This is a genomic window from Actinoplanes oryzae, from assembly GCF_030757795.1.
Lineage (GTDB): Bacteria > Actinomycetota > Actinomycetes > Mycobacteriales > Micromonosporaceae > Actinoplanes.
On record NZ_JAUQWH010000077.1, the window covers coordinates 1 to 40,951 of the forward strand.

Annotated in this window: 30 protein-coding genes, 1 pseudogene and 1 riboswitch; of the genes and pseudogenes, 17 read left to right on the forward strand and 14 right to left on the reverse strand. The window is 71.0% G+C overall.

Annotation, left to right across the window (positions count from 1 at the left end):
* Both RBH18_RS23770 and RBH18_RS23775 read left to right on the forward strand, forming a co-directional pair.
* Window positions 1-2,068: toxin glutamine deamidase domain-containing protein (locus tag RBH18_RS23770; protein ID WP_306211366.1), on the forward strand; the 2,068-nt coding region annotated here is incomplete at its 5' end.
* 49 nt (window positions 2,069-2,117) lie between these two features.
* A complete protein-coding gene (locus RBH18_RS23775) occupies window positions 2,118-2,540 on the forward strand; it encodes a hypothetical protein (protein ID WP_306211368.1) in 423 nt (140 codons plus the stop codon).
* A gap of 22 nt (window positions 2,541-2,562) precedes the next feature.
* Here RBH18_RS23775 and dnaB read toward each other — a convergent pair whose 3' ends face one another.
* Window positions 2,563-3,990, reverse strand: a complete 1,428-nt coding sequence (dnaB, locus tag RBH18_RS23780; RefSeq protein ID WP_306211370.1) for a replicative DNA helicase — start codon at window positions 3,988-3,990, stop codon at window positions 2,563-2,565.
* A 745-nt stretch (window positions 3,991-4,735) separates the two neighbouring features.
* On the opposite strand from dnaB, the gene RBH18_RS23785 reads away from it, so the two are divergent.
* Window positions 4,736-9,178 carry a hypothetical protein gene (locus tag RBH18_RS23785; protein ID WP_306211372.1) on the forward strand — a complete coding sequence of 1,481 codons (4,443 nt, stop codon included), beginning with the start codon at window positions 4,736-4,738 and terminating at the stop codon, window positions 9,176-9,178.
* 203 nt (window positions 9,179-9,381) lie between these two features.
* Here the strand turns inward: RBH18_RS23785 and rplI are convergent, their stop codons facing one another.
* From rplI to RBH18_RS23810, 5 genes are all read right to left on the reverse strand, one after another.
* The gene (rplI, locus tag RBH18_RS23790) at window positions 9,382-9,831 is read right to left on the reverse strand and encodes a 50S ribosomal protein L9 (RefSeq protein WP_305788453.1); all 450 of its coding nucleotides are present in this window, start codon (window positions 9,829-9,831) and stop codon (window positions 9,382-9,384) included.
* Between the two features lie 14 nt (window positions 9,832-9,845).
* Window positions 9,846-10,085, reverse strand: coding sequence for a 30S ribosomal protein S18 (rpsR, locus tag RBH18_RS23795; RefSeq protein WP_007073789.1), 240 nt, complete (start codon window positions 10,083-10,085; stop codon window positions 9,846-9,848).
* A 78-nt stretch (window positions 10,086-10,163) separates the two neighbouring features.
* Entirely contained in the window at window positions 10,164-10,709 is a 546-nt protein-coding gene (locus tag RBH18_RS23800) for a single-stranded DNA-binding protein (RefSeq protein WP_306211471.1), read from the reverse strand.
* A gap of 68 nt (window positions 10,710-10,777) precedes the next feature.
* Window positions 10,778-11,068: a 30S ribosomal protein S6 gene (rpsF, locus tag RBH18_RS23805; protein ID WP_225254282.1), complete on the reverse strand. Its 291-nt coding sequence runs from the start codon at window positions 11,066-11,068 to the stop codon at window positions 10,778-10,780.
* A gap of 289 nt (window positions 11,069-11,357) precedes the next feature.
* Window positions 11,358-12,347: a hypothetical protein gene (locus RBH18_RS23810; protein ID WP_306211474.1), complete on the reverse strand. Its 990-nt coding sequence runs from the start codon at window positions 12,345-12,347 to the stop codon at window positions 11,358-11,360.
* Window positions 12,348-12,471: 124 nt separating this feature from the next.
* Here RBH18_RS23810 and RBH18_RS23815 point away from each other — a divergent pair, with 124 nt between their 5' ends.
* The gene (locus tag RBH18_RS23815) at window positions 12,472-13,248 is read left to right on the forward strand and encodes a deoxyribonuclease IV (RefSeq protein WP_306211476.1); all 777 of its coding nucleotides are present in this window, start codon (window positions 12,472-12,474) and stop codon (window positions 13,246-13,248) included.
* Window positions 13,249-13,296: 48 nt separating this feature from the next.
* On the forward strand, window positions 13,297-15,981 hold the full coding sequence (locus tag RBH18_RS23820; protein WP_306211478.1) for a hypothetical protein: 2,685 nt from the start codon (window positions 13,297-13,299) through the stop codon (window positions 15,979-15,981).
* A 154-nt stretch (window positions 15,982-16,135) separates the two neighbouring features.
* Here RBH18_RS23820 and RBH18_RS23825 read toward each other — a convergent pair whose 3' ends face one another.
* The 3 genes from RBH18_RS23825 to RBH18_RS23835 all read right to left on the reverse strand — a co-directional run bounded on the left by RBH18_RS23825 (window position 16,136) and on the right by RBH18_RS23835 (window position 21,255).
* Window positions 16,136-17,665, reverse strand: a complete 1,530-nt coding sequence (locus tag RBH18_RS23825) for a glycosyltransferase family 87 protein (RefSeq protein ID WP_372338975.1) — start codon at window positions 17,663-17,665, stop codon at window positions 16,136-16,138.
* A 158-nt stretch (window positions 17,666-17,823) separates the two neighbouring features.
* Window positions 17,824-20,331 carry a transglycosylase domain-containing protein gene (locus RBH18_RS23830; protein WP_306211482.1) on the reverse strand — a complete coding sequence of 836 codons (2,508 nt, stop codon included), beginning with the start codon at window positions 20,329-20,331 and terminating at the stop codon, window positions 17,824-17,826.
* A 453-nt stretch (window positions 20,332-20,784) separates the two neighbouring features.
* A complete protein-coding gene (locus tag RBH18_RS23835; protein WP_306211483.1) occupies window positions 20,785-21,255 on the reverse strand; it encodes a DUF5318 domain-containing protein in 471 nt (156 codons plus the stop codon).
* 153 nt (window positions 21,256-21,408) lie between these two features.
* Between RBH18_RS23835 and RBH18_RS23840 the strand changes: the two genes are divergently transcribed.
* Window positions 21,409-22,062, forward strand: a complete 654-nt coding sequence (locus tag RBH18_RS23840; protein ID WP_306211485.1) for a PadR family transcriptional regulator — start codon at window positions 21,409-21,411, stop codon at window positions 22,060-22,062.
* Between the two features lie 20 nt (window positions 22,063-22,082).
* Window positions 22,083-23,162: an inositol-3-phosphate synthase gene (locus tag RBH18_RS23845; RefSeq protein WP_306211487.1), complete on the forward strand. Its 1,080-nt coding sequence runs from the start codon at window positions 22,083-22,085 to the stop codon at window positions 23,160-23,162.
* Between the two features lie 121 nt (window positions 23,163-23,283).
* On the opposite strand, the gene RBH18_RS23850 is transcribed toward RBH18_RS23845, so the two are convergent.
* Together RBH18_RS23850 and RBH18_RS23855 are read right to left on the reverse strand one after the other, a co-directional pair.
* Entirely contained in the window at window positions 23,284-23,745 is a 462-nt protein-coding gene (locus RBH18_RS23850) for a methylated-DNA--[protein]-cysteine S-methyltransferase (RefSeq protein ID WP_306211490.1), read from the reverse strand.
* Between the two features lie 39 nt (window positions 23,746-23,784).
* The gene (locus RBH18_RS23855) at window positions 23,785-25,215 is read right to left on the reverse strand and encodes a CCA tRNA nucleotidyltransferase (RefSeq protein ID WP_306211492.1); all 1,431 of its coding nucleotides are present in this window, start codon (window positions 25,213-25,215) and stop codon (window positions 23,785-23,787) included.
* A gap of 57 nt (window positions 25,216-25,272) precedes the next feature.
* Here RBH18_RS23855 and RBH18_RS23860 point away from each other — a divergent pair, with 57 nt between their 5' ends.
* The 8 genes and pseudogenes from RBH18_RS23860 (at window position 25,273) to RBH18_RS23895 (ending at window position 35,243) form a co-directional block, all read left to right on the forward strand.
* On the forward strand, window positions 25,273-26,163 hold the full coding sequence (locus RBH18_RS23860) for a hypothetical protein (protein WP_306211494.1): 891 nt from the start codon (window positions 25,273-25,275) through the stop codon (window positions 26,161-26,163).
* A 189-nt stretch (window positions 26,164-26,352) separates the two neighbouring features.
* Complete coding sequence (murJ, locus tag RBH18_RS23865) at window positions 26,353-28,116, forward strand: murein biosynthesis integral membrane protein MurJ (RefSeq protein WP_372338976.1); 1,764 nt, start codon at window positions 26,353-26,355, stop codon at window positions 28,114-28,116.
* 189 nt (window positions 28,117-28,305) lie between these two features.
* On the forward strand, window positions 28,306-29,847 hold the full coding sequence (locus RBH18_RS23870) for a protein kinase family protein (protein WP_456237636.1): 1,542 nt from the start codon (window positions 28,306-28,308) through the stop codon (window positions 29,845-29,847).
* A 167-nt stretch (window positions 29,848-30,014) separates the two neighbouring features.
* A pseudogene (sigM, locus tag RBH18_RS23875) lies at window positions 30,015-30,680 on the forward strand (RNA polymerase sigma factor SigM); the annotation flags it as partial.
* Window positions 30,681-30,925: 245 nt separating this feature from the next.
* Window positions 30,926-31,858, forward strand: a complete 933-nt coding sequence (locus RBH18_RS23880; protein ID WP_306211500.1) for a hypothetical protein — start codon at window positions 30,926-30,928, stop codon at window positions 31,856-31,858.
* A gap of 139 nt (window positions 31,859-31,997) precedes the next feature.
* The gene (gene trxB / locus RBH18_RS23885) at window positions 31,998-32,957 is read left to right on the forward strand and encodes a thioredoxin-disulfide reductase (protein ID WP_306211502.1); all 960 of its coding nucleotides are present in this window, start codon (window positions 31,998-32,000) and stop codon (window positions 32,955-32,957) included.
* A gap of 255 nt (window positions 32,958-33,212) precedes the next feature.
* The gene (trxA, locus tag RBH18_RS23890) at window positions 33,213-33,536 is read left to right on the forward strand and encodes a thioredoxin (protein WP_305788471.1); all 324 of its coding nucleotides are present in this window, start codon (window positions 33,213-33,215) and stop codon (window positions 33,534-33,536) included.
* A 555-nt stretch (window positions 33,537-34,091) separates the two neighbouring features.
* Window positions 34,092-35,243, forward strand: coding sequence for an N-acetylmuramoyl-L-alanine amidase (locus RBH18_RS23895; protein ID WP_306211504.1), 1,152 nt, complete (start codon window positions 34,092-34,094; stop codon window positions 35,241-35,243).
* A 262-nt stretch (window positions 35,244-35,505) separates the two neighbouring features.
* Here RBH18_RS23895 and RBH18_RS23900 read toward each other — a convergent pair whose 3' ends face one another.
* Window positions 35,506-35,820, reverse strand: coding sequence for a DMT family transporter (locus tag RBH18_RS23900; RefSeq protein WP_306211506.1), 315 nt, complete (start codon window positions 35,818-35,820; stop codon window positions 35,506-35,508).
* A 17-nt stretch (window positions 35,821-35,837) separates the two neighbouring features.
* Window positions 35,838-35,905, reverse strand: a riboswitch (guanidine-III (ykkC-III) riboswitch).
* A 448-nt stretch (window positions 35,906-36,353) separates the two neighbouring features.
* Complete coding sequence (locus tag RBH18_RS23905) at window positions 36,354-37,019, reverse strand: GNAT family N-acetyltransferase (protein ID WP_306211508.1); 666 nt, start codon at window positions 37,017-37,019, stop codon at window positions 36,354-36,356.
* A 193-nt stretch (window positions 37,020-37,212) separates the two neighbouring features.
* Between RBH18_RS23905 and RBH18_RS23910 the strand changes: the two genes are divergently transcribed.
* Entirely contained in the window at window positions 37,213-38,502 is a 1,290-nt protein-coding gene (locus RBH18_RS23910) for an aminotransferase-like domain-containing protein (RefSeq protein ID WP_306211510.1), read from the forward strand.
* 8 nt (window positions 38,503-38,510) lie between these two features.
* On the forward strand, window positions 38,511-39,473 hold the full coding sequence (locus RBH18_RS23915; protein WP_306211512.1) for a D-alanine--D-alanine ligase family protein: 963 nt from the start codon (window positions 38,511-38,513) through the stop codon (window positions 39,471-39,473).
* Window positions 39,474-39,539: 66 nt separating this feature from the next.
* Here the strand turns inward: RBH18_RS23915 and RBH18_RS23920 are convergent, their stop codons facing one another.
* The gene (locus tag RBH18_RS23920) at window positions 39,540-40,337 is read right to left on the reverse strand and encodes a hypothetical protein (RefSeq protein WP_306211514.1); all 798 of its coding nucleotides are present in this window, start codon (window positions 40,335-40,337) and stop codon (window positions 39,540-39,542) included.
* Window positions 40,338-40,951: the final 614 nt, after the last annotated feature.

Sequence of the window (40,951 nt, forward strand, 5' to 3'; positions counted from 1 at the left end):
CGGCCACGGCTCCTTCGCCTTCCTCATGAACCTCTGGGAAAGCGGCTCCTCCCACGCCTGGGCCGCCGTCAACCACCACGGCGAAATCCTCTTCGTCGACCCCCAGTCCGGCCTGGTCGCCACCCCCGGCACCTCCCTCTACGGCCACCAGGGCATCCCCGACCCAGCCAACCTCGTCGCCCTCGACGCCCTGGTCGTCGACGCCCAGGGCCGCCCCCTCCCCTTCCCCGGCAAACCCGACGGCTGGTGGCACCCCCGCACCTCGCCCCCGGCCCCGCAGACCCCCACGGCACCGGGAACCCACCCCGGAGCCGATCCGTCCATCCCCACCACAGCCTCGATGAGCGCCGTCGACATCGACGTGCAGGCCATGGAGGACCGTCTCCTTCAGTCGCTCGACGGAGAGTTTCGCGACCAACTGGACGCCTCCACGCGCAAAGCCACCAAGACCGCGAAGCACCTGCTGCGTGAGATGGGCACAGTGACTTCTGCGCTCGGTGGCGACATCGAACTGGTCGGCACCGAGCGACTCGTCAAGTCAGCCCGGTCATTGGCCCGGGCCTACGCCACCCTGCAAGCGACCGAGCGTCCCGCGCCCGGCACCTTCCTGGCGGCAGCGAAGGATCGCGTGCGCTTCGCGATCAGAATGCCCGAGAAGGGGTACGGCAACGCGGTGGAAGGCGGGATCGAACTGCTCGGCCGGCTGCGTTACCGGACGACCCGCCTCGTGAACTTCTGGCAAGGTCACGGGCGGCACAACGGACTGAACGCCACGGTCGTCAACGCTTCCGACTTCGCGTTCGAAGTGCAGTTCCCGACAGCTTTATCCTGGTCCGCCGGGGAACGTACCCATCGCTGGTACGAGGTCCTCCGATTGCCGACCATCCCGTATGCCGCGCGTGTCGATGCCTTCCTCCGAATAGTCGCTGTCAACAAAGAGCTGGACATGGCGGGACACCAGCCGGATCAGCTGCGGCGGCTGACGATCACGAAAAACGTGAATTCGACGTTCGCGCAGTGGGTCGCCGCACGGCCCGCGGAGTGGAGCGCCTACCTCAAGGCCCTGCACGACGAGGGCGCCGGCTTCGACGACGTATTGGCGCGCCATGCTCTGACCCGAGCGGACGTTTTCCCGCACGAGACGCGGAGGGGTGGGAACCATGCCGGAGTTCGGCTATCAGACGATCATGAAGGCCGACGGGACGAACGCGGTGACCAGCGTGATCGCCTACGAGGTCCAAGTGACACACCCGCTTCGGGCAGTGCTGTGGAGCGTCCCACGGCAGGCGTGGATCTACGCACCGGCGGTGGCGGGGGCGTACCTCTACGACCCGGAGTACCAGGACCGGAGCCGGCCGATCGATCGGAAGACGGCGGAGGAGACAGCGCTGCTGACCTTGTCGATGCCGCTGCCGAGCGAGGAGACCCTGACGGCGATGTTCGAGGAGGGGGAGCGGAACGGCTGGGACTGGGGCCCGCCGGAGAACCGGACGGCGGCTCCTTCGAGCTGATTCCGACCGACAAGGGCACGACGATCCGCCTCAACACCCGCCTCGGCCAGACCCGCGGGACCGTGGGCAACGCCTTCGAGATCAGCGCCCATTACCTCCACGACTACGAACGCAAGGAAGAGATCGGTTCCGCCCTCGTGCTGGGTCGCCGGTACGACGTCCGGGCCCTGCAGTGGAATCACAGCCGGGCCGACGGTTTCGGCAATCCCGACTTCCTGATGCGCGAACATCCGGCCGATCAGGGTTCTTACGGTGATTTCAAGCGACTCACTCCACCGGCCCTGGGGCAGGAATCACGGCGCGACCTCTCACGCAAGGTCGAGCGGCCGTTGCGCTCGGCCTTCAGCCAGGACCCGCGGATAGCGGTGGCGGTTGTGGACGGACGCGACGAGCACCTGCCGATCGACGATGCTGTACGAGGCGTTCGCCGAGCACTGGGATTCTGGCGGAGCAGCGGTCACCTGGTACGGCCGGAGCACCGGATAATCGTCTTCGCCGACAACGGCGGCTGGGTCACATGGCGGGGCGACACGGGAGAGATCAGTGTCAGTACGTGAGCAGATCTTCGTACGGACTGACAAGCAGCCGGCCGAGGTGGCAGGCCTGGTGGCCGCCCTCGTCGACGGCTGGACGGAAGCGGCGGACGGCGGCACCTGGCTGTTGGTGCGGCCGTCCGAACTGCTGCCCGACGAGGCTTGGCGGGAAGAAGCCAGCTTCGGTGGACCTGTTCTGGCCCACGAGTCCGAGCGGCCGTTCCGGCCAGAGGGCGAGTACGAGGCCATGGACGCGTACAACGTCGAGATCCGCCTGTGGCTGGCCGGCGCCCACGCAGATGGCCTCGAGGCAGCTGCGGCCGATCACATCTTCGCCGCGGTGGCTCGGCTGGGGATGGCCGCGATCCAGGTTCGCCGTGACGACGAGCTGATCCGAGCCGTCCTGCCCGATGCTGCTCCGTACGACTTCCCGGCCGGCACGTTGATCTACGAGACCGACCGGGACAAGTGGAACGGCTACGTGCTCGAGGACTGAGTCCGGCCCACGCGGCGGGGGCTCAGACCACCGCCATGTCGACGAAGCGGGACAGGTGGAGCTGCGCCGCGACGGTGATGGTGTCGGTGGCGCCGTTTCGGTGCTTGGCGACGATGAAGTCGGCTTCGCCGGCCCGGGGGGATTCCTTGTCGTAGTAGTCGTCGCGGTGCAGGAGGATGACGACGTCGGCGTCCTGCTCGATGGAGCCGGACTCACGCAGGTCGGAGAGCTGGGGACGCTTGTCGGTGCGCTGCTCGGGGCCTCGGTTCAGCTGGCTGACGCCGATGACCGGGCACTCGATCTCCTTGGCGAGCAGCTTGAGGCCACGGGAGAGCTCCGAGACCTCCTGCTGACGGCTCTCGGTCTTTTTCGGGGAGCTCATCAGCTGGAGATAGTCGATCACGAGTAGCTTGAGGTTGTGGCGCTGCTTGAGGCGGCGGGCCTTGGCCCGGATCTCCATGAGGTTCATGTTGGGGGTGTCGTCGACGAAGATGGGCGCCTCGCTGATCTCGCCCATGCGGCGGGCGAGCTTGGTCCAGTCGTCGTCGGAGAGCTGGCCGGAGCGCAGGGTGTGCAGGGGGACGCGGGCTTCCGCCGAGAGCAGTCGCATGACCATCTCGATCTTGCTCATCTCCAGGGAGAAGATGGCGCTGGCGCAGTTGCTGCGGATGGCGGCGTTGCGGGCGAAGTCCATGCTGGCGGTCGACTTGCCGAGGCCGGGGCGGCCGGCGACGATGATCAGCTGGCCGGGGTGGAGGCCGTTGAGCAGGCGGTCGAGGTCGGCGAAGCCGGTGGGGACGCCGGTCATCTGGCCGCCCGTCGCGCCGACGGCTTCGATCTCGTCGAGGGTGGGCTGGAGCATGTCGCCGAGCGCCGCGTAGTCCTCGTTGACACGCTTCTCGGTGACGTCGTAGATGGCTTGTGAGGCCAGGTCGACGATGTCGTCGACGTCGCGGCCGCCGTTGCCGCCGGCGCCGTAGCCCAGTTGGACGATCTTGGTGCCCGCCTCGACCAGGCGGCGCAGGATCGCGCGCTCGGAGACGATGCGGGCGTAATAGGAGGCGTTGGCCGCGGTGGGGACGCTCTCGACCAGGGTGTGCAGATAGGGCACGCCGCCGATGCGCTGGAGCTCGCCGGAGTCGACCAGGGCGGCGGCCACCGTCACGGCGTCGGCCGGCTCGCCGCGGCCGTAGAGGTCGAGGATGACGTCGAAGATCGTCGAGTGGTTGGGGCGGTAGAAGTCGTGGGTCTTGAGGATCTCGACCACGTCGGCGATGGCGTCCTTGGACAGCAGCATGCCGCCCAGAACGCTCTGCTCGGCCGCGATGTCCTGGGGCGGGGTCTTGTCGAAGCCACCGCCCTCCCGCGGCGGCTGGCCCTGCCCCTGACCCGGCGGCTTGCCGTTGGACTGCGAGCGGGCCTCCGGCCGCGCGTCATCGGTGATTGACACCCCGACCTCTCCCTCCTGCCCTTCCCCGTGCCCGCACCCGATCGGGCACGAACCGGACCCCCACCCACGGAGCCCGCACCACACCCGCACCCCCGCGACCGGCGGGTGCGGACCGAGCACCGCGCCCCGGGGGACGCGGGCCGATCACCGGCCGCCCCTGACGGAGACGAAGCGAAGCCCCGAGTAGATCAAACAACGCGGGTACGACACTTTCGGGTGACGACACCCCCGAGCGAGTGATCCAGGCCACGAGATTTCTCGGCGCCCCCGCCGATCGTCGCTGTGACCTGCCCGGATCGGCCCGTGGGCGTGATCCGGCGCGGCTAACGATACGAAGCCGCACGTCATCGGCCCAAACGGCGCGGTGGACAGCGCTCGGGACAACCTGTGGACAACGTGGCCGCGCCTGTGTGCAGCCCTGTGCACAGGCTGTGTATAACTCCTGGGGACGCTCCGTGGCGTACCCCTCTGAGCTGCGGTTTTGTCGTCCCCAGCATGTGGAGAGAACAAAAAGGTGCGGCCCGTGACGAAGCCATCGCGTCTGGGCGTTGCAGAACCGGGAAAGGCACGTCACGCTTTCCAGGTGGACCAACGGGAGTGGGACTACGGCGCCCGCCTGCCGCGCGAGAGGAGCGCAGCGGACCCTTGGTCACCCTCTCAGCGCCCGGAAAGTCCCGATTCTCCCGGAGCCAACGAGCCCGGCGCGCCGATCTGGGGCACCGGCTCGGTGACCGACACCGGCAGCATGCAGCCCATTCCCGAGGCCGTCGCGTGGTCGTTGCGCGCCGAGGCTTGGGCGCAGAATGAGGACCAGGCCGTCGAGCGCTCCAGCTCCGGCACGGTCAGCAGGTGGTCCGAGGTTGCCGCCACCGGCCGCCCGGCGATCCCCGCGGAGGGCTTCGGTTGGCGCACGTCGACGTCGGAGTGGCGGGCGACGAGCGAGACCGGCCGCTGGCGTCAGACCACGGAGTGGCGCTCCGCCTCGGGCACCTCGGGCTGGCGCACGACCACCGAGGCGTGGCAGGCCGGGCAGGAGGCCGAGGCGTTTCCGCCGCCGCCCCCGCCCGGCGCCGCGGCGACCGACCCGCCTAGCCGCCTTCCCGCGATCTCCGGCACCGCGTGGCCGACTCCCGAGACCGACGCCACACCCAGCTGGCAGCCCGACGCCGCCACGCCCAGCTGGCGGCAGAGCGCGCCCGACGCCACACCCAGCTGGCGACAGGAGGCGACGCCGAGCTGGCAGCGCGAGGCGAGCGAGACGACCCCGAGCTGGCAGTCGGCCGCCGACTCGCTCGGCCGTCCCGCCTCCGACGACACCACGCCGAGCTGGCGCCGGCCCGCCGACCCGACCCCGAGCTGGCAGAGCCCGGCCGAGCCCGGCGACGCGACGGGCCGGGCTCGGGGGGAGGAGACGCCGAGCTGGCGGCGTACGCCGGATCCGACGCCGAGTTGGCAGAGCCCGGCGCCGGCGTCGGGTCTGCCGAGCGGGCAGGAGCGCCCGTCCTGGGACTCCCGGCCGAGCTGGCAGTCCACCACCGACACGCCGCAGCAGCCGTCCTGGGCCGATGACGGCCGGCACTACGTTCGCGAGGACGACCGCGCGCAGTGGCGCCGCGAGTCGGCCGCGGGGCAGGCCGGCCTCGATGCCGGGTCGCGCTCGGCGGGCCGCCGCCGGGCCCCGGAGCCAGGATCCAGGACCGCCGGGGGTACGGGCTGGAGCACCCGTTCCGACGCGGACAACTGGGCCGGCCACACCGACACGGGCAGCATCCCCGCATATCAGGACCCGTTGTCCGACACCGGCAGCTGGCGCCGTGACAGCACCGACCCGGCCGACCGCTGGCGCACCTCGCCGGAGCCCACCGACCGCCGCGACGACCCTGCCGACCGCCGGCGCCGCGGCACCGATGAGCCGTCCGACAGCTGGCGGATGAGTACGACCACCGACAGCTGGCAGAGCCCCGCCTCCGAAGGCCGGCCGAACCCGACCTCGGGCAGCTGGCAGAGTCCTGCTTCCGAAAGCCGGCCGACCTCGGGCAGCTGGCAGAGCCCCGCTCCGGAGAGCCGGCCGGGCACCGCCTCGGCCTCGGAGAGCTGGCCGGGCACCGCCTCGGCCTCGGAGAGCTGGCGCAGCGCCGACGAGTCCCGTGGCGGGCAGCGCCGCGCCGACCGCTGGCGTGGCAGCGACCCCGCCGGCCCCGCGGAGAGCTGGCGCGCCGACGCCCCGCCAGCGCCCTCGGGTGCCGCCGACGGCTGGCGCAGCGGCGACCAGTCCCGCGACCCGGGCTGGGGCGACACCGGCCCGTGGCGGCGCGACCCCGATCCGGCGCCGCCCGTCGACCCGTGGGCCCAGAGCGCCACGGAGACCGGCGTCATCCCGCTGCCCCTGCAGCCGCGCACGCCGTCCGACGGCCGCACCGACACCGGCTCCTGGGACCGCGACGCGGGCGGCCGGCGCTCGCGCTCCGACCGTGAGGACACCGGCTCCTGGCGCCGCGACTCTGTCTCCGACACCGGTTCCTGGAGCCGTGACCAGGACCCGTCCACCACCGGCTCGTGGCGGCGTGATCAGGATCGGTCGGCGCCGGAGTCCTGGCGCCGTGACGAGCAGGGGCCGGACACGGGCTCGTGGCGCCGCGAGCAGGGTCTGTCGGACACCGGCTCCTGGCGCCGCGGCCAGGACGAAGCCGACTCCGGATCGTGGCGCCGGCGCGAGCTGGAGTCCGGGGCACCGCAGAACCCGTCCGACACCGGCTCCTGGCGCGGCCGCCAGCCGGGCGCGCCGCTGAGTCCTTCCGACACCGGCTCCTGGCGCGGCCGGCAGCCCAGTGCGCCGCAGAGTCCCAGCTCCTGGCGTGGCCGCGAGCTGGAGTCCGGCGCGCCGCAGGGCCCGGCGGACGCGTGGCGCCGACGCGAGCTGGAAGGCCCCGCGGACGGCAGCCGACGCGGGCGCGAGCTCGAGTCCGGCGCCCCGCGCAACCCGGCGGACACCGGCTCGTGGCGCGGACCCGGCACACCCCAGAGCCCCGCGGACACCGGCTCGTGGCGCGGGCCCGGCACACCTCAAAGCCCGGCCGACACGGGCTCGTGGCGCGGGCGGGAGGCTGGCGCTCCGCAGAGCCCGGCCGACACGGGCTCCTGGCGTGGCGACACCACCTCGCGGTCGTGGCAGGACCGGCCCGACGCGGAGGCCTGGCAGCGCGACAACGAAGACCGCCGCCCCGGACGCCAGCGTGGTCCCGAGACGCAGCGCGAGCCGCGGCGCGGTCCCGACACTCAGCGCGAGCCCCGACGCGGTCCCGACACTCAGCGCGAGCCGCGGCGTGGCCTCGACGCCCAGCGTGGCGTCGGCATGCCGCCCCGCCGCGACCCCAGCCGTGAGCACGCGCGCCGTCGCGAGCCCGACACCAGCTGGCAGCGCGAGCTCGAGACGGCGGCGTGGGACCGGGATCACGAGTCGGACGTCTGGCTCCGTGACGCCGACACCGGCCAGTGGCACCGCGCCACCGCCGAGGACGACGAAGACGACGAGGACGACCGAGGCGATCCACGGCCCCGGCGCCGTCGCCGTGCCCAGGGTCCGCCCCCGAGCGGCCCACTGGCGATCGAATCCGGTCAGCCCGCACCCTCCGGCCCACGCGACGAAACCCGGCGTGCCGAAACCCGCCGCGACAACGCCCCGCAAACCGACGACTGGCGCGACAACGCCCAGCAAGCCACCGACTGGCGCGACAACGCGCAGCAAGCCGACGACTGGCGCGACGATGCCCCGCGCGACGACGTCCGGCGTGACAGAGATCCCCGCGTAGGCCGCCGCCGCGCGCCCGAGACCCGCCGCCCCTTCGAGCTCGAAGCCGGCCCGTCCGACCGCAACACAACCGGGCCCGACCGCAACGCAACCGGGCCCGACGGCTATGCCACCGCGCCCGATGGCTACGCCGCATCGTCCTGGGAGCAGGACCGGGAGCAGAAGCCCCCCGCCCCGGGCGGCCGACCCGACCCCGGCTTCCCCGCTCGCCCCACCTCGAGCCTCCCGAACAGTCCGGTCTCCGGCATGCCCGGCCGCCCCGTCTCCGGCATGCCCGGCCGCCCGGTTTCCGGCATGCCGGACCGCCCGATCTCCGGGATGCCCAACCGCCCAACCTCGGGCCTGCCCGATGGCATCTCGGATCGCGCGCCGGATGGCATGCCCGATGCGCCCACCTCTGGCGTACCCACACGCCCGGTCTCTTCCGCCCCGGCAGCCCGCCGTGAGGACCGCCCCCAGGCAGACCCTGGCTCCTGGCGCACCGACACCCAGTCCGGATCCTGGCGCCCGGGTGCCCAGGCCGAAGCGCAGGCCGAGAACTGGCGCAACCAGCTCCGCGCCGAGCAGGGCGAGCCGCCGCTGCCCCGGGCGACCGACGCCGTCACCGAGATCATCCAGCGCACCGACGAGCCGGCCCCCTGGCTGCAGGCCGAACGCAACCAGGCCGCCCGGGGCAGGAACGGCGAGGACGGCGGCCCGGGTTCGGCCGTCTACCGCGAGGGCAACACGACGGACTGGCGCCGGGAGCTCAAGGCGGAGAGCAATCTCGCCGAGGGTGAGTCGCGCCGGTTCGGGACCAGTGACTTCGTGCCCTTCCGCGCGCCGTCCAAGGAGCCGGCCGCGGCAGCCCGGACGCCGGAGCCGGCTGCGGCTGCTGCGCCGGCTGCGGCTGCTGCCACGGGCCTGATGCCGCGTACGGGACCGAGCTGGCAGGATCCGCCGGACACCGAGTGGCCGCCGCGCGGGGCCGTCATGACGTCGCCGACCGGTGCCTACGAGCGGCGGCCTGTGAGCACGCTCACCTCGGCCTCGGCGCGACAGAACGACCTGCTCGAGCCCGAGGAGGAGCTCGCGGAGGACACCGGCGGCCCGCTCGCCGCGGTGGGTTACACCGTTGTCTGGTACGGAGTCCCCGTCGTCCTCTTCGTCGCGTACATGCTCATCGTCAACGGCGCCCAGCAGGGCCAGGCCGTCGACACGCTGATCAAGGCGGCGCCTCAGTTCGCGCTCTCGCTGGTCCTGAGCATGCTCGTGGCAGTGGGCCTCCGCTGGGCGAGCGGCTCCTGGAAGGCAGCCAGCGTCGGCCTCGCCTCCGCGGTCGTCGGCGGCGGTCTCGCCACGGTGTTGACCTCGGCCATCACCGGCCAATCACTCAGCTGACGAGCAAATCCCGCCGCACCCGCCTCTCGGAGCATGCGCGCCGGCCCGAAAGCAGGAAGTCCCAGTCCCGACGAAGGCGGCGCTGCCGGACGATCAGGCGCCGAAGCCACACCAGCACGGCGCCGCATCCCCACGCCTCGGGCAACACAAAAGCGCGCCACCCCTCGGGGGCGACGCGCTCTCGCGTACAGCGGAAAACAGCCTTACTTCGCGGCGACCACGTTCACGGGGAACGAGGCGGTCACCTCGGGGTGCAGCTTGACCTGGACCTTGTAGGAGCCCGTGGTCTTGATGTGGGCCGGCAGCTCGAGGCGGCGCCGGTCCAGGGACGGACCGCCGGCGGCCTTGACGGCGTCGACGATCTCGGCCGGGGTGATCGAGCCGAACAGGCGGCCGCCGTTGCCGGAGCGCGCGGTCAGCGTGACCTTGATGCCCTCGAGCTGGCCCTTGACCTCGTTGGCCTGGCCCAGGTCGCGGATCTCCCGGGCCTCGCGGGCCCGGCGGATGATCGTGACCTGCTTCTCGGCGCCCTTGCTCCACTTGATCGCGAAGCCCTGCGGCAGCAGGTAGTTACGGCCGTAGCCGTCCTTGACCTCGACGATGTCGCCGGGGGTGCCGAGGCCCGACACCTCCTGGGTGAGGATGATCTTCATCTTGGTGCCTCCCCTCAGCGAGCCGTCGCGGTGTACGGCAGGAGCGCCATCTCACGGGCGTTCTTCACCGCACGGGCGATCTGCCGCTGCTGCTGCGAGGTCACACCCGTGACCCGGCGAGCGCGGATCTTGCCGCGGTCGGAGATGAACTTCCGCAGAAGGGCGGTGTCCTTGTAGTCGATGTAGGTGATCCCGTCCTTGTCGAGCGGGTTCACCTTCTTCTTCGGCTTGCGAAGCGCCGCAGCCTTGGCCATTGCTCTTACTCCTGAACTCGGGAAGCCCGGTGGGGCTTGGTGAGCCCGGTGCGGGACACACTGCGTCCCGCGTGGGGCTTAGAAGGGTGGCTCGTCGTCGAACGAGGAGCTTCCGCCGCCGGAGCGGCTGTTCCCGGCCGGTGCCGCCGTCGCCCACGGGTCGTCGAAGCTCGACGAGTTGCCGCCGCCTCCGCCGCCACCGCCGGACTGCCGGCCGCCACCACCGCCGCCGCCGAAGCCGCCTCCGCCGCCACCGGACCGGCTCATCTTCTGCACCTTCGCCGTGGCGTACCGCAGCGACGGACCGATCTCGTCGACCTCGAGCTCGTACACGGTGCGCTTCTCGCCCTCGCGGGTCTCGTAAGACCGCTGGCGCAGCCGGCCCTGCACGATCACGCGAGCGCCACGCTGCAGCGACTCGGCGACGTGCTCGGCGGCGTCACGCCAGATGTTGCACGCGAGGAAGAGTGGCTCGCCGTCTTTCCACTCGTTGGACTGCCGGTCCAAGGTCCGCGGCGTCGAGGCGATGCGGAACTTGGCGACCGCCGCACCCGAAGGGGTGAAGCGCAGCTCAGGGTCGTCGGTCAGGTTGCCGACGACCGTGATGGTGGTTTCTCCTGCCATGATCTTCTCCTCGCCGCTGGGCGTCGTTCGTCGGAAAGGTTCTCAGACCCCTACGACAAAACGAAGCGTCAGCGGGTCTCCGGCCGGATGACCTTGGTACGCAGGATGGACTCGTTCAGCCGCAGCTGCCGGTCCAGCTCCGCCACGGCCTCGGGCGTGGCCTGAAGGTCGACGACGGCGTAGATGCCCTCGGCCTTCTTGTTGATCTCGTACGACAGGCGCCGGCGGCCCCAGACGTCGAGCTTCTCCACCGAGCCGCCCGCGGTCCGGATCACGTTGAGGTACGTGTCGAGAGACGGGGCGACGGTGCGCTCCTCGAGCGAAGGGTCGAGGATCACCATGAGTTCGTAATGACGCAAGACGTTCTCACCTCCTGTGGGCTGAGCGGCCACGGGATTTCCGTGGCAGGAGGTCTTGTGTCTTCGCAGAAAGAAACCGCGGGCACCATGTCCCACGGTCCGACCCTGCGAACCGGGCAAGCATACCCGTGGCTGACCAGGCAACCAAAAAGAGAACCCCGTCCGGGGACGGGGTTCTCTCCTGGAGAGCCGCGGGGCGCCCGGTCCGCATTCGCTGGGTGGGACCTGGGGAGGAACGACCACACCGATGAGGTTGGAACGGCCGCCCCGCGGAGCTTGTAGCGATAGTCTACGCCACGTTCGCCCGAGATGCACGTTGCGACACAAATGCCCGAATTGCTGCCGCGCCCACGCCGACGGCGAACACCGCCGCGACCACGCCGAGCAGGCCGATCGGACGCGACTCGCGCATCGGCTTGAGCGCGGCGACCGGCTCAGCGGCCGCGACCTCGTGCACGGGGGCGGCGACTGCCGCGGGTGCGGCTTCCGTCGTCACAGGCACACCCGTTTCCCGTACGTCCACCAGCTCCGGCTCGTCCACGCCCGGCGACACCCCCGGCGCGCCGCTCGGGAGCTCGGTGATGACCGGTGCGCCCGCGGCGGCCGTACCCGGGATGGTCCTGGTCTTTGCGCGCGTGGTGCCGGGATGCGCGACGCCGCCCAACGGCAGTGAGGGCGCGGCGTGTCGCGTGGAGGCGGACTCGCGGCCGGCGGCCCGGGGTGTCGCGGGGCGGGCCCGGCCGGGACGCTGCGGGCGGGCGGCAGGCGCACCACCCGCCGGTACGGCCGAAGCAGTCGGCGTGTCGGATTTCGGCGGCGTGGTGGGCAGCGCGCCCGCGTCGTCGTCCGTGGGCTCCGGGGCGGGCAGCGCCGGCACCGAGGCCGAGGGGCTCGCCGTCACCATCACGGGTGTGGCCGGGTCGGAGACCGCGCAGTTGGGGTCGAGCATCACCGCCGTGGTGCCGCGGCGGAACACCACCTCGGTCGCGCCGTTCTCCGGGACAGTGCCCTTCGACGAGCCGTTGAGCATGAGTTTCGCACCGTAGCCTGTGCGATTGACCACCCTGACGGTGCTCTCCGCCGGTACGGTCATCGACTCGATCGACGGCGTGGACTCGCAGGAGAGTCCGAGCATGCCACCGCCGTTGCCGAAGACGACCTGGCGGCCCGCGGCCTCGATCTGCCCGGCGCTCGCCGTGCCCGTGGTGACCACCGCCGCCCCGAGCAGGAACCCGCCCAGGACCCATCCGGTCATCCGGTGTCGGACTTGGCGTGACATGCAACCATCTCCCCGGTCTGTACTGATCCGGTCGAATAACGACACCTCGTCCGACGTGGTGACGCTTTCGTATCGACCTGGCGAGGCCGGGTGAGCGTCGTACCCACGTCGTAGGCTCGGTCCCATGCGCATCGGAGCCCATGTCGACCCCGCCGAGCCCCTCGCCGCCGCTGCCGCCCGCCAGGCGGACGCGGTCCAGTTCTTCCTGGCCGACCCCCAGGGGTGGAAGTCGCCCGCCGCGCGGCCCGACGCCGACGAGCTCAAGGCGTCCGATGTGGACATCTATGTGCACGCGCCCTATGTGATCAATGTCGCGACGCTGAACAATCGGATCCGCATCCCGAGCCGCAAGCTCCTGCTGACCCACGCCCGCGCGGCCGCGGCGATCGGAGCGCGCGCGCTGATCGTCCACGGCGGCCACGTCAACGCCGGCGACGACGTCGCGGTGGGCTTCGACAACTGGCGCAAGACCTTCGCCTATGCGGAGAAGGAGGGCGGCCTCCCCCTCCCCGTCCTGATCGAGAACACGGCGGGCGGCGACCATGCCATGGCCCGCCGCTTCGACAACCTGGCCCGCCTCTGGGAGGCCGTCGGCGAGTTCGGCGCCGGCTTCTGCCTCGACACCTGCCACGCCCACGCCGGCGGCGAGGAGCTGCTAGGCATTGTGGACAGGGTGAAGGCGATCACCGGCCGCATCGACCTCATCCACGCCAACGACTCCAAGGACTCCTTCGACTCGGGCCGCGACCGACACGACAACCTCGGCAATGGCAAGATCGACCCCGACTTGGTGGTGGCGGTCATCCGAGCCTCCGGCGCACCGGCGATCGTCGAGACGCCGGGCGGCGCCGAGGGCCAGGCCGCCGACATCGCTCTGCTGCGCGAGCGGGCCGGCAGCTGAGCGCCGGCACGCCTGCCACCAGCTGACCCGGCGGGGACGAGGAGCGGAATGACCACCGATCAGCCGCACACCGGCACCGGCTCACCCGGCCCGGCCGACCAGCCGACCCCAGCGGCACCCCCGCCCGACCCCGCGGCGCCGGCGGCCAGGGGCCTCGGCCGCTTCGGTCGCGCAGCCCGCCGCGCCCGGCACGCCATCCCCGCTCAGCGCGGCCCCCAGCACCTCCGCGCCAAGGAACCCAAGCGCCCCGCCGACGAGCAAGGCGCCCCCCGCCCCGCCGAGGACGGCACCGCCCAGCCTCCCGCCGCGGACGGGACAGGCCTGCGCCCCGCCGTGCCGCAAGCGGCCGCCACGACGGATCAGCCGCCCGCCTCAGCCGCCGACACCAAGCCCGCCGTTGACAGCACCGCGAAGACCGCTACCGAGGCCACCGGCGCCGCCACGCGGTCCACTGCCGAGCCCGCCAGCAGCACCAGCAAGAGCACCACCGCGGCCGCCGGAAGCACGAAGACCAGCGAGCCCGTCGACAGCACCGCGCAGCCGGCCGCCGAGCCCACGGACAGCTCTGCGGGCGCCGCCGAGTCCGGCAAGCGGAAGCGTCCCGAGCTGCCCTCCACCCGGCCGCCCGGCGCCCCGCCGGACCCGTGGACGGCGTTCGCGCAGACCGGCGAGCGTCCCCCGGGACGCTGGCAGCGAGGGCTCCACCGCGCTGGCCGTGTCCTCCGTCACGAGTACGCCATCGTCATCTACGGCGCCCTGCTCCTCGCCGTCGCGCTGACGTGGCCGGCGTTGCGCTACCCGCTGCACACCGTGCCGCAGGACATCTACGACCCGGCGCGCCAGGCGTGGCAGGTCGCGTGGGCGGGGCACATCCTGCTCACCGAGCCGGCGCGGCTGTGGCAGGGCAACGCCTTCTTCCCCGAGCACTACAGCTATGCCTTCGGCGACAGTCTGCTCGGCTACGCACCCTTCGGCATGCTCGGCTCCGGCCCCGGCGCGGCGATCCTGCGCTACAACATTCTCTTCGTGCTGGCCCACGCGCTCCTGGCCATAGGCGCCTACGCCCTGATCCGTCAGCTCGGCGCCGGCCGCACGGGTGCCACGGTCGGCGCGATCGCGTTCGCCTACGCGCCGTGGCGACTCGCGCAGGAGGGCCACCTCGACATCATCTCGGCCGGCGGCATCCCGTTGGCGCTGGCGATGCTGCTCCGGGGGCACGGCTACTCCCTGCGGTACGGCTTCCGGCCCGACCGCCGCCGCATCGGCTGGGCGGTGGCCGGCTGGGCGGTGGCGATCTGGCAGATCACGCTCGGCTTCTCGCTCGGTCTCCCCTTCGCGTACGCGCTCCTGGCCATAGCCCTCACCACAGCCGTCGCCCTCCTCGTCCGCCGCCTGCGCACCCGGCGAATCAGCCGCCGGAACGGCGATCCAGCCGGCGGGCGAAGCGTGCCCGCCTGGTTCGCCGCGCTGCCGTGGCGCCGGAAGAGTCAGGTGCCGGGCGGGAAGAGTCAGGTGCCGAGCGATCAAGCCGAAGCGCCGGCGCGGACCATGCAGGACACCCTCGTCGAACAGCCCGGCCAGATGGTCGTGCTCCGTGAGGGCCCCGAGCCACAAGCCGCCGACGCACCGAAGCAGACCTCCCCCACCGCACCTGCGAACGCCCCCGCCAGTCCCGAAACCGTCGATGCACCGAAACACCCGGAGAGCGGCGCGGCAACGGGGAGCGTTCGGCAAGAGCCCGTACTCGGCTGGCGCCTGCTCCTCACCGACCTGCTCGGCTTCCTCATCATGGCGGGCGTCGGTGCGCTCATCGCCCTGCCATACCTGCGGGTCGGCGACACCGCGCCGGCCGGCACCGAGATCTCCTTCTTCTCGCCGCCCGTCCAGGCCCTGCTGATCGGGCCCGCCGAGTCGCGCATCTGGGGCGCCGCGCACGCCGAGGTCCGCAACTCCCTGGCGTGGCCGGCGGAGATGTCGCTGCTGCCCGGCTTCGCCCTCTACGCCCTCGCGCTCGCCGGGCTGATCTTCTCCGTCTGGCGCCGGTGGCAACGGCTCGTGCTGCTGGCGGGAGCGGTGGTGGCCGCGGTCCTCGCCCTGGGCACCACGGTTCTCGACGGCAAGTGGACCTATCTGCCGCTGTTCGGGCACTTCCCCTCGTCGCTGGGGCTGCGCATCCCCGGCCGGCTCATGCTCTGGGTGACCCTGCTGCTGGCGATCCTGGCCGCCGGGGCGGTGGCCGAGTTCGTCCGGCGGGTCGAGCAGTTCGCCGAGAGCCGGTTCCCCCCGTGGCCGGGGCCGTGGCTGCGCCTGGCGACGTTCGTGCCCGTGCTGCTCGTGCTGGTCGAAGGCTGGAACGCCACCGCGCACCCCGTCGTGCCCGCCCAGCCGGCGGCGATGCGGACCGTGTCGGGCCCGATGCTCGTCCTGCCGACCGCGGAACTGAGCGATCAGACGACCATGCTGTGGTCGACGTCACGCTTCCAGCAGGTCGCCAACGGCAGCGGCGGGTTCGCGCCGGCCCGCCAGATCGAGCTGCGTCGCGCGGTGGCCACCTTCCCGGACGCCGCCAGCATCGACTACCTGCGCGGGCTCGGCATCGGCACGGTGCTGCTCCTCCGCCCGCAGGCCGCCGGCACGCCGTGGGAACGCGCCGGCGACCTGCCGGTGGACAACTTCGGCATCACCCGCCAGGACCTCGACGCGAACACGGTGATCTTCCGCCTGGACAGCTGACACGAAGCCGCCCGGCCCAAGCGCCGAAGCGACGGCCAGATCCAAGCGCCGTGAGACGACGGCCAGATCCAAGCGCCGTGAGTTGACGGCCAGATCTGAGCGCCGGAAACGACGGACGGCCTCAAGCGCTGGGCAGGAAGCCCGGGAACGAAGGTCAGCCGCCAGTCGTCGGCACCGGCGCAGCGGACGCGGGCGACGGGGGAGTGGCGGACGCCTCGGGCAAGCGGAAAGCCCGCCGCAGCCGTGCGACCCAGGGCGCGTCCGGCGCCCCCTCCAGCTCCCCGCCGTCCGGGTCGTCGGCGTAGCTCGACCGCACCACGTCCAGCTCCGGCCGCCAGATCTCGCGCACGACCAGCCCGGCCAGCACCGCCACGGTGATCAGCCGCAGGCTCGAGGCCAGCACGAACGTCCCCTCTGGGATCACCGGCTTGCCCCCGGCGCCGAGCAGCTCCGCGTAGAACGCCGTGAAGTACCCGAACTCCGCCACCGTCCAGGCGATGATGGCGCCCCACTTGGGCCGGGCCAGGACGATGAGCGGGAGGAGCCAGAGCACGTACTGCTGGGACCAGACCTTGCTGAAGATCAGGAACGCGGCGACCACGAGGAACGCCAGCTGGGCGAGCCGCGGGCGGCGCGGCGCCAGGAGACACAGGACGCCGATCGCGGCGCAGGCCAGGACCGTGAGCCCGTACGTCAGATAGTTGAGCGCGTGCACGTGATCGCTCAGCCACTGGAACGGCCCCTGGTCCCCCGCGGCACCGGTGTTCCACTTGGAGTCGAGGAAGCGCCCGATGTACCAGAGCGTGCCCCAGTCGATGGGCCGCGTGTCGTTCAGTTCGAAGAAGCGGTTCCAGCTTTCCCGGTACGCGAGGAAGACGGGCAGATTGGCAGCCAGCCACGCGATCACGGCTCCGCCCAGCGCCAGGAAGAACGCCTGCAGCCGGCGTGATCTCAGGCCGAGAACCAGCAGCGGGCCGAGGATGAAGAGTGGCCACAGTTTCGCCGCGCCGCCCAGGCCGAGCAGCAGGCCGGCGAGCAACGGCTGCTTCCGCGCCCAGGCGTAGAGCCCGAACATGGCCAGCGCGATCGCCAGGAAGTCCCAGTTGACCGTCGCCGTCACGAGCAGGATCGGCGACAGCGCGAAGATGGCCGCGTCCCAGGGTCGCCGGCGGCGCAGGGCGAGGATGACCGCGGCGGAGGCGACGGCCAGGATCGACAGGACGAGGGCGTTGGCGTTGTAGAACCACTTGCCCTGGTTGATCTCGGGGTGGTCCTCGCCGTAGGAGTGGATCGGCAGCCCGAGCGCGCCCATGAAGTAGCCGGTGAGCACCGGATATTCGACGGGGTGGTCACGGTAGGGCACCTTGCCCTCGTTGAGCCCCTCGGCGTAGTAGAGCGCCAGCACGTCGGTGTAGCAGAACCGGGTGTACTGGACGTTCTTCTGCCAGTCGCCGTCCTGGCAGGGCGACTTCTGCACCCAGCTGAACGCGAGCGTCAGGCAGACGAGCGCGATGATGATCCTCGGCGCCGTCCAGAAGCGGTTGCGCCGGGCCCCGGGGGACACCGCGTGGCTGCCGACCGGTCCTCCGATCGCCTGGGCGAGGCCACGGATGAATCCGTCCGACTTGGCCGGTGAATCGATCGGCTCGGTCTCCGACGACGAAGGCGCGCTCATGACTGGCATCATGCCCCATCAGCCCCGGTGACGGTCGTCCACCACTCGCCGGAACAAGCCGCCGACGACCCGGAAGCAACCCGAAGCCCGGGACGGCAGGCACAACGACAAGCGCCCGCCTCCCCGGTGGCCGGGAAGGCGGGCGCTCACATCGTCAGGCGCGGACGTCAGCCGCCGGCTGTCTGGGTCTGATCGGTGCCGGTGAACGGGAAGCCGGTGTTCCCGTCGTCGTCATCGGTGCCGTCGTCGCCCTCGTCGGTGTTCTGATCGTCGTTGTTGCCGTTGTCGGTGTTGCCCTGGTCGCCGTTGCCCTGGTTGCCCTGGTTGTTCTGGTCCTGGTTCTGGCCGTTGTCACACTGCTGGAAGAGCTGGCAGTTCGGGTCGACCTGCTGCGTCTCCTCCGGCGCGGGCGGCGGGGGCGGTGCGGCCTGCCCGTTGGCGTACTCGCTGTTCGGGTCGCCGGTCTTCTGCCGCTCGGGGAAGTCTTCCTTCTTCCAGTCGAGCGCCTCGCTGACCGATTCGATGAAGTCTTCCCAGATCTGCGCCGGCGTGCCGGAGCCGAACATGTCCTTGCTGCCGCCCTTTTCCTTCAGGACGACGCGGTTGCCGGCGCCACCGACCCAGACCGTGGCGGCGAGCTGCGGGATGCCACCGACGAACCAGGTGTCACCGCTGCCGCTCTCCCCGCTCTTCTTGTCGTCGATCTCCCAGGTGCCGGACTTGGCGATCGCCTCGCGGCCGTCCTCGAGCGTGTTGTTCGCGTGCGCCGGGATCTTGGCCATGACGCCCTCGAGGTCGGACATCTGGGCCTTGTCGAAGACCTGCTTGCCGTCCTTGCCGAGCTCGCTCTTGTAGTTGACGAACTTGCCCGTGTTCTCGTCCATCTTCTTGACGGACTTGATGAAGTGGGCCTCGTGCCGCTCACCCTGGTTGACGATGGTCGCGACGCCCTCGGCGTGCTCCAGCGGCAGCACCCGGAACTGGCCGAAGCCGACCTCCTGGGAGAACTTCTTCTTCCAGGTCGACGCGTCGGTCTTGTCCAGGTCGATGATGTTGCCGTCGTTGTCCACCAGGTGCTTGAGCCCGGCGTCCTTGGCCGCCTGGACCACCTTGTCCGGGCCGAGCTCGTCGGCGATCCAGTAGAACGGGAAGTTGTACGACTGGATCGTCGCTTCCTCGAGCGTGCATCGCTCGATGCCGCCGCCGCCGCTACAGACCGCGCTGTCCTCGGCGCCGGCGTTGCTGATCTTGTTGCCGAGCTTGTTCTTCAGCGTGCCGTCCCACCGCGTGTCGAACGAGATGCCCTCGCGCAGGCCGGCCGCCAGCGTGTAGATCTTGAACGACGATCCGGGGGACTGGCCGGCGCCGCTGAGCCCCGTGCCCGTGCCGTTGAGGTAGGACCCGTAGTCCGTGCCCTCCGGGTTGTCACCGCCGTAGTAGCCGAGCACGCGGCCGGTCTTCGGGTCGATGCCGATCACCGCGGCCTGGTAGGACTTCGGCAGATCGCTCATCGGCGAGGCCTTGCTCTTGCGCGAGCCGGCCTTCTCCGCCGCCGCCTGCACCTTCTGGTTGATCGTGGTGGTGATCTGCAGGCCGCCCTTGGCGAACTCGCTCTCCGAGATGCCCATCTCGGCCAGCTCGGCCTTGACGTGCCGCAGGATGATGCCGCTCGCGGAGCCGGTCTTGCAGGTCTTGCAGGTATTCGAGCTGGCCGGCTTGACCGTCGGGTACTTGCGGGCGTTGTAGACGTCCTGGGTGATCCAGCCCATCTCCACCATGTTCTTCATGGTGTATTCCCAGCGGTCCTTGGCGTCCGCGAGGTTGATGCGCGGGTTGTAGCCCTGGTGCCCGCCCGGGGTCGGCTCGGGCTGCTTGATGATCGACGCCAGCACCGCGGCCTCATACGGCGTGACCGCGTTCTTCTCGCCCGCCGGGGTCAGCACCGACTTGCCGAAGTAGCCCTTGGCCGCGGCCTCGATGCCGTTGTAACCGTCGCCCAGGTAGATGTAGTTGAGGTAGAACCCCATGACCTGGTCTTTGGAGTACGTCGAGTCGAGCTTGCGCGCGATGACCGCCTCACGCAGCTTCCGGTTGTAGCTGATCTCCTTGAGATCGGCCGCGTGCCGGGCGTACTGCTGGGTGATCGTCGAGGCACCCTGCTGGCTGCCGCCGGTGAAGTTGTTCCACGCGGCGCGGGCGATGCCCTTCATGTCGATGCCGTTGTGGTCGTAGTAGTTCTTGTCCTCCGCGGCGGCGACCGCGTGCTCCACGACCTTGTTGATCTTGGCTTCCGGCACCACCGTGCGGTTCTGGTCGCCGAGGCGGGCGAACTCCGCGCCGCCGGAGTAGAGGATGACGTTCGACTGGTCCTCGGTCTTCGGCGTGGGCAGCACCACGTCGTCGAAGAAGTAGGTGCCCGCGACCGTGCCGGCACCGAGCAGGATCACCAGGACCGCCGCGGCGGCCGTGATGATGTTGGTGCGGCGGCGCTTCTTGGCGGCCTTGTTGAGGATCTTGGCGGCGTTGCCCTTGCGGCCGCTGCCGTCGCCGGGGTCCGGCAGCCCGCCGCCGCCGACGGCCGGCGAGACCGGGCGCACGGCCGCGCGCGCGACCGAGGCGCGCCCGCCGCCGGGAACCGGCGCTGCGGCGCCGACGGAGGCCCGTCCGGGGCTCACGGAAGCGCGGCCGCCCACAGCGGCCGCGGCGCCGACCGACGCCCGCCCGGGGCTCACGGAAGCGCGGCCCGGACTGACCGAGGCCGCGCCGACCGATGCCGAGCCCTTGGGCGTGGCCGATCCGCTGACGCTCGCGCGCCCGCCGCTGGGGCGCCGGTATGCATCGGGAGCGGGCCGCTGGTCGTCGTCAGGCGTGGGTGCAGAGGACGGCCCGGGCACATTGGCCCGGGCACGCGCAGACTGCGGATCGCCGTACGAGTTCATTCGGTTACACCTACCGGTCGCGGTGGCTCGTCCCGGAAACCCTGGAGGGGCTTCCCGGGGCGGGGCCACGGGCGGACGTTCGGGGCTGCGTCCGCGCAGCCGCCCTGTCGGATGTCAAGAATGACCGATTACAGCGCTGGATGCCCGTGTCGGTCCGGATCGTGTCCACGTTAGCGATGTTGGGAGCGGTCACTCGCCGCCCTCCCACCGGTGTGACGACGACCCTGTCTCGCGGTGGCGGCCCGAGGCGGACGCGACGGCAGCCGTCACGCCCTGGTCCCATTCGTCAGCTGTGAGTGCGTCCCGGCCGAGCAGGTACTGCTCGATCAGGTGGTTCCACGAGCACGACTGGCACACCTCGACCACGAAGACCTGGAACTCACGCAGCGTCATCGCCAGCACCGGCAGCTCGGCGAGCTTCCGGGCCTGACCGGCGGACTGCTTGAGCTCGTCGCCGTAGATGTAGTGGACCAGCGTGAGGTTGTCGCGCCGGCAGACGGGGCACCTGTCCTCGGTGGGCTCGCCGTGGAAGCGAGCAGCGTTTTTGAGGTAGGGCGAGGCATCGCAGACCTCGAGCGTCCCGATCTTCCCGTTGTGCAGGTCACGCAGCAGCGCTCGCTTCTGTAGCGAGTAGTCGACGATCTGCCGCTGCGTGCGCATGGCGAAGAGAGTACGCGGTCCGGAGCCGTTGAGCGACCGCCATCACTCAGCGTGGCGTGGCGACTGCCCAGCGCCCGGACCCTTGCCAACCATGTCGTCCCGCTCTACGGTTGCGATGTATCGGCCCGATACATCGAGACGTGAGGAGGCCCGATGCTCGAACTCGCGATCCTCGGTCTCCTCCAGGAAGCCCCGATGCACGGGTACGAGCTGCGGAAAGAGCTCGCCGCCAAGCTCGGCACGCTGCGCGCCGCCATCAGCTACGGCACCCTCTATCCCACGCTCAAGCGGCTGCTGCTCGCCGGCTACATCACCGAGCAGGGCCCGGGCAGCGACATCCCGCCGCCGATGACCAGCAAGCGCGGCCGGATCGTCTACAAGATCACCGCCGACGGCAAGGAGCGGTTCGCCGCCCTGCTCGCCGCGGCCGGCCCGGAGACCTACGACGACGCCGGCTTCGGCGTGCACTTCACCTTCTTCTCCCGCACCGACCGGGCCACCCGCCTGCGCATCCTCGAGGGCCGCCGGCGGCGCATCGAGGAGCGCCGGGAGGGGCTGCGGGAGATGCTCGCGCGCGCCGGTGACCGGCTGGACGCGTACACGCTCGAGCTGCAGCGCCACGGCCTGGACTCCGCCGATCGCGAGGTCCGCTGGCTGGAGGAGCTGATCACCCGCGAGCGCTCCGGGACCACCCCCGCCGTGACCGCCACCGCCCCGGTGGAGGACACGGAGAAGAAGACTTCCCCGGCCGGTCAGGCCGCGGAGGCACCCCCCGAGAAACCGGCTCCGCACTCGGACCGGCCGTGATGAACAAGGAGGCAAACGCGATGGGCTCCGTCCGCGTCGCCATCGTCGGTGTGGGTAACTGCGCCTCGTCCCTCGTGCAGGGCGTGGAGTACTACCGCAACGCCGACCCCAGTGACCGCGTCCCGGGTCTCATGCACGTGACCTTCGGCGACTACCACGTCTCCGACGTGCAGTTCGTCGCGGCGTTCGATGTGGACGCCAAGAAGGTCGGCATGGACCTCGCGGAGGCGATCAACGCCAGCGAGAACAACACCATCAAGCTGACCGACGTGCCCCCCACCGGCGTCAGCGTCCAGCGTGGACCGACCTTCGACGGCCTCGGCACCTACTACCGCGAGATCATCGAGGAGTCGTCGGCCGAGGTCGTCGACGTGGTGCGGGCCCTGCGCGACGCCGAGGTCGACGTCGTCGTCTCCTACCTGCCGGTGGGCTCCGAGGAGGCCGACAAGTTCTACGCACAGGCCGCGATCGACGCCGGCTGCGCGTTCGTCAACGCCCTGCCGGTCTTCATCGCCTCCGACCCGGTCTGGGCGCAGAAGTTCACCGACGCGGGCCTGCCCATCGTCGGCGACGACATCAAGAGCCAGGTCGGCGCGACGATCGTGCACCGCGCGCTCGCCAAGCTGTTCGAGGACCGCGGCGTGGAGCTGCTGCGCACCTACCAGCTCAACTTCGGCGGCAACATGGACTTCATGAACATGCTGGAGCGCAACCGCCTGGTCTCCAAGAAGATCTCGAAGACCCAGTCGGTGACCAGCCAGATCCCGCACGAGATGGTCAAGAGCGACGTGCACATCGGCCCGTCGGACCACGTGCCGTGGCTCGACGACCGCAAGTGGGCCTACATCCGGCTCGAGGGCCGCAGCTTCGGCGACACCCCGCTGAACGCCGAGCTCAAGCTCGAGGTGTGGGACTCCCCGAACTCGGCCGGCGTCATCATCGACGCCGTGCGCGCCGCGAAGATCGCCAAGGACCGCGGCATCGGCGGCCCGATCCTCTCCGCGAGCTCCTACTTCATGAAGAGCCCGCCGGTGCAGTACAACGACCACGACGCCAAGGCGTCGGTCGAGGCCTTCATCAAGGGCGAGATCGAGCGCTGAGCACAGCACTGACGGGAGGTCCGGGCCGTTGGTCCGGGCCTTCCTGCTTTTCTGTACGCCCCCCAGCCCACGGCCGTTGCTCCGACGACCCGCATCGGGCCGCCCGGGCACGTGATCATCGTCACGTCCAAAGGCGCTCCAGCGTCACCCGTGCCTCGAGTTCGAGCAGCAGCCGCTTGCGCTCCAGCCCGCCGCCGAAGCCGACCATCTTCCCGCCGGCCCCCACGACCCGGTGGCACGGCACGATCACCGGCACCGGATTCCGGTTGCACGCCGTCCCCACCGCACGAGCCGCCCCGGGGTCACCCAGAGCGGTCGCGATGGCGCCATACGTGACCATTTCCCCGTACGGAATCCGCGCGATCTCGCCCCACACGGCCCGCTCGAAGGCCGATCCCCCGCGCAGCTCGAACGGCACAGTGAAATCCGTCACTGCCCCGGCGAAGTAGTCGCGCAGCTCCTCGACGGCCGGCGACGCGACCGCGGTGACCGGTCCGGAAGCACCGAACCGCACGCCCACGACGACGTCGCCCGCCAGCTCCACGCCGAGCGGGCCGATCGGCGACTCCAGCACCACCTTCATGCCGGCCATTGTGCGCCGGGGGTCCGACAGAAAGCCGGCTCAGGAGATGTGGCCCTGCTCCCGGGCCCAGCGCAGCAGCTCCGCCTCGGCCTCGTCCCGGTCCAGCGGCCCCCGGTCGAGGCGCAGCTCCTTGAGATGACGCCACGCCTGGCCGACGACCGGGCCGGGCGGCACGCCGAGCAGTTCCATGATCGCGTTGCCGTCGAGGTCGGGGCGGACCCGGGCGAGGTCCTCCTCCGCGGCGATGCGCGCGATCCGCTCCTCCAGCGCGTCGTAGTCGGCCGCCAGGTTCGCGGCCTTCCGCTTGTTGCGCGTCGTGCAGTCGGAGCGGGTCAGCTTGTGCAGCCGCGGCAGCAGGGGACCGGCGTCGGTCACGTAGCGGCGCACCGCCGAGTCCGTCCACTCGCCCCGGCCGTACCCGTAGAAGCGCAGGTGGAGATGCACCAGCTGGACCACCTCGGTGGTCACGTCCTTGGGGTAGCGCATCGCCTTCATGCGCTGCTTGGTCATCCGGGCGCCGACGACCTCGTGGTGGTGGAAGCTCACCCGGCCGTCGCGGCCGACGGCCTTGGTCGCCGGCTTGCCGACGTCGTGCATCAGCGCGGCCATGCGCAGCACGAAGTCGGGGCCCGCGCCGGCCTCCAGGCGGACGGCGTTCTGCACGACGATCAGCGTGTGCTCGTAGACGTCCTTGTGCTGGGCGTGCTCGTCGATCTCCAGCTTGAGGCCGGTGAGCTCGGGAAGGAAGCGGTCCGCCAGCCCGGTGTCGACGAGCAGGCGCAGACCGGCGACGGGGTCGGCGCCGCAGAGCAGCTTGGTGAACTCGTCACGGATCCGCTCGGCGGTGATCCGGTCGAGGTCGGCCGCCATCGCGGTCATCGCCGCGAGGGTGGCCGGATCCACAGTGAACTTCAGCTTCGCGGCGAACCGGGCCGCCCGCAGCATCCGAAGTGGATCATCGCCGAAGGACTCCTCCGGGCGCGACGGCGTGCGGATCAGCTGCGCCGCCAGGTCGGCCACGCCGCCGTACGGGTCGGTGAACTCGTGGCCCGGCAGGCTGACCGCCATCGCGTTGATCGTGAAGTCGCGGCGGCGCAGGTCGTCGAGGAGATTGTCGCCGTACTCCACGACGGGGTTGCGGCTGACCCCGTCGTACGCCTCGGCGCGGAACGTGGTGATCTCCAGCCGCAGGCCGTCCTTCTGCACGCCGATCGTGCCGAACTCGCGCCCGGTCTCCCAGATCGCGTCGGCCCACCCCTTGACCAGGGCGAGCGTCTGCTCGGGCCGGGCATCGGTGCAGAAGTCCAGGTCGTCGCCGAGGCTGCCGAGCAGGGCGTCGCGCACCGAGCCGCCCACCAGGTGCAACTCATGGCCGGCGGCGCCGAAGCGGCGCCCCAGCTCGTCGGCGACCGGGGAGACCCGCAGCAGCTCCTGGACGGCGGTGCGCTGGGCCGAGTTCAACACAGACATGGGACTACCAGGGTATCGGTCGTGGCAGCATCCGGGCGCAGCGGGCAGGATGGAAGCGTGCCCGTTCCCGAGGCGCTACTCCGCCTCAGCGAGGATCCCGGTTTCTGGTCCTTCCTGCGGGCGGAGGGCGGCGCGATCCCCGACCCCGAGACGACCGGCCTGCGCGTGTCCCTTCCGGTGACCGGCGGCTACGGCCTGGTGCTCGATCTCGACCTGGTCACCGGCGAGCAGACGCTCGGGCTGCGCGGCCCCGCGACCAGCGAGCCGGTGCAGCTGGGCTGGGCGGACCCGGGCGGCCCCCGGCCCGCCGCGCTGCGCTGGGACGAGCTGGAGCTGTGTGCCCGCGTGATCGCGCTCGAGGACCCGACCCTGCCGCATCCCGGCCTGGTCGTGGCGCTGCTCGCCCCCTTTGCGCCGGTCACGCCGGACGACGACCTGGACACGGTCGCGGCCGTGCGCGAGGCCGCCTACCGGTCGCTGCGCCGGGAGGTGCCGCCCGTCGAGCCGAGCGGTCCGGAGCAGGCGCCGCTGCCGCTCTTCGCCGCCGACGAGTGGTGGCCCCGGCCGCCGGACCCGTCGCCCCTGGTCCTCGACGAGGCCACGATCGCGGCCTACAGCAGCCCGGCCCCGGTGGAGCACCAGGTCCGCGGCGGCTCACGCTTCCCGCGGGAGCAGCTTGCCGAGCTGGTACGCCTGGCCGCCCGCCGCCTCGGCAAGGTGCCCGAGGAAGAGGGGTACGACCAGGTGCGCCCGCTGGCCCGACAGATCACGGCGAGTGGTGATCTGCGTACGGTCGATGCGCTCGTCCGGATCCTCACCGAAGCCGGCTGCGACCATCCGACCGTGCTCGACGCCCTGAGCGAGCCGCTCGTCCCGATCGAGGCGTGCTGGATGGTCGAGACCCTCGCCGGGGCCGTGCCGGGCACGCTGCTCCGCCGTCACGTCTGAGCACGTGCCCCGTAGGGTGGCGTCTGTGTTCGTACCCCTGGGGAGGTCTCGGTGAGCGGCGGCTTGTACCGCAGCGCGCACGCCACGCCTGACGGCGAGCCGGAGGAGGTGGGCGGGGCATTTCACGTGCCCGTCGACAGCACCGGCACGATCCCGACGGCCGCCGGCGACCAGGCGTTGCCCCCGGAAGTGATTCCGCCCACACCGATCGAGTCGTCGGGCGGCGGCACGGTCTACGGCAGCCGCACGGCCAACCGGTCCGAGGGCGCGGTCTACGGCGGGCCGGCGGTCCACGACGAGTTCGCGCCCGAGGCCGTTCCGGACGCCGCTCCCGAGACTCCGGCTTCGGAGGAGCGGTCCACCGCCGGCAACAGCCTGATCATGGCAATCGGCAGCTTCGTGAGCCGGATCATCGGCTTCGTCCGCAACGCCCTGATCGGCATGGCGCTGGGCTCGGCGGTCGGCAACGCGTACACGGCGGCGCAGTTCCTCCCCGGGCAGATCTACGAGCTGCTGCTCGGCGGCATCCTGTCCAGCGTCCTGATCCCGTTGCTGGTGCGCCGCCGCAAGGAGGACCCGGACGGGGGTGAGCTCTTCACCCAGCGCCTGCTGACCTTCGCGGTCGTGTCGCTCGGCATCGCGACGGTCCTGGTCACCGTGGCGGCCCCGGTGATCACGGCGATCCAGTCCAGCAGCGGCTCCAGCGACGACTACCAGCACCTGGTGACGTCCCTGGCGTACCTCATCCTGCCGATCATCTTCTTCACCGGCCTCTCCGCGCTGATCGCGGCGGTGCTCAACGTGCGCGGCCACTTCGCCGCGCCGATGTGGGCGCCGATCCTCAACAGCCTCGTCATCATCGCGGCCTGCGGCATCTTCCTGGTGGCCTTCAACACCGACGGGCTCAGTCCGGCCACGATGACGTCCGGCCAGATCCTGCTCATCGGCGGCGGCACGCTGCTGGGCATCGTGGCGCAGACGGCGGGCCTGCTCCCGGCCCTGCGCAAGGTCGGCTTCTCCTGGAGATGGCGCTGGTCGCCGCGGGAGCTGGGCCTCGGCGAGATCGGCAAGCTCGCCGGCTGGATGCTCTGCTACGTCGTCGCCAACCAGATCGCGGTCTTCCTCGTGGTGCGGGTGCTCAGCGGCGTCGCGGAGGGCGACACGGCGAGCGTCCTGGCGTTCAACAACGTCTACCTGCTGACGATGATGGCCCACGGCATCATCGGCGTCTCCGTGATGACCGCGCTGCTGCCCAAGATGAGCGCCGCCGCGGCCGACGGACGGTTCACCGACGTGAGCGCCGACCTCAGCCGCGGCATCCGCCTGGTGACCACCGCGCTGGCCCCGGTCACCGTCGCCTTCTACGTGCTCGGCAAGCCCATCGCGGTGACGCTCTTCCAGGGCGGCAATTACACGTACGAAGCCGCCTGGGCGACCGGCGACGTCCTGGCCACCGCGGCGCTCGTGGTGATCCCGCTGTCGGTCAGCTATCTGTGCACGTACACCTTCTATTCCCTGCAGGGCAACAAGACGGTGGCGCTGATCAACCTCCCGGTCGTGGCCGTACGCATCCTCGGCTACATCGTCCTGGCGGAGCTCCTGTCGTCGTCGCTGGCCGCCGCGGGCATGACCGCCGCCAACGCCATCTCCTATCTGCTGTCCGCGGTCATCTCGCTGGCCGTGCTGCGGCGGCGGATCGGCCGGCTCAATCTCGGTACGGTCGGCAAGGCGCTGCTGAAAGTCCTGGTGGCCGCCGCGATCGCCGCCGTGGCCGGGGTGCTGGTGGTCAAGCTGCTGCCCGGCGGCGACACGCCCGACCGGGTCGCGGCCCTCGTTCAGCTCGTCGCCGGCGGTGCCGTGATCGTGCTGACCTACCTGGTGTCCGCTACGCTGCTGAGAGTTCACGAGGTCAGCCAGGTCGTCGGCACGGTGCGGCGCAAGCTCGGGCGCTGATTCTCTCGCTGATGCTTGTGGACACCCGGCCGAAAACCCGCTGAACAGCTGATTCTCCCGCACCGATCGGACCGGTCGGCCCAGGCAGCACGTCTCGCCCGAGTGCCGCGCCCGGGGATGACCGTGGGGGTTCGGCGCCCGGACGGGTATGGTCGGGGGCGACAGTGCGGACTCACCGAGGGAGGACGGGTGACCCAGGTCGGCGAAGGCCACGAGACCGCGGCCGACGAAGCCGGGCCGGTCATGACCTTCGGTGCGCCCACCGTCGGTGAGATCCTGGCCGAGCGTTACAGGCTCGAGGAGCACGTCAACAACGACAGTGCCGGCCGGCAGGTCTGGCGGGGCATCGACGTCATCCTCCGGCGGCCCGTCGCGGTCGTGCTGCGCTACCCCGGCGGCGACTCCGCGACCGAGATGCTGCAGGCGGCGGTCGACGCGAGCCGCGTGATCCACCCGAGTCTCGTCGGGGTCTACGACGCCATCGACGAGGGCCAGCGGTCCTATGTCGTGCGCGAGTGGGTCGACGGCGAGGCGCTGCGCGAGCTGATCTCGCGGGAGGGCCCGCTGGAGCCCAGCCGCGCCGTCACGATCGCCCACGCCCTGGCCGACGCGCTCACCGCCGTCCACGCCACGGGCATGGTCCACGGCAACGTGCACCCCGGCACGACCCTCATCGGTGACGACGGCCGCGTGGTGCTGGCCGACGCCCGGGCCGACTCCGCCGACAGCACCGAGTCGGACATCCGCTCGGTCGGCGGCATCCTTTACTACGCGCTGACCGGTCACTGGCCGCACGCCGAGCTCGGCTCCCGGCCCGCCCTGCCCGACGCCGTCCGCGACGGCAACGGCGAGCTGGTCCCGCCACGGCAGGCCCGCGCCGGCATTCCGGCCTATCTCGACGACCTCACCATGGACCTGCTCGACAAGCGGGTCGCGGCGCCCGAGGCGGAGGCGCTCGCCACCGAGCTGTCCCGGCTGACCGAGGCCGACGAGGAGTTCGAAGAGGTCGGCCCGCTGCGCTTCACCCAGGGCACCTCGGCCGAGCCGGTCCGCAGCACCCGCAAGATCTTCCTCGGCGTGGCCGCGCTCGCGGTCATCGCCGTGGTCGGTTTGGTCTTCGGCATCCGCGCCATCAGCAACTCGGGCGGCGACACGCCGAACCAGACCACCCAGGCCGGCACGTCGACGGAGCAGGGTCCCGCCGGGGCCGACCCGACCACGGGAGCGGCCGAGGCGTCGCCCAAGCCGTTCAAGCTCACCGCGGACATGGTTCGGATCGTGGATCCGCCCAAGAGCGATCGCGCCAACACCGGCGATGCGAAGTACACCATCGATGACGATTCGGACACCGTCTGGAAGACCCAGGGCTTCAACCAGCCCAACTTCGGCAACCAGAAGCCGGGCATGGGTGTTCTGATCAATCTCCAGTCGCCGAAGCACGTCACCGATGTCCGGGTGCAGACGTCGGTGCCCGGCGTCACCATGGACGTGCGGGTCGGCACCAGCGATCCGGGCGACAACTGGGACGGCGACAAGAAGATCGTCGACACGTACAAGAAGCTCGTCGACGGTGACACCGAGCCGACCAACGGGACGAACGAGATCTTCACCGGCTTCGAGGCGGACCAGACGTATCAGTACATCCTCGTCTGGCTGACCAAGCTGCCTGCCGACGACGACGGTCGCTACCGCGTGAGCGTCGAAAACATCGCCGTCTACGGCACCGACTGACCGCGGCCGCGCGTACCCGAGCCGCGCGTACACCGCTTCATGTGACCTGGGCCCGGCCCCCATCGGGCCGGCCGGCTGTCCCGTGCCGACATACTCGCGGACGCCGGCTGTCCCGTGCCGACATCTCCCCACCCACCCGCGATGCCGTGTTCGGCTAGATTGCTGACGTGTCCACCCGTAGCGAGCACAGCGGCACGGACGGCGTCGGTCCCACCGATGCCGAGCTGCTGCGAGCCCATGTCGAGGGCGATCCGGTGGCCTTCGCCGAGCTGGTTCGCCGGCATCGCGACCGGCTGTGGGCGGTGGCGCTGCGCACGATCGGCGACCGGGAAGAAGCCGCCGACGCGGTGCAGGACGCGCTGCTGTCGGCGCACCGGGCCGCCGCTCGCTTCCGTGGCGACTCGGCGGTCACGACGTGGCTGCACCGGATCGTGGTCAACTCCTGCCTCGACCGCATCCGCCGGCGGCAGGCCCATCCGACGGTCCCGCTGCCCGACGGCCGGACCGCGGAGGACGGGGGCCTCGGAGCCGGGCCCGAGCCGGCCGCGCCCGCAGCCGATCATGACACCGCGCTCGTCGTCCGGGCGGCTCTCGCCGACCTGCCCGTCGACCAGCGGGCGGCGCTCGTGCTCGTCGATGTCCAGGGGTACGCGGTCGCGGAGGCTGCGGAGATCCTCGGGGTCGCGGAGGGGACGATCAAGAGCCGGTGCGCGCGCGGGCGGGCTCGGATGGCAGTCGCCCTCAAGCACCTGAAGACCGGCTCCGACGAGGGCGACGGGCCGGGGTTGGACTCGGGCACCTCATCGGGCGCCGGCACTCGCTCAGGCATCTCCGGCGGCGGCTCCGCGGGCGGCGGCTCCGCGGGCGGCGGCTCCGCGGGCGGCGGCTCCGCGGGCGGCGGCTCCGGCTCGGGCGCCTCGCCGGGCACTTCCTCCGGCTCGGGATCGGGCATCGGTGGAGATACACGTCACGATGGGAACCGTGGCGACGGCCGGAGCGTCTCACCGAAGTCCGCCGCGTCGGTGACGTCGCGGACGGCCGGGCCCGGGACAGGTCCGGACGGCAGAAGGGATCGGGCGTGACCGGGGCAGAGTTCAGCGAGGTCGACTTCGACCTGCTGGCCGACTATGTCGGCGGCGCGCTGGAGGGCACCCCGGAGGAGGCCGTCGTCGGGCGCCTGGTCGCTGCGGAGCCCGCCTGGCAGGAGGCGTACGCCGAGCTGACCGCCGCCACGGCCGCGGTCACGATGTCGCTGCAGTCGTGGGGTGCCGAGCCCGCGCCGATGCCCGAGGACGTGATAGCGCGGCTGGATGCGGCCGTGCTGACCGCCGGCCCGCTCACCAGCCCGGTCAGCGATCCGATCACCGCGCCTCCCGCCGCCGAGTCGACCATGCCAGCCGCTGCTGCGCCGGAGCGGCACTTGGTGGCCGTACCGGATGCGGGGGAGCGACCCACGACGGCCCGGAAGCGGGCCCGGCGGTTGCGGTGGGCGGCACCGATCGGGGTCGCCGCGGCGGTGCTGGCTTTCCTCGGCTTCGGTGTTGAGCGGCTCACGACGTCCGGCGGTTCGGACGACTCGGCCGACGCTCCGGCCGCGGCGGGTGCGGCCGAGCTGTCGGTGGCGGCACCTCAGATCGTCGAGTCCGGGACCGACTACTCGGAGCAGACCCTGGCCGGTTCGGCGCCCGGCTCCTCGCCGCAGATCATGGCCGCGCCGCAGCAGGACGAGTCGATGCGGTCGTCCAAGGCGCTGCCGGATGCCGGGGCGGAGGTGGCTCTCGACCGGTTGCGGGTGCGGGACGCCCTGCTGGCTTGTCTCGGAGCCATCACCCGCGAGAACGGCGCCGGGCCGATCACCGCGCAGACGGCCGACTTCGCACGCTACGCCGGGGCGCCGGCCGTGATCGTGCACTTCACCGCGACGAACGGGACCTGGGCGTGGGCGGTCGGACCGGACTGCGGATCGCCCGGCTCCGGCTCCGGCAAGCTCGCTTTCGTCCGGGTAGGCTGACCGGATACCCGCACGTCGTGAGGCGGCCCACTATGCCGCGTCCCACATGCCGCGTCGCGGGGGAACATTGCTTGCCTACCATGACGTTCTAGCGTGCGATGTCGCCGGAAGTCGGCGAGACCAGACTGAGGAGTCGGCAGTGGACGAGGTCCGCAACCTGATCATCATCGGCTCGGGGCCGTCCGGTTACACCGCGGCGCTCTACGCGGCCCGGGCCAACCTGAAGCCGCTGGTCATCGAGGGTGTGCAGTCCGGTGGCGCGCTCATGACCACCACCGAGGTCGAGAACTTCCCGGGTCACCCCGACGGGATCATGGGCCCCGAGCTCATGGACAACATGCGCAAGCAGGCCGAGAAGTTCGGTGCCGAGTTCATCACCGACGACGTGACGCGCGTCGAGCTGACCGACAAGCCGACCGCCGCCGGCACCGAGGGCCTCAAGACCGTCTGGGTGGGCGAGAAGGAGTACTTCGCCCGCGCGGTCATCCTCTCCACCGGCTCCGCGTGGCGGCCGCTGGGCGTGCCCGGCGAGCAGGAACTGCTCGGCCACGGCGTCTCGTCCTGTGCGACCTGTGACGGCTTCTTCTTCCGCAACCACAACATCATCGTGGTGGGCGGCGGCGACTCCGCGATGGAGGAGGCGACCTTCCTGACGCGCTTCGCCGAGACGGTGACGATCGTGCACCGCCGCGACTCGTTCCGCGCGAGCAAGGTCATGCAGCTCCGGGCGCTCAACAACCCGAAGATCAAGGTCGAGTGGAACTCGACGGTCGAGGAGATCCTCGGCGACGACGGCAAGGTCGTCGGCGCCCGCCTCCGCAACGTCGAGACCGGCGAGACCAAGGTCCTCGACGTCACCGGCGTCTTCGTCGCGATCGGCCACGACCCGCGCAGCGAGCTCTTCAAGGGCCAGGTCGAGCTCGACGACGAGGGCTACGTCAAGGTCGACGCCCCGAGCACCCGCACCAACATCCCCGGCGTGTTCGCGGCGGGCGACCTGGTCGACCACACCTACCGTCAGGCCATCACGGCCTCCGGCACCGGCTGCGCCGCAGCGCTGGACGCCGAGCGCTTCATCGCATCGTTCATCGAGCTGTAAGCACCACCGCCGGCCTTGGCCGGATCGAGCTGTGAGCACCACCGCCGGCCTCGGCCGGATCGAGTTGTAAGCATCACCGCCGGCCTCGGCCGGATCGAGCTTTGAGCACCACCGGTCACGGCCGGACCGGGCTGTCAGCACCACCGGCCCGGACCGGGCTGTAGGCAGCGTCACCCGGGGGCGGCCGAGCGCCCGGGTGACCGCACCACGTCAGGCTTCGGCAACACCAGGCAGAGCAGTAACCAGGAGGTTCCAGTGGGAGCAAATCAGGCCGTCACCGACGCCACTTTCACGAGTGACGTGCTGCAGTCGGACAAGGTCGTCCTTGTCGACTTCTGGGCCGAATGGTGCGCGCCGTGCAAGAAGGTGGACCCGCTCCTGCAGGAGATCGCCGCCGAGATGGGCGACAAGGTCAAGATCGTCAAGCTCAACATCGACGAGAACCCGGAGACCGCCCGCGCCTACCGCGTCATGTCGGTCCCGACGCTGACCCTCTTCAAGGGCGGCGAGCCGGTCAACTCGGTCGCCGGCGCGAAGCCGAAGGGCGCCCTGGTCAACTTCATCGAGTCGGCGCTCTGACCCGAGCTCCGCGCAACGCCTCGCGTCCGGCTTCCGGGTGCGGGGCGTTGCTCTTTCCGCACGGATTTCACCACCGCACGGATTTCACCACCGCGCGGAGGTCCAGCCTTCCGCTCGGAGACTCAGCCTTCTGCGCGGAGCCCTGGCTGTTCGCTCGGAGACCCGGCCTTGGCGGGCGGAGCCCTGGCCATTCTGCGCGGAGCCTCGGCTTGCCGGGCGGCAGGGCCAGCGGCCGTGAGACGCGGGGCGCAACGTGCGGGACGCCGGGGCATTCTCTCTTGCTCTCCGCATCGACGAGCCCGCACTTGAGGCGCATCGCAGGCTTTTCGGGCGACGTGCTCATGGGCCGTACGACTCTGCCGGAGGTTGCCCGGGCGGCATATCGTCGTCAGCGGCTCCAGTCACTTCGCTCTGTGAGGGTGCTGTCCCCGAAGCGTCAGCGGATCGTGATGCGACGCACGGAGCGGGCATCGATGCCGGGCCGTGCCGGGCACCACGGAGTAGGCTCCGGAAGTTGCCCTCCTGCCATCCCCCCGAGTTGTTAGGGAGCCGCACGTGCGCTCGATCCGACGTGGAGACACCGGTCCGGCCGTCGAGGAGATCCGGTCGATCCTGGTGACTCTGGAGTTGCTGGAGACCGGGGGCCCCGAGTTCGACGACGGCACCGAAAACGCCGTGCGTGCCTTCCAGCAGAGCCGCGGTCTCGGCGTGGACGGCATCGTCGGCACCGAGACCTGGTCCGCCCTCGACGGCGCCCGGTGGAAGCTGGGTGCGCGCACGCTGTTCCACTCCGTGCCCACGTTCCTGGTCGGTGAGGACGTGCGCACCCTCCAGGAGCGCCTGCTCGAGATGGGCTTCGACACCGGCCGGGCCGACGGGATCTACGGGCCGCGCACCGCCCGGGCCGTCGCCCAGTTCCAGCGCGAGGTCGGCCTGACCCCCGACGGCTCGTGCGGCCCCCAGACCATGAAGGCGCTGCGCCGGCTCGGCCGCAAGGTCGTCGGCGGCCGCCCCAACTGGCTGCGCGAGGCCGAGGCGTTCCGCCAGTCCGGCTCCAGCCTGGTCGGCAAGACGATCGTCATCGATCCCGGCCACGGCGGCGCGGAGGATCTGGGTGTCGTCGTGCCCGACGGGCAGCTGCGCTGGACCGAGGCCGATCTGGTCTTCGACATCGCCACCCGGCTGGAGGGCCGGCTGGCCGCCGCGGGCATGCGTGTCCACCTGACCCGCGGCCCGGCGCCCACCCAGCCCATGACCGGCCAGGAGCGGGCGGCCCTCGCCAACAGCCTCGGCGCCGACCTGCTCATCTCGTTGCACCTGGACGGGCACGACAACGCGGCCGCGGAGGGCGTGGCGACCTACCACTACGGCACCGGCAACGGTGTGACGTCGACGGTGGGGGAGCGGCTCGCCAACCTCGTCCAGCGCGAGGTCGTCGTGCGCACCGGCATGCAGGACTGCCGCATCCACGCCAAGACGTGGGAGCTGCTCCGGCTCACCCGGATGCCGGCTGTTCGGGTCGACCTCGGCTATCTGTCCTCGCCGACCGACCGCGAGCGCCTCATCGACCCGGCGTTCCGTGAGCAGATCGTCGAGGCCGTGCTCGCCGCGGTCCAGCGCATGTACTACCCGGTCGAGGCCGACGTGCCGACCGGCTCGATCGACGTCCGCCAGCTGCGGCTCGCGTTGGCCTCCCGCAACACCTGATCCTGTACGACGCCCGAGCGGCCGGCCCGTCACAGGACGAGCCGGCCGCTTCGCATTCCGGAACGTCTCGGTGAACCCGAGCAGTACGTAACCTCCGAGCGGCCAGCCACTTCACGTGTACGTGACTGCAACTGCTGGCCGCCTCACGTGTACGTCGGCTCCGAGTAGCCAGCTGCTTCATGTGCGCCGGCTTCATGTGCGCCGGCTTCATGTGCACATCGGCATGGTCGACCATCGGCAAGCAGATGCCGATGCCCGGGTGCTAGTGGAAGACCTTGAGGCCCACGACGCCGCTCACCACGAGCAGCAGGCACAGGATCCGCGGCAGGCTGGCCGACTCCCCGAGCGCCAGCATGCCCACCAGTGCCGTGCCGACCGCGCCGATCCCGACCCACACGGCGTAGCCGGTGCCCACGGGGATGCTGCGCATCGCGTAGCCGAGCCCGGCCATGCTGAGCACCAGGGCGACGCCGAACACGGCGGTGGGCAGCGGACGGGAGAACCCCGAGCTCCGGTCGAGCGCGATCGCCCACACCGTCTCAAGAATCCCGGAAACGATCAGAACGAGCCATGCCATGGCAGACGCCTCCCTCGCGGGCGGTCGTCTTGTCAGGCCGGGTACGACACGCAACTCGTCCGGGGCGGCCACAGCGCGGCGCCACTTCCAGGCTAGCGCTCCGGCCGGCGGTGGCCACCCTCTGTTGCTGAGGTCACCACACCGGCTCCGGGCCGCAGGGGCCAGAGTCGCCGCGTCGAGCAAGCCGCGCCACCCGGCCTCAGTGAGCGGCGACAACAAACCACCACGACGAGAGGCCACAGCAGGCCGCCGGGACGAGCGCCACACGACGAGACGAGACGGGATGCCACGCGACACGACCGGGCGAGACGAACGCCACACGACGCGACGCCACACGACGCGACGGGATGCCATGAAGACGCGACGGGACGCGACGCCGGAGCGGGATGGCACGGGACCGGAGGAGAAAGCGGCCAGGCGTAGCGGGTGAGTTGCAGAGTAAGCCCGGCGGCCGCGCACTTCGCCTGCGCCGCACCTGGATCCGTCCGTCGGGGCAGTCGCTTGCGGGCACGCGTATTTGATGAAAAGCGCACTCAGCCCGGCGTCGACGTCGTCGCTGGCGCCGGGCGGACCGGCCGCAGTAGCGTCTCGGGGCTCATCGAGCCGAGCAGCTTCTCGAGCGCGTATTCGACGTCCGACTTCCAGGACAACGCCGTGCGCAGCTCCAGGCGCAGGCGCGGATAGCGCGGGTGCGGCCGGACGGTCTTGAAGCCGACCGACAGGAAGAAGTCGACCGGGGCGACGCAGCCCTCCTCGCCCTCGCTCGCCTCGCCGAACTTCTGGTCGCCGAAGGCCTCGATCGCCTTGACGCCGCGCTTGGTGAGGTCGCGGGCGACGCCCTGGACGAGCATGCGGCCGATGCCGCCGCCGGCGAAGGCGGGGACGACGTGGGCGATCATCAGCAGCGCGGCGTCGGCGCTGACGGGGGAGGTGGGGAAGGCCATGGACCGGGGCACGTACGCCGGCGGGGCGAACATCACGAACCCGGCCGGCATGCCGTCGACGTAGGCCAGCTTGCCGCAGGAGCCCCACTCGAGCAGCGTCTGGGAGACCCACGCCTCCTTCTCGAGGCCGGGGTCGCCGGTGGCGCAGGCGCGCTCGGCGGACACCGGGTCGAGCTCCCAGTAGACGCAGCCCCGGCAGGGGCGGGGGAGGTCCTCGAGGGTGTCGAGGGTCAGATTGACCAGGCGTCGCGACATCGCGGGTCCCCAGGATCTCGGTAGCTGTCCACATGTGCCGAAGCTGGATCCTACGCGCATCGGGGTCCACCGGCACGGGATTGGCACCCGCCCGGGTGTCCCGCTCGGTGAACAACCGGCTCGGATCCATAAGTCAGACGTCTACCCTGGGCACAAGACGTTGACCACACCACGTTTGCCGAGGTGAAGACGCATGTCCGGAACCACCCAGGACGATTACACCGATCGCTATGCGCGCCGGGTCAGGGGGATGACGACCTCCGAGATCCGCGCCCTGTTCGCCGTCGCCAGCCGGCCGGAGGTGGTGTCGCTGGCCGGCGGGTCGCCCTACATTGCCGCGCTTCCGCTCGACGCGGTCGGCGAGATGATGGGCCGGCTCGCGGCCGAGTCGGGTGCGACGACCCTGCAGTACGGCATCGGGCAGGGCACGCTCGAGCTGCGCGAGCGCATCTGCGAGGTCATGGAGCTGTCCGGGATCAAGGCGTCGCCGGACGACGTGGTGGTGACCGTCGGCGGGCAGCAGGCGCTCGACCTGGTGGCACGGCTGTTCCTGGACCCGGGTGACGTGGTGCTCGCCGAGGGGCCGACCTATGTCGGCGCACTCGGCGTGTTCCAGGCCGCCCAGGCACAGGTGCGGCACGTGGCCATGGACGCCGACGGCCTGATCCCCGAGGCACTCGAGGCAGCGATAAGGGAGGCAGGTGGGCGGGCCAAGTATCTCTACACGATCCCCACCTTCCAGAACCCGGCCGGCGTCACGCTGTCCGAGGAGCGCCGGGAGGTCATCCTCGACATCTGCGAGCGGCACGGGCTGCTGGTGGTGGAGGACGACCCCTACGGCACGCTCAGCTTCGAGGGCGAGGCCCCACGCCCGCTGCGCGCTCGGCGGCGGGACGGCGTGTTGTACCTGAGCACGTTCTCCAAGACCTTCGCGCCGGGGCTGCGGGTCGGATGGATCCTGGCACCCCATGCCGTACGCGAGAAGCTCGTCATGGCCTCCGAGGCGAACATCCTGTGCCCGAGCGCGTTCGCTCAGCACGCCGTGACGCAGTACCTGTCGACGATGCCGTGGCGCGAGCAGATCAAGTCGTACCGCGAGATCTACCGTGAGCGCCGCGACGCGATGCTCGACGCGCTCGACGGTCTCATGCCGCCAGGCACCACGTGGACCCGTCCGAACGGTGGCCTGTTCGTGTGGGTGACCCTCCCCGAGGGCCTCGACGCCAAGGCGATGATGCCGCGGGCCATCGCGGCGCGGGTGGCGTACGTGCCGGGCACGGGCTTCTACGCCGACGGCACGGGCACCGGCCACATGCGGCTCAACTACTCGTTCCCGGCTCCGGAGCGCATCCGGGAGGGCATCCGCCGGCTCTCCGGCGTCATGGAGCAGGAGCTCGCCATGCGCGCGGTGTTCGGCCCGACAACCCCCCACCGCCGTCGGGGCCGGGCCGCCGCGGACACTCCCGGCCCCGACTTGGCATGATCACTGCCATGGGTACGCCTTCCGATGCGCACGTCCTCGTCCTGGCCGGCGGTCTCTCGTACGAGCGGGATGTCTCGCTCCGGTCGGGCCGCCGCATCCTCGACACCCTCCGCGCCGCCGGTCTGTCGGCCGAGTTGCGTGACGCCGACGTGTCGCTGCTGCCCACTCTTCGCGAGGATCCGCCGGACGCGGTCGTGATCGCCTTGCACGGCGCGACCGGGGAGGACGGGTCGCTGCGGGGCGTGCTGGACCTGTGCGGCGTGCCGTACGTGGGCTGTTCCGCCACCGCGTCCCGCCTCGCGTGGGACAAGCCGTCGGCCAAGTCGGTGCTGCGCGAGCACGGCATCCGTACGCCGGACTGGGTGGCCCTGCCCCACGACCGCTTCTCGGAGCTCGGGGCGGTCGCCGTCCTCGACCGCATCGAGGCGCGGCTCGGGCTGCCGCTGATGGTGAAGCCGGCGCAGGGAGGATCGGGCCTGGGCGCCTCCGCGGTCCGCGAGTCTCCGGCGCTGTCGGCGGCGATGGTGGGCTGCTTCGCGTACGACTCGACCGCGCTGGTCGAGAAGTACGTCACCGGCATGGACGTGGCGGTGACCGTGGTGGACCTGGGGGAGGGGCCGTTCGCGCTGCCGGCCGTGGAGATCGTGCCGAGGAACGGGGTGTACGACTACGCCGCTCGGTACACGGCCGGACTCACCACGTGGCACACGCCGGCGCGGTTGTCGCCCGCTGTGGCCTCGGCGGTGGCTGACACGGCGCTCGCGGCGCACAAGGCGCTGGGGCTTCGGGACCTGTCGCGGGTCGACCTGATCGTCGACGAGGACGGACTGGCGTACGTGCTGGAGGTCAGCGTGTCGCCGGGGATGACCGAGACGTCGCTGGTGCCGTTGGCCGCGGAGGCCGCGGGGCTGGACTTCGGGGGGATGCTCGCCGGGCTGGTGTCGCGGGCGATTGCCCGGGGAGCTTCGTAGGCCCGGTGTTTCGTCGAGAAGGGCGGGCTACCTCGTAGGTGGCCCGCCCTTCTCGCTTTCTGTCGGCTACCGCCCGGGGTCGTTGCCGGCTGTCGCCCCCGGCTCTCTCGTGCGGCCGTCCTGCTGCTGCGGAATGGCGACCGAGGGCTCGCCGTGGTTGCTCCTGCGCCCTGTTCCCGCGGTCGGGTCGTCGAGCGACGCTTCGGCGAGGTTGTCGATGGCCGACCCGAAGCGCACGGCGCCGTCGTCCTCGGTTGCCGTTTCGGGGCTCGCCCACGCCGGCTGATCGGTGAAGGTGGCCGGTGATTCCCATTGGATGTGCGGGGGCTCGGCGATCGCCTGGCCGCCGAACTCCGCGAGCCAGGCGGCGACGAGGGCCATGTTCTCGCGCCATTGGTGTTCGGGGATGACCGGGAGGATGTCGTCCCAGAGCGCCAGGAAGGTTCCGCGGAGCTGCAGCATTCCGTGGGGCCGGGCCAGGAACCACATGTGCAGGTGCGCGGAGCCGTCGCCCCACCGATTCACGTGAACCCGGGCGACGCCGTCGAGGGAGCGGATCGCGCGCTCGAGCCGGACCGTCATGACGCCGAGCTCGGCGGCGAGCAGGTTGGGCAGGTCGCCGAGATCGAGGTGCGAGCGGCATTCGAGGATCAGCACCGCCGGCAGCCCGGTCGGCCGGTCCATGCCCCGGACGCGCCATCGCTCGCTGACCCAGATGTACGCGTCGTCGGGCGTGCTGCAGGCCACGCAGTCCTCGGCGTTCTCGCCGCTCCGGGCCGGCTCGACCGCGACGGGTTCTTTCAGGGGCTTGACCCGGAGGTCGCCTTCGAAGGGAAAGGACGGCCACCGGATGAAGTCCGGCAGCGAGGGGGCATCGTCGGGCACGACGCTGACCCTAGTGCAGGACGAAGACCATGTCCCGGGTCAATTTCCGGTCCGCCGATCGGCCGTCTTCGCGCGACGACGCCGGCCGCTCACCGCGCCCCAGCCGGCCGCTCCGACGTCGAAGCCCATCACCGTCGGAGGACCTCGGCGCACACCCGCGAAGTTATCCACAGAAGTTATCCACAGCCCCCGCCGTTTCACGTGAAACACGACGTCGCAGGCCTGTAGGCCCTGTGGATACCGCCGTGGAAAGCCGAGCGCCGTGGTCCCCGTTTCACGTGAAACACGGCGGTACGTCGATTGTCCCCAGCTTCCACACACAGCTTGTGGATACTCCCCGTCGTGGATGTCCGTGGACCACTCGTACAGTCACACGTCCATCCGTTGCTCTCCGGCCGGATGACGTCGGCACCCGGCCGGGATGGCATCGACACCCGCCCACCATCGCTCCTCCCGTCGGACGGGATCGATGCCAGAGGAGCCGCCGTTGTTCGCCGTATCCACCAAGTGCCCGAGGGAGCGAGTGCCGAATCGCCCGCGCAGGGCCTTTCGGATCGCGGTCCCCACCAAAAGTGGATCTCCAGAAATCCCAG

What these genes read in the sequence shown, in the direction of transcription:
- RBH18_RS23785 (WP_306211372.1), top strand. Translation starts at nt 4,736, where the DNA reads ATGCAGCCCATTCCCGAGGCCGTCGCGTGGTCGTTGCGCGCCGAGGCT.
- rplI (WP_305788453.1), bottom strand. Translation starts at nt 9,831, where the DNA reads ATGAAGATCATCCTCACCCAGGAGGTGTCGGGCCTCGGCACCCCCGGC.
- rpsR (WP_007073789.1), bottom strand. Translation starts at nt 10,085, where the DNA reads ATGGCCAAGGCTGCGGCGCTTCGCAAGCCGAAGAAGAAGGTGAACCCG.
- RBH18_RS23800 (WP_306211471.1), bottom strand. Translation starts at nt 10,709, where the DNA reads ATGGCAGGAGAAACCACCATCACGGTCGTCGGCAACCTGACCGACGAC.
- RBH18_RS23810 (WP_306211474.1), bottom strand. Translation starts at nt 12,347, where the DNA reads ATGTCACGCCAAGTCCGACACCGGATGACCGGATGGGTCCTGGGCGGG.
- RBH18_RS23815 (WP_306211476.1), top strand. Translation starts at nt 12,472, where the DNA reads ATGCGCATCGGAGCCCATGTCGACCCCGCCGAGCCCCTCGCCGCCGCT.
- RBH18_RS23820 (WP_306211478.1), top strand. Translation starts at nt 13,297, where the DNA reads ATGACCACCGATCAGCCGCACACCGGCACCGGCTCACCCGGCCCGGCC.
- RBH18_RS23825 (WP_372338975.1), bottom strand. Translation starts at nt 17,665, where the DNA reads ATGCCAGTCATGAGCGCGCCTTCGTCGTCGGAGACCGAGCCGATCGAT.
- RBH18_RS23835 (WP_306211483.1), bottom strand. Translation starts at nt 21,255, where the DNA reads ATGCGCACGCAGCGGCAGATCGTCGACTACTCGCTACAGAAGCGAGCG.
- RBH18_RS23840 (WP_306211485.1), top strand. Translation starts at nt 21,409, where the DNA reads ATGCTCGAACTCGCGATCCTCGGTCTCCTCCAGGAAGCCCCGATGCAC.
- RBH18_RS23845 (WP_306211487.1), top strand. Translation starts at nt 22,083, where the DNA reads ATGGGCTCCGTCCGCGTCGCCATCGTCGGTGTGGGTAACTGCGCCTCG.
- RBH18_RS23850 (WP_306211490.1), bottom strand. Translation starts at nt 23,745, where the DNA reads ATGAAGGTGGTGCTGGAGTCGCCGATCGGCCCGCTCGGCGTGGAGCTG.
- RBH18_RS23855 (WP_306211492.1), bottom strand. Translation starts at nt 25,215, where the DNA reads ATGTCTGTGTTGAACTCGGCCCAGCGCACCGCCGTCCAGGAGCTGCTG.
- RBH18_RS23900 (WP_306211506.1), bottom strand. Translation starts at nt 35,820, where the DNA reads ATGGCATGGCTCGTTCTGATCGTTTCCGGGATTCTTGAGACGGTGTGG.
- RBH18_RS23905 (WP_306211508.1), bottom strand. Translation starts at nt 37,019, where the DNA reads ATGTCGCGACGCCTGGTCAATCTGACCCTCGACACCCTCGAGGACCTC.
- RBH18_RS23910 (WP_306211510.1), top strand. Translation starts at nt 37,213, where the DNA reads ATGTCCGGAACCACCCAGGACGATTACACCGATCGCTATGCGCGCCGG.
- RBH18_RS23915 (WP_306211512.1), top strand. Translation starts at nt 38,511, where the DNA reads ATGGGTACGCCTTCCGATGCGCACGTCCTCGTCCTGGCCGGCGGTCTC.